The organism is Desulfocicer vacuolatum DSM 3385, assembly GCF_900176365.1.
Classification (GTDB): Bacteria; Desulfobacterota; Desulfobacteria; order Desulfobacterales; family Desulfobacteraceae; genus Desulfocicer; species Desulfocicer vacuolatum.
Genome location: NZ_FWXY01000023.1, coordinates 1 through 57,671 on the forward strand (window position 1 = coordinate 1; position 57,671 = coordinate 57,671).

Consider the following 57,671-nt stretch of genomic DNA (forward strand, 5'->3'; position numbering starts at 1 on the left):
CAAAGTTCCTCAAAGACATATTGAAGTTGTTCGAGTCCTCGATCATTAATGGCTTCACAAAAACTGCTGAGACTGATACCACCATCAGGCGCTATGTTATTTTTGGCAAAATCATCTTCTTTCATGCACTGGACAAGATCTCTTGCAGACTCATGCTCTTGAAGGTGATAGAATAATAAAGCATTGAGTTGGTCTTCAAACGTCATTTTCAATGGCCGATACCCCCTTGAATTAAGCGCAGGGGTAGTGAGCAGAATTTTTTGTAGAGGTAGCAGATATTGTATAAAGGATTCAGCATCAAATTTGATCTTTTGTTTTTTGCATTGGGTTATGGGCATTAACTTCTCCTTGTTATAGAATCAATTACAACAAGACAAAAGCAATGCTTAGGTAGCTCTTATTTTTTAATAAATCAAGTGTTTTATATTCTTTTTTAAGCATGCAAAAACCTAACCGGACATCACTGGCCATGGGCAGATCATATTGGGATTTTACCTGCCCACAACGAAATTTGAAACTCTAATCATTGCAAGGCTTTGGGTGGAATTTTATATAAAACGGTCATGTCCTGTCGGACACAACAAATGGGGTTGATCATAACGTGGCCCATCTTGTGATAAAGTTCTATCTGCAAAAGTTAACATCTATAATTACAGTGCTTTGCGGATAATAAAATTTTATTTCACCTATAGTGGCCCAGCTTATGACCAAGCCCAAACAAATATAGGGTCGTAGACGCGGAGCCAAATGGTATTATGCCGCCGCCCCCCGACGGGCAATGGGCCCGGACCGGAACTGTAGACAGCTCAATTGTCCGGTTCCTATTGCCCGTCGGGGGGCGGCTCTGCTGAGGTTGCCCGGAAGTTTATTTTCTAATAAAAAAAACACCGCCATGCATCAAGCTGCATGGCGGTGTTTTATTTTTTAATGGTGATCCCCGCCCTTTCCGGACACGGTGTCCATAATGGTTTTAAAAATGCACCAGGTCATTCCAAGACTCAAAATAATAATGGTGTACCACATTCCTCCGAAAAAGAGGAAGTGCCCGGCATCCCAGGCCCATTCAAAGCAATTTGGCAACATATCAATATTTCCTTATTTTTCAGTGGACAGTTCTTTCTCCTGGGGAAACATGGGCAGATAACGATAGGCCAGGGCCAGAAGAATAATACCATAGGCAACAGGCAGAATGGTGGTGGCCACTTCCTGCCAGCTGGGAATATAAAGGGCCCAGGTATCAAAACTCATCACCGGAACCGCCATCACCTGGAGTACCATGACCCAACGATTCAGGCAAACACCCAGAACACCCAGAATAATTGCCAGAAGCAGCATTTTTGAATTTTCGCGGTATTTCTTAGTGATGAGAATCACCGCAGGTACAATGCCCCCCAGAACGATTTCCGCAAAAAGAATCCAGATGCCGTAAAAGGCGTTGTCGGTGTAAAAATCCATGACGGAAAAACCCAGTGAGGGGGCCGTCACCGCAATCCAGTAAATGGTATCAATGATCTTGGCCACAATATAAGTGGTGATCATCCATCCGGAAATTTTGGCCAGAAGATGAATCACATTGTCCTTGATCAGTTTTTTACGGGTGATGCCCTCCACCATTTTTGCAACAAGCAAGGTGAAACAGGGCCCATAGGCAGCCGCAGACCAGGTAAACAGAAAAAAAGTCCAGGGCCAGATGAGAAGGCCTTCCCGGAAAGCAAAGGGTCTTCCGTAAAGGACACCTGCAACCCCGCCAAGGGATCCTTGGTGGAAGCAGGAAAGAAAAGCACCGGTGGCGGCAAAAACAGCCATGGCAGTGTGCATGTTATGGCTCAGATTATGAAAAAAAGGAACCTTGTCCACCTGACGGTTTTCAAGAATCAGGGGGATAAATTCAATGGTCAGCACACTGAAATAAAGAGAAAGGCAAAAGGCCACCTCGGTGAGCATGGAATGGACATTGGCATGCCAAAAAATAAACCAGCCCCTCAGGGGTTGTCCAATGTCAATGGCCAGAATGAGAAGGGCGGAACTATAACAGATAAACCCTATCACCACAGCCAGGTTAATAATATTTTTTAATTCATCTATGCCAAGGACATATTTCAAAAGGCCGGTGAAAAAGGCACCGCCACCAATGGCAATGACTGCAAGATCCGCCCAGATCCACAGGGCAAACCCATAATAATCATTCATATTTGTCTGGTTCAAGCCTTTAATCCAGCACAGCCCCATGGCATAAACGCCCCACAGCAGCACCACACCAACCACCGCGATCCCGGTGGCAAACACAGGGAACGGACAGCGGTTTGCGCCCTTAGGTATTAATGCAGAATCCATATCTATTTACTCCTAAGCTAATGGTTGGTTATTCATGACCTTTGGTTTTTTTCATTTTTGCCTTTTCCCATTCACCGTCCAGATAATTATCTCCGGCTTTGCGTACCCACTCCCGCTCGGAAATATAATATACCTTGGGATTGGTCTCAAGCCGTTCCAGAAGACGGAACGCCTTGGGGTTTCTGGGACGTCCGCAATGGTGGGGATCAGGGTTTACCAGCTGATGAACCGCATGATCCGGATTGTTCAAATCCCCAAAGGTAATGGCACCGGAGGGACAGGCCTGGGTGCACGCTGTCTGATACTCTTCTTCGGCAACGGTGTCACGTTCTTCCAGATAAGCCTTGTCTTTGGCGGCCTGGTAACGATGGAAACAAAAGCTGCACTTTTCAACCACCCCCCTCATCCGGGGAGAAACATCGGGGCTGAGATACTCTTCCATACCTTCCGGCCATTTGGGATCCCACCAGTTAAAAAAACGGGCATGGTAGGGACAGGCTCCCATGCAGTATCGACATCCAAAGCAACGGGTGTAAATCTGGCTGACAATACCTGTGCCGTAATCATAATCAGTGGCCGTGGCAGGACACACAGACACACAGGGAGAATGACCGTGGTCTCCTTTTCCGCCGCAATGCATGCAGGGTCTTGGCAGATAACAGACATCTGTGTCGGGAAAGGATTTCCCATTGGTCAGCTTATAGACCCGCATCCAGGTGATGCTGTCTTTTTTATTGGATTCATCTTCTTTAAATGGAACGTTATTTTCAGACATGCACGCAACCATGCAGGACCCGCAACCGGTGCACTTGTCCAGGTCAATCACCATTCCAAATTTATGCGCATTTCCGTGATTTTGTTGTGTCATCAGAACCTCTCTAACAATTTATCCACATCTTTCCCCGGCCTTAATTCAAGGCAAAGGGTTTCATGGCTTTACTCCAGGAAAATCTCCCGGAAAACGTCTGCTTCAGAACCGCCATCAGACCCTGGAGATTTTCGCCCGGATTCCCCAGGCGGCATCCAGTCCGGAAATGGCATCCATGACAGGCCCCACAAGTGCATTCACATTAACGCCCTTGCCGCCCACATAGGGGTTCTCAGCCATGGTATGTCCCAGTCCGTGGGCCATGGCCAGCACACCGGGCATGATACCGTCAAAAAGGTTCACCTTAACAATGGCACTGCCCACGGGTGTGGTGAGGGTCACTTCATCCCCCTGGGACAAACGAAGTTGATCTGCAGTCTCAGGATTAATTTCAATAAAACTGTCAGTTCCCTTGAGCACCTTGTCAGAAACGGTCTTTACGGCAAAAGGAGAAGCAGCGATTTCGCCTGTCAAGCGAATGTTGTCCACAGGCATCAACACCAGAGGATAGGTGGCTTCATCACCTTCAGCGGCAACCACGGCGGTATCATTGAGCAGTAAGGAAAAGTCCATGCGCTCTATTTTTTTAACCAGGCTCACCGGCTCTTTCACCACAGATCCCTTTTCAGAAAGGGCCTTCCATACCGGGGCTTTAACAGCTTCAAGGCAGGCATCGTAGCTTTCCCATGGAAAACTTGCAGCCACAGAGCCTTCCATGGCAGCTGCCAGGGAGAGCACACTGTCCCCTGGATGTCGGGTATCAAAAAGAGGTGAAACCATGGGTCGGGTCAGGGCAGTGATATCCAACGGCACAGGACCCGTAAGAGACACATCCTCACGTCGCTCAAGAAACATGTGGCTTGGCAGAACAACATCGGCCAACTGAGTGGTTTCATCCATGTAAGAAGAAAAACTGATGACAAAGGGGATTTTCTTAACAGCTTCGGTGACTGCCTTGGCATTTTTAAGGGAGTAGCAGGGATTGGCATTATAAACCAGCAGTGCCTCCACCGGGCTTTTTGCAGATGCTGTCACCTTGGCCATCAAGCTGTCCACGGTGTCTGTTTCCACAAATTTTGCCCGGGCAAATCCCTGTGTTGCCATGGCATCCATCTCTATGGAAGGCCACACTTCAGCAGGATCTTTATCCATGAGCCAGAAACCGCCCGGGGCATTGATATTACCCGCAAGGCAATTCAGTGCATATACAGCTGCAAATTCCCTGGTACTTCCGGCACTGTCACCTTTTCCTCTGCCGGCAATGGCAACGGGTTTTTCAGCATCGGCAAAGGCCATGGCCAGATTCTGGATGGATGCCACATCTATACCGGTGGTGCGTGCTGTTCTGGCCGGGGAATACTTTTCCTGGGCCATTTTTGCAAATGCCTTGAAAGAGGGGTCATCCGCCTGGATTGCTTTTTTATTGTACAGTCCTTTGGTGATCAATACACCGCAGATGGCAAGGGCAAGATCTGCTTCCGTACCCGGTTTTGCAGGCACCCATTTATCGGCTGCGGCAGCTGTATTGGAAAGCCTTGGCTCAACCTGGATCAATTTTATGCCGTGGGTTTTTCTCCGGGCATTTACCTGGAAATTGTATACAGGAGCCCCCCAACCTTCAATGAAACCGCTGCCAAAGCTTAAAATCAGATCACTGTTTTTAAGGTCAAATCCCACATGGGCTTTGACACCGTTAACAGCATCAATGGTGGTGGCCCAGGCTTTTTCCATGGTATCCATGGTGTAATAATTATTGGACCCGAGAACCGTTGTCAGACGTTTAAAAAGACCGGAGACGGTACCCTTGTCATTGTCAGTGATGCAGGCGATGGCATTGGCATTGTCGGCCTTTCTGATATTTCCCAAAGCCTCTGCCGCATGGGCCAGGGCCTTTTCCCAGGAAACTTCTTTCCAGGTATCGTCGGTTTTAATCATGGGGGATTTCACCCGGGAAGGATCATAAAGATACTGTAATGCGGAAATCCCATGGAGGCATACCCCCCCGTCATTCACAGGATGTCCCGTTGTCCCTTCTATTTTTACCGGTCTTCCATTTATTTTTCTGACACTGATACCGCAATTACCCGAACACAGAGTGCAGACGGTGTCTTCAAAGGTTACTTCTCCATCGGGGGGAACAGGGGTCCACGGCCAGTTCTGGGTCCAGATGGATGAATCATCCATCAGTTTCCAGGTTGCCGGAGTCACGGCCACACCGGCAGCTGCGCCAAGTCCCAGTCCCAAGAAGCTTCTTCTATCTACTTTCATAGGTTATATACCTCAATAAAGTTTAAAGCGTTCCAAACGCAAAGGCAATGGTCTATTTATGGCACTGAAAACATGCACCCTTGCTTCCTGTTTCTTTTTCATGACATTCTGCACAGTCATCCATTTTCATGCGATCCCAAGAATTTTTCTTGAACCCCCAGATATTTTTACCCCAGATGTCCCGGCTGTAACCGGTTATTCTGTTTTCTTCATAGGGTTTCATGGTGGTGGATTCACCAATGTGTCCATGGCAGGAGACACAATCCATCTGGGCACCCACAACATGGGCAGAATGGGAGAAAAAGACACAGTCCGGCTGTTCAGAATAAATCAGCCAGGGAACTTCTTTTTCTTTTTCCACATACTCTGCAACAAAGACAGCTTCATCCTCTGTGTCACCCATGACTTCTGCATGGCAATCCACACACTGGGCAAGTTTGGGAACACCTGCAAAACTGCCGTCTTCCCGGAAGTAATGACAGGAATCACATCCCCCCATCTCCTCCACGTGCAGGGCATGGTTAAAATTAAAGGGTTGCTCTTTTTTTGAATAAAGCAGGTTGGGAAACAGCAACCACCCCGATAGAAAGCAGACAGCAAAGGCTGCAATAAAAAAGAGGACGCCCGCGCCAATGCCGGAATCCCCTTCTGCCTTCTGTTCTTCAGATACACCCATTTCCAGGGAATCTGTAGAACCATTTTCAGTTTTCTCTTCTAATTCGCTCATGAAAACCCCATCAATTAAATTGTTGATGAAACACAAACACCGACTGCACCGGAATTTATATTAATCCGGCACCATATTTACACTGTGAAAGGTATTTCATACCCGCGTCACAGCCACTTCCATAAAACCGCCGCAGGCAAACGTCCTTTTGACAGCGGTCCACCCACAACAAAGATAGAAATTCTCTCTGGATCTGAAAAAAATTTCACATTTAAACAGTTCCGAATCAGATGGTATCATGGGTCACCGAAATAAAGTCAAGTGTAAGCTGCTGCCGCATCTTAAAGGGGGTATACAATAAAAATCCTTTTAAAATCATGGCGCATCTCGTTATACAACACCTGAAAAACCAAACAACACCATCCACCCGATTCCCCGGTGAAAATTGTGAATCCGGGCGGCAGAGCTTGGAATGAAGCCCATGGATTTCCACCCGGTTAAACAACGTCAATCTATATTAAGAACTCTATTCCTTGTCAAGATAAAATACTAAGCATAACTGTGAAGACCGGGCAGCAGGTTAACTCCGAAATAGGTGAACAAAACCGCCATAAATCCCACAATGGAGACCCAGGCAATCTGTTTTCCGTCCCAACCCCGCATCATCCGAAGATGCAGCAGTGTGGCATAAATAAGCCACGTGATCAAAGACCATGTTTCCTTGGGGTCCCAGGACCAGTAGGTACCCCAGGCAGAATTGGCCCACACCGCCCCTGTGATAATACCGATGGAAAGAAACAAAAAGCCGAACATGACCATCTGATGGGTCAACTCATCAATCAAAGCAAGGGAGGGCAATCTGGCCGTTAAACCGCCATTTTTGTGATCTGTCGGTTTTATAAGATACATGATGCTGAAGCCAAAGGCCACTGCAAACCCTGCGTAACCCAGAAAGCAGGTAATAACATGGGCAATGAGCCAATTACTTTTCAGGGCCGGAATCAGAGGGGTTATGCGATCTCCAATGGAAGGGGACAAAGAAGCATAGGCAATGGCCAGAAAGATCAAGGGTGTGGCAAAAACACCGATGATGCGCTCACGGTACTTGAATTCCACAAATATATAAAGGGCCGCCACGGTCCAGGAAAAAAACACAAGGGATTCATACATATTGGAAAACGGCGCATGGCCATACCCCATCTGATAGGATTCAATCCACCGGAGGATAATGCCAAGTGTATTGCCCACAAAGCCTGCAATGAGGACATACAGGCCCACCTTGGCCATAATCTCTTTTTTAAAAGTCCACGATCCAATATAAAGCACCGAAACAAAAGCATATACGAAGGTAACAACAGACAAAAGCATGGAACTGTTCATTATTTAAATATCCTTAATTTTTTCTGCCAGTTTTTCTATTTTAAGTTTCATTCCCTGGGGGTTGCGGTGGGCAAAACCTGACACCATGATCCGGCTTTGCCTGCCGTCTCCCCCGGTAATGTAAATGCAGCTGCTCTGGTGGGACATGAAAAAGGTAATCCAGCACCCCGCAATCATGAGAATAAATCCAAAATAAACATACCACACCCCGGGATCTTTATTGACCTGGAGCCCAGTGTAATATTTTTTATCAAACCCATCCACTTCAAAGGCAAATTTTCCCTGGCGCATTTTATCAAATGTGGGAAATCTCACTGAAATAAAAATCTCAGTCTCACTGCCTTTTTCCGGCACAATACGCCCCACAAAGCCTTCTCCAAGATTGTGTCCCCGGAACTGATACCCATTGGCAAAACGATCCAGGATCAGCGTTCCCCCGGATTCGGGCAGGATAAGAGGTTCCTTAAATGAGAGGGTTTTCTCATACACCATACCGCTGTCTTTGCTGGTATATTTTAAACGGACATTCTTTGCTGACGCCGTGCCGTAACTGGACTGATAAAAGCTGATTCCCCGATACCGCAGGGGATCATTAACAACGATATCCCGAGTGAGAACCTCCTTGCCCCCTTCAATGACGGTGAGGCTGGATTTAAACTCTTCGGGTTGACCGGTATCATAAAAACTGACGGAAAAGTCATTGCATCGCACGGAAAACCCCAATGGAATATGCTTGTGCTCTCCCTTTCTGGCTTCAATGAAATCTGTAGTCTCACCTTCCGTGATATTGACAAACCCCTTAAAGCCCAGCATGGAACCGATCACGGCCCCTGCAAGCATGAAAAGAATGCTCAAATGCACCACATACACCCCCAGCCGGGTCCAGCGTCTCTGTTCTGCAAAAAGGGCTGTCCCCCCATCATTTTTTTTAACGGACACCGGCCCCACAGAGGTTTCCAGGAGTTTATGACAGGCTTTTTCCAGAACATCTGCCTCTTTTTCACAATCAAACCGCAGGGCTGCGGGCATGCGATTGAATCTTTCCAGGTTAAAAGACACCTTGTCAGGGAAAATAATTTTCCAGGTGGTCTGGAGCCTGTCAATGGAGCATACAATAATATTGACAGCCAAAAGCCCCAGGAGCGTGAGAAACCACCAGGAGTGGTACATGTCAATGATGTTAAGCCCCTTAAAAAGAGAAAAAAACACTTCACCGTATTTTTGAAGATAAAAACCTTGTGAAGCATTTTGCGGAATCAAGGTTCCAATGATGGAGGTTGCAGCAAGAATCAGCAACACAAACACGGTTAATTTCACCGATGTAAAAAACTTCCAGACTCCATTGTTGGAGCCAAATTTCTTTTTTCTACTGGTCATACCTGATTTTCCCTTAAATCCGACGAGGATTCTTAAATATCCATGTTTTTTTATATAAACCGCCACGGGCGGACCGTATTCTGATCCGGTTCTATCCACAACAAAGTCTGAAACACACCCCTGATTTGAGGAGTGCTTCATAATAAAAAAATACTCTGCAAATCAAAGGCGTATTTCTATCTTTCTTGTGGGCAGAACGAAATCAGAATAAGATTTGCCCGGAAGCAAATTTTTTTTATCACCAACGCATTAAAAAGCGCACTCAGCCATGGTAAGCGGTACTGCTTTCCCACTTTTTTTCTCCATATGATCTATTTTAAAATCAATCTATATAACAAATCCCCCCGGCAATCGCAAAACCTTTTCCAAATCCGCACAATCGTGCCTCTTTTCCGGCATGGGCCGGGGAAAAACACCCTGATCATCCAAAGCCGCTATTCCCGGTCCTGTTCAACGGCATGGAGACAAGAAAAATCCCTTTTGGTGGGGCATTGATTTATACCCGGCCCGCATTAAATTCTTGACACATCAGAACCAGAACGTTAAACATATACACATATTACAAGCCTCAATATTGCCCATCCAAATAATGGGCCTTACATGAGCGCTCCATCAAAGCAGTACGACTCTATTCAGAATCATAAAAACACTGAAAATTTTTAAAAGGAGGATTTTCATGGGAAAACGTATTCTAAAGGGACTTGTTGTTTTTGCATCAATGATGCTCATGGTTGCCTGCGCCGCCAAGGGACCCAACCAACCACTACCGGCATTTTCACCTGCCAAAATTGATGCCGCCGATTACACCTCAAAAATCGATAATTTTATTGTTGTACTGGATGCATCCAGCTCCATGAACGATGCGTGCAAGGGCACCCCCAAGTATACCTTGGCCACGGAACTTATTTCCAGAATGAACCAGACCGTCCCGGAACTTGGACAAAGCGCAGGCCTAAGATCTTTTGGACTTAATAAGTCCATGTCCACCCAGCTCCAGTATGGTATGACAACCTATTCCACCGCCGATTTCGGTGCAGCCCTGAAAAAAATAACAAACATCAATGGATTTACTCCCATGGCCAAAGCCCTTGATGCCGTTGCCATGGATCTGGACCAGGCAAAGGGGAAAAGTGCTCTGATCATTGTCAGTGACGGACTCCAAAATGCTGGGAATGCCATCGCATCAGCCCAGGCATTAAAAGACAAATTCGGCTCTTCCCTGTGCATCTACCCTGTCCTTGTGGGTAATGCTGATTCAGGAATGACCCTGATGAAAAAAATTGCTGACATCGGTGGATGCGGCAGCTTTTCCAAGGCTGAAGCCCTTGTATCCAGCGCAGGCATGGCAGCCTTTGTGAAAGATGTTTTTCTCACTCACAAAGCCGCACCCAAAGACAGTGATAATGACGGCGTTATTGATGACAACGATCTGTGCCCCGATACCCCCGCAGGTGTTGTGGTTGATCAGAACGGCTGCCCCCTGGACACAGATCAGGACGGCGTCTATGACTACATGGACAAATGTCCGGGAACCCCCATGGGTGCACAGGTCAATGCCCAGGGTTGCTGGATTCTCGGATCTTTGCTCTTTGATTTCAATAAAGCAGACATCAAACCTGAAGGCTTTGGAGAGCTCAACGGTGTTGCTGCAATTTTGCAAAAAAATCCCGGTATGACCATCGTCCTTCAGGGTCATACAGACAACATAGGAAGCGCAGCTTACAACCAGAAACTGTCCGTTAAAAGAGCCAATGCTGCCAAAGACTATCTTGTGAACAAGGGTATCAGTGCCGGACGCATCTCCTGTGAAGGATATGGTTTCAGCCAGCCTGTGGCCACCAACACAACGGAATTTGGCCGCTCCTTGAACAGGCGTGTGGCAATCAAACCGGAAATGTAATCCTACATATATGGCTGATGTGAAAAAATGAATCATTGATATTATCATCGACCATGTAATATAAAAAAGCCCTCTGGAATATCTGTTCCAGGGGGTTTTTATTTTAATTTTATCTAAAAATTTTAAGGATGCACATGTTTTCCATTGAGCAGTTCAAGCAACAATATGAAGTTGAGCAAACCACTTTTTCCGTTGGAAATCATCGATTAAAACTTTTTGTTCCCCGGAAAATTGATGCCTTTATCAACCCGGACGATCTTTTCAACAACTTCCCCCTGTGGTCAAAAATATGGGAGGCCACGGCAGTACTGGCCAGCCACATCTCCACCATAAAGGTTAATTCAGCCCATCGTTTTCTTGAAATCGGTGCCGGCATGGGGGTGGCCGGTCTTTCTTGTGCCGGAATGGGGCATGCCATCACCATCACAGAATACAATGAAGATGCCCTTAATTTTGCCCGGGCCAATGCGATACTGAACAACATGGAGCCTGATATAGTTGCAAAGCTGGATTGGAACCAACCCATGGTTCAGGGGCAGTTTGACTATATCATTGGATCTGAGGTGGTATTCAAGGAAACTGATTTCCCGGGACTTTACTTCTTATTTCAAAAATATTTAAAACCCGACGGAAAAATAATTCTTGCCGAAGGCATGCGAAAAACCTCATTGAAATTCATCCAGGAAATGGAAAAACATTATCAGATTCGCATGAAAAAACAAACCATCGGTCCTAAAGAAAAAGCAGTGTCAGTGGTGCTCATGGAAATGAAGGAAAAATAAAATTTGGTTCCATCCGTGGGGCCTATAATCTGTTTCAAAATTGCGTTCATGACCGGGAATCCGGCACATCAACTTTATTTAAAAGCCAGAGCCCTACCGTGAAAAGTAATAAAAGACTTAAAACCCCCCAGCGGGTATGACCGGAAATTTTTGCGATCCCTCCCATGAGAAGCGGTCCAGAAATGGCTGCAAATTTTCCAAAAACATTGAAAAAACCAAAGAATTCTCCGCTTTGTTCCATGGGGATCAAGCTGGCAAAAAAGCTGCGGCTCAGGGCCTGGATACCCCCCATGGACGAAGCAACCAGAAAGGCAATGCCCCAGAACATCCCCACTTTAAGTGCATGGCTGTGAATTTGGGGAAGCCAGAATGCCATGAACGTGATCACACAATATACGGCAATACCCCACATCAGCATGGTCTTAGGTGAAAACCGCCGGGCCAGTTTTCCATAGACCAGGGCAAAGGGAAATGCAATGATCTGGATGAACAAGATAACAACAATCAACATGGTGACGCTGAAGCCAAGATCCCGCCCATAGGCTGTGGACATACTAATAATGGTTCCCACTCCGTCAATGTAAAAGAAATAGGCCCCCAGAAACATAAACACAGATTGATGGGTACGGATACGTTGAAAAGTGTGCCATAATCTACGAAAACTCTCCCGCACCGGGCGACGGGATGGTGCAAAGGCATGTTTTTGTTGAACTGTTTTCATCAATGGCAGAGAAAACAAAAACCACCAGACAGCCACCACCATAAACCCCATGCGGGTAGGTGCCACGGGCAGGCCCCCATGGGCAATGTCTCCTGTAGCTGTAATACGCCATAAAATAAACAAAAACGGGACCACACTGCCGATATATCCCCATGCATATCCCCGGGATGAAACCAGATCCATGCGCTCCCGGGGGGTCACATCCACCAGAAAGGCATCGTAAAAAAGATTGGCCCCGGCCCATCCCACCCGGGCTAAAACAAAAAAGGCCAAACACAGTCCCCACATACCCTGCCCGATTCCCATGAGGGCCAGGGTGAAAAAAAGCCCCAGACCGAGAAAACAGAGGAATAATGTTTTTTTCTTATCCTGATAGTCGGCCATGGCTCCCAGAACCGGTGATAAAAATGCCAGAATAAAAGAAGCTCCGGCATTGGCAAACCCCCAATAGGCCGTGGAAACCGTATTGGGAAGCCCGGCAGCGGCCACGTCCTTGAAAAAAACAGGCATGACAGCCGTTATCATCACCAGCACAAAGGCGGAATTTCCAACATCGTACAAAATCCAGCCCGTCTCTTCCTTTGTATGGGCGCCATGGCCGGGCCCAAAGAGATCAGTCATCCTTACCTTCTTTGAGCAATCGAAGCACCATGGAATTTTTGTTTTTTAATATTTTGGAGCCCCGGGTGATTTTACACAGGCTTATACCGTATTTTTCAGCAATCTTACGCTGGGTGATACCCAGATTAAGATCTTTGAGCAATTTCCAGCGAAGGGAAAGATCAGCCAGTTCTCCGGGGGTAAAGAGATCCTGAAACAGGGCGTCAAGATCTTCCAGGTCATCAACGGATAGAACGGCGCTCAACAACTCTTTATCAACGGGCATTTTTTTCTCCTTGCTTGCATTCAATTATTTTTATTCACCGGAACCTTCAGATACAATGGGAATAAAATTACACCATTTTATTTTTTTTTAAAAGAAATATGAAAATTTTAAAAACATGGGTATTATATCTGTTTAACCTCCGGAACCTGACCACGTATCAGGAAGCAGGCCTGGATCTTTTTTATCAAAGCGCATTCTGATCCGGTTCTGCTCACAGCAAAGCTTGGAATATTCCCCTTGCGGCGTGTTTCATATAAAAACGGACATATCCTGTCAGATGCAACAAATATTAAAGATGGCATCAACCGCCCCGGAGGGCAATGGAGACCGGCCCGGGACTGTAGTAAAAAAATAAACATCATAACTAATACCAAGGACGTAATAGAATGAATGGTAAAATGCTCGAAACGATTTTAGATCAGGTGGCAAACGGCGGACTTTCCGTGGAAAATGCCCGGGAAAAATTGGAACATCTGTCCTTTGAAGACATTGAAATTGCACACATTGATCACCACAGATCCATACGCAAGGGATTTCCCGAAGTTATTTTCGGCCAGGGAAAAACAGCTGCCCAGATCACCCGGATACTCCAGGCCATGGCATCTTCTGAGGAAGTGATACTTGTCACCCGCATCAGTAAAGACAAGGCACAACAGGTGATGGAAAGCATCACAGCAGCCACCTATGACGAGGAGGCCCGGATTCTACAGCTGCAAAAGAATCCACCAGAAATAATAAACAAAGGCGAAATTCTTGTGATTTCTGCAGGGACATCTGACATCCCCGTTGCCCGGGAAGCTGCCATCACGGCCCGGGCCATGGGAAACCGGGTCACCACTGTGTTTGATGTGGGGGTGGCGGGCATTCATCGCCTGTTTGCCCATAAAAAAATCATTGAGCAGGCATCGGTGATTGTGGTGGTTGCAGGCATGGAAGGCGCCCTTCCCAGCGTGGTGGCAGGCATGGTAAAATCCCCTGTGATCGCTGTTCCCACCAGCATTGGATATGGCACCAGCTTTGGCGGCATGACAGCTCTTTTATCCATGCTCAATGCCTGCAGCTCAAACATTGCCGTGGTAAACATAGACAATGGATTTGGCGGAGGGCACATGGCTGCCACCATCAATCGCCTCACGGCCCTGATCCATGACACCCCCTGATGGAAAACATTTGTATGAATAAAACCATATGCATTGTAAATTGCCCGGAAAATTCCATTGAAATCAAAGGTTCCATTTTTTATGCAGACACGGAATTTGCAAACATGACCCGGGGAGAACTCCTGGAAGAGATGTCGCACATGCAAAGAGCGGCAATTGTCTTTATTTATTTCAACGACGATCTTTTAAATGACCGTCATGCCATAAAACAACTCATCCCCGGCATGGGCGCCACAGTTGTCATTGCCATGGTATCTTCCACGCACATTTCCATGGGAATCACAGCCCTTGGGATGGGGGCATCTGACTTCATGATTTTACCGGCGGACGGCACAACCTTTGACATCTATGTTAAACGTGCCATGGATAAAATATGCATCCAAAAAGAACTGCTGTTTAAAAATGAATATTATAAAAGTCGTTACAGCCAGTCTGAAAAAAAGTATAAACAGCTTTTTAATGAAGTTCCCTGTTTTATTTTCACCTTGAATAAGGATTATCTGATCACCGACTCCAACCGAAAGTTCAATGAATATTTTGGCAATCACATTGGAGAATATTGTTTTGGTATTTGTAAAAACAGAGATGATCCTTGTCGCATCTGCCCCGTGCAACTGACCTACGAAGATGGTGAGAACCATGCATTGGAATCGGAAATCATCTCATCGGACGGTGTTAAACACATTGTTCTTTCGTGGACAGCCCCCATTCGTGACAGCGCAGGCAATATAAATAAAGTACTTGTCATGCTGACAGACATCACAGAAGTCAGACGGCTGGAGGATCACCTCTCATCCCTTGGGGTAATGATCGGCTCCATATCCCACGGCATAAAAGGGCTTTTAACCAGCCTGGACAGCGGCATGTATCTGATAAACACAGGGTTCAAAAAAGGGGATATGACCCGCATCAGTGAAGGGCTTGAGATATCCAACCAGATCACAGAAAGAATTAAAAAGCTGGTGCTGGATATTTTGTATTATACAAAGACAAGACGGCCTGTATGGCAGAAGGTTTCTGCCAGGGGTTTCATTGACGAGGTGATGATGCCCATCATCCCTGCTGCCGGACAAAGCGACATTAAACTCCAGCTCAATGTGCAATGCGAAACCCATGATGACTATTTTGAAATTGATGAAAAAAGCCTGCAATCAGCATTTATCAATATTCTTGAAAACAGTATTGATGCCTGTGTCGCTTCGGGCACGGCCAGGAACTGCACCATTCTTTTTCATTGTCGCATCAAGGCAGATAAGATAGTTTTTCTCATAAAAGATGATGGAAAAGGCATGGATGCCATGACCCTGAAAAATATATTCACCATCTTTTTTTCTTCCAAGGGTAAACAGGGCACGGGTCTTGGGCTTTACATCACCAACAAAGTCATTGAGCAGCACAGTGGAGAAATCAAGGTCCGCTCATCTCTGGACACCGGTACTAAATTTCTCATCAAAATGCCGCGAATTATTCCCCGCACCGCCAAAAAGAAACATTGAGTTTCCGGCATTTCCCGTGGCGGTTTATATGAAATACTCCGCAAAGCAGGGGTGTATTTCAAGCTTTGTTGTGGGCGAAGCAAGGACAGAATTACGGTCTGCCCGTGGCAGTTATATAAAAAAGTTTACCTCAGCAATGGGGCATAAGAATGTCAAACAATTGTTTTTCTGTCAATGGCACAGGGTTACCTTTCATGCTGCTGGATTTCAGGGCCTGGCAGCTCAATTGCTGACACTTCACCTTGTTGAGCCCATACCGGGAAAGGGGCGGCAGGGGGAGATACCGAACCATATTATCAATCCATTGAACAGCATCCCAGGGAGCAGCCCCTGGATTTCCAGTTAAAATGGAAGCAATCTCCCCAAGCTTTTTAACCACATGGCCATGGGCTTCATCCCTGCTGCTTTCTGTGAGATTCACGGCCATACAAGGCCCCAGCAACCGTGCACAAATGACCCCGTGGGGGGCCGGAATCATCCCCCCCATGGGACCGGCAATGCCATGCACGACACCCAGTTTTGCATTGGCAAGAGCAACACCGCTGAAAAGGGCGGCAAGGCTCATATCTTCCCTGGCTGCCAGATCATCTCCCCTGTCATGGGCTGCTTTAAGGGAGGCAGCCACCCTTTTGATTCCCTCCCGACACAGGGCATCTGTCAAAGGATTTGAAAATCGTGAAATAAAAGCTTCCATGAGCTGGGTCAAGGCATCCATGCCCGAAGATGCCGTAACAACGGGGGATACACCCATTGACAGTTCAGGGTCCACAATGGCCACATCCGGTGCCATAAAAGGACTTCTAAGACTGACTTTAACCCCGTGTTCCGGGGCCGCAAGCACACTGTTAAATGTAACTTCAGCACCAGTCCCGGCAGTGGTGGGCAATGCCACAAATGGAAGAGGATGGGCAGCAAGGGGCTTTCCTTTGCCAATCACCTCAAGATAATCCATGGCAGGCAAAGGATTGGTGGCAAGGGCTGCAATGGCCTTGCCAACATCCACAACACTGCCCCCGCCCACGGCAATGACAAGATCCACGCCCCGGCTTTGGGCTATTTTTGCCCCCTGCTCCGCCTGATCAACGGTGGGTTCCCCTTTCTGGGAAAAACAGGTGCAACAGATATTGTTTTGTCCAAGCGCGACTTGAATATCATTGAAACGGGATGTGTCAGATCCTGACACCAACAAGGCATTACACCCCATGCCTGAGGCAACCTCTCCAAGCCTTCCAGCTTCTTTTCTGCCAAAATAAATTGTTGTCGGGGTGCTGAAAGAAAATTTCATATGTCAACTCAAAAGCCTTCCTGATTTTTTTCGACTTCCGGTCATGCTTTTACCCATGAGCCACCCTGCCAGCAACACCCCGGCCCCGGAAACAAACCATTTAATCATCCCTGTTTTAAGGGGCTCATCCCCGGATGCCGTCAGGGAGTTCACCTTTTGGGTTAACTCTTTCACTTCTTTTTTCAAGGTCTCATTTTCAGTGATAAGGCCTCCGGATTCAATGCTTGATTTAAGGGTGTCCATGGCGGTTTTTAATTTATTGACAGCCGATTCCAGGTTGATATTTTTTTCCTGCAATACTTTTTTCCCCGTCTGGCTTGCCTTGAGCGACGCTGCAAGCTCAGCGATTTGTTTCTGATATTTTTGGGCAACAGTGTCAGCGCTGGAGGAAAATGATGCATTGGATGCCTCACTTGCCTTTAAGGCTTTTTCAAGTTCCATGATTTTTAAATTTAATTTATCAATGAGAATGGTCTTGGGGGTTTCCCTGGTGATATATTGTTTTTCAACCCAGCCCTCATCTCCCTCCATGGTTCTGACTTTAAGATGGGTGGCACCTTTTTCCAATATTTCCAACACTGTATTGCTTCTCAGGGTGCGGACCACATTAAAGTTACTCCCGGGACCCTTCCGCATGGTCAAAATCAGCATATCAGATACATAACCGGTTTCAGCATGGGAAACACCACAAAATATCAATGGCACCAATATCAAAAAAATTAAACTTGAAATTTTGCCGGGCACCGTTATTTTCATTTATTTCTCTCCTTTCCAAGGGGGTTTCACTTCCAATACCAACACTTGCACAATTTTACAATACCATTCCCAAAAATCCTTGCAATGCTTTAAAATGCGGTGTATCAGTCATAACCATGAGACTTTTAAAAGAACGGCAACAAATCATCGCCTTTGGGAACAAAATGCTCAAAGCTGGCCTGACCACCGGTTCCGGGGGAAATATCAGCTGTTTTAACCGTGAAAAACAATACATTGCCATCACCCCCAGCGGCATTGAATATCCCCGGCTTGAACCCCGGGATATTGTCATACTGCATCCCGACGGCACCCTGTTTGAGGGAGAAAACAGGCCGTCCAGTGAAGTGGGCTTTCATCTGTCTTTATACAACCGGCGCCGGGATATTAACGCTGTGGTACATACCCACTCCACCTATGCCACCACCTTTGCCTGTTTGAACAGAGAAATTCCCGCCGTCCATTACCTGGTGGGTTTTGCCGGAAAAAAGGTCCCCCTGGCACCCTATGCCACCTATGGCACCCCGGAACTGGCGTTAAACATTGCAAAAACCATTGAAAACTACAATGCAGTGCTTCTGGCCAACCACGGTGTGGTGGCTGTGGGAAAAGACCTCACCTCAGCCTTTAATACGGCAGAAGAAATTGAACTTGTGGCAAGAATCTGTTACCAGGCGGAATGCATTGGAAAACCCGTGATCCTTTCCGATGAGGAGATGGAACGGGTGATTGAAAAATTTGCAGATTACGGCCCCCGGGGACACAATGATTCAAAATGATATGTACCAAAATCTTTGTATTTTCAATATCTTTAATGGATTAGTCGAAGGACTTTCCCACTTTTCCCAGACAAGCCGTGCAGCCATCATCTACGCAAGGGACCCGGCATCCCCATTACAGGTTTATGACCCCCAGCATCTTCTAAGGGGACATGAGGTCAAGCTAAAGGAACTATATATGGATGCCGGAGGCTGGCGGGAAAATCTAATACAAAAAATATCCCGGCAACCCCGTGGCCACTTTATACCTGCTAACAATCTCCATCTTGCCGGTTTAATCTCCTTTGGCGGCAGTTCCCACAATTTTTTCTATCAAATGTGGTTCACTGACCACCACCCGGACATGTGCTCCATCTTCCCCACCGAGCGATGGCTGGAACATGCGGGATGGCTCATGGCCCAGGATTTTTCATCGGAGAGCATTTCCATGGGCACTTCGGGCCATGTGCTTCAAAATCACGCCATCCACGCCATCACCGATCACATTGTGGACGTACGAAATAAACTCCTGGGCCTGGACACCCGCATGCTGGTGCACCCCATTCTGGACACCATCCTTCAGCTGTCCAAAACCCGGGAAGAAGGATCATGGCCCCGGGGAAAACTGATATTTGTGGACCCTGAAATGCTGGACAACCTTAATTTTATTGCAAAAATACAGCGTCATGAACGACCGGTCATGGCCAATGTAAAGCATATCCGAAAATTGCTACTTGCCGTTGAGTTTTCCAATAGAAAACTGGTTTCAGACGGCCACACCATCATCGGCATCTCTGATTCCGACACTCCTCCTTCGGCCATTGCAGTGAGATTTTCCGGGGAGCACGGATTTCTGGAGCTTGAAGGAAAACAGATCTGTAGTTTTTACGACGGATCGTTTCATTCATCCACCCGCAAGGCCAAACTGGTGGAACTTGAAGAACTGCTGCTTGATTCCAATCTGGACACAGAGGTGAGCACTGCTCTTTTCAAGGTGATCAATAGACTGGTACACAGTGCAGAGAACAATCGTCACGGCTGCACCCTGGTGCTGGATTTGAATAAAGTACCGGTCAAGGTTTCAGGGCATATCCTTGAACCCTGCCTGGATCTTCTGGAGCTGAAGAATCTGGATCTTGCCACATCTCTGCTGAAAATTGACGGTGCTCTCCACATCATGTCTTCCATCGCCCTCAGGGGATTTGGTTGCCTTTTGGATGGAAAAGCCATTGAAGGAGAAAACATGGCCCGGGGAGCACGCTATAACTCAGCCTTAAGATTCACCGCAGAACATGACAACGTCATTGTGGTGGTGGTTTCCTCCGACCGTCCGGTTTCCATTATCCACCATGGCATAGAGCTCAATGCATTTTGCGAATGGAATCCCCTTCCCGGGTTTCCCTCTGAACCCCAATCATTAACGTCTTATATTAATGGAGTACTACCATGAGCGAGCACACCCACGACCATGCGCACAGCCATGACCACGGTCACACCCATGACCATGGCCACACCCATCACCACGAACATACCCATTCCCATGATGGGCACCATCATAGCCATGAAATGAGTATGGAAGAAAAAATAACGACCCTGTTAAAGCACTGGATTGATCATAATAACAGCCACATGGAAACATACCAAAGCTGGGCACAAAAGGCAGAAGACGCCTCCCTTGCACAGGTGGCAGGACTGTTAAAAGAGACCGCAGAAGCGTCAGGTGAGATCACCGAAAAACTCAATGCAGCATTAAAAGCCATCGCCGGGTAAAAAAATCGGAGGTCGGGCTGTTAGCTGTTACACCTTGGCCTCTTTTTTATTGCTGGAACCACGTTTTCCCACAAGATAGGGATAAAGCTGGGAAAGAAGCATACCTGCCATCATCAGCACACATCCAAAAAATGCCCGCCCGGAAAGCATCTCATTTAATACAAGCCAGCCCCCCAGGGCCGCAATGACAGACTCAAGACTCAACAATATGGCAGCAGATGCAGGGTGACTGCCCTTTTGCCCATAAATCTGAAGGGAATAAGCCACCCCCACGGAAAACACCCCGCCATAAACAATGGGAAGGGCGGCAGCGCTTATGCCCTGCCATGTGATCTCTTCAAAGACAACAGCCACACAAAGACTCAATACAGAGCACACCCCGCATTGAACCATGGACAGCTGCACCGTATCTATGCGATTGGCCAATCTGCCGATGATCACCACATGACAGGCAAAACAGAATGCCCCCAGAAATTCAAGAAAATCACCATATTCAATGCTCATATCCCGGGTGATACTCAAAAAATAGAGCCCCACAGCAGCAAGCAAAGCCCCGCCCCAGATGCCCGGGCTGGATTTTTGTTTCCACAACAATCCGATGAAAGGAACGATCACCACATAAAGCCCTGTGATAAACCCTGCCTTGCCCGCCGTTGTATACACCAGTCCCACCTGCTGGAGGGATGCGCCGGAAAAAAGGAAAATACCGGCAAACACACCGCTTTTCAGGACAAAGGAAAGGGATGGAGCCGTTGTAACCGTCACTATTTTATCCTGCTGTCTTTTTAAGCCCACCAGTAAAAAAGGAAGAAGGGAAGCGCCGCCCAGGGCAAATCGAATGCCGTTATAGGTAAATGGTCCCACATGGTCCATCCCCATTCTCTGGGCAACAAAGGCAAACCCCCAGATGGTGGCGGCCAGAAGCAATATCAATTCTGATTTAAATGTTTTAAATTCCATGGTATGAAGGCCTTATGATCGGTTTACTTAACTTTCTTTCGATGTGAATATGGAACAATTTTGGTTCACAGACAGTCAAATTTATTTTTCTATCAGCGTTTCCATGGCCACGGCCGAAATGGAAATTTAAGTCAGTTTAGTACGCACGATGGGGTTTTTAAATATCAGAAGAAAAAAACAAGTCAAGGTAATTTTCCCCAACCCCCACGGGGTGGGACAAAGGAGATCATGGCAACAAACAATCTGGATATAGACACACTGGCAGGACAGCGGCTCATGGCCGGATTTAACGGAACAAGATTAAATGATGAAATAAAATATTTAATCCGCGATCTCAGGGTTGGCGGCATGATATTGTTTGCCGGAAATGTGGAAAACCCTGAACAGGTGGCGCTGTTGTGCCGGGAAAGCCAGGCCTTTGCCCGGCAATGTAACTGCCCGCCTCTGTTCCTTGCCATTGATCAGGAAGGGGGACAGGTGGCAAGACTCAAGGCGCCCCTGTTTAAGGAATTCCAGGGGGCTCCAAAGATAGACACACTGGAAAAAGCAGAAACAATGGGCCGACAAATGGCACAGCTTTTGAGTAAACTCAATCTTAATATGAACCTTGCACCGGTGATGGACACGGTTCCCAGTGGCTTCCGGGGCATCATGAATCAACGGGTTTTTAAAGGAGATCCACAAACTGTTGCAAAACTGGGCATGGGGGTTATCCGGGGACTTCAAAATAATGGCGTCATGGCTGTGGCCAAACATTTCCCCGGCATCGGCAGAACCACCCTGGACTCCCACCTCCATCTCCCGATTCTTGACACCACAGAACAAGTACTGATGCAAAGCGACCTTGTACCCTTTAAGGTGGCCATTGAAAATAAAGTGTCAGGGGTCATGCTTTCCCATATTCTCTACTCCTGCCTGGACCCAGGGTGGCCGGCAAGCCTGTCCCCCGGCATTGCCAAGGCTTTTTTAAGGGATCGCATGGGGTACCGTGGCCTTGTGGTGACCGATGATCTTGACATGCAGGCCATTAAGCATGACATAAAAATTTGTGTACATCAGATATTAAAGGCCCACATAGATATGTTTCTCATCTGTCACAGCGGTCCAGACATTGACACAGCCGTCAAAGAGACCCGCAGACTTCTTTCCCAAAACCCGTCAATGCATGACAGCGGCACGGCATCGGTAAAAAGAATACTGAATGCAAAAAAACAATACCTGGTCGGGGGATAAGAAGTCTGAGATTCTTTTCAACTTTTTTGCTGGCCTTCAAAAAGATGTTACGCCGTAAATTCTCAATAACCCTGGGTGATAAATCTGATTCAGCCCATTAAGCGCCGGGTTGAACTTGAAATAAATTTCTGAATACCCGGGCTTATTGAGAACTTAGGTTACGCCTTTGTAAATATTCGGTTTGATTACACCCTGGTGCGGGAAAAGACATCATGATCAAGCTGGCACAGGGTGCCGTCCTGAATAAGGCGGTGCCCCCTGGCAGCAATCATGGCAGCATTATCACCGCAAAGGGATAACGGTGGCAACGCCAGGGTCATCTTCCGGGCTGCGGCATCCTTTGCCACCCGTCGGCCAAGGGCCGTGTTGGCAGACACCCCCCCGGCCAGGGCCACCGTGCGGCATCCCTTAACCCTGGCAGCATTGATCAGCTTAAAGGAGAGTACATCCAGCACCGCCTCCTGAAAAGAAGCTGCAATGTCAGCCACATCTTCCGGGGTCAACGGTTCTTTTCGCTGCTGTAAATGCCGGGCAACCGCAGATTTTAAACCGCTGAAGCTGAAATCAAACCCTTCCTTATCCAGATAGCTCCTGGGAAAACGAATTTTACCGGGATCTCCTTTTGCCGCCAACTTCTCAATGACGGCCCCGCCGGGATAGCCCAGGCCCAACATTTTTGCCACCTTATCAAATGCTTCGCCGGCAGCATCATCCCGGGTCTGGCCCATGAGTTCAAAATCATTGGGGGAAGTGACATGGTAAAGATTGGTGTGTCCCCCCGACGCCAGGAGTATGACAAAGGGAAGAGATGGCGGTGTTTTTCCCAGAAAAACGGAATATATATGTCCTTCCAGATGATTTACTCCGGTCCAGGGAAGCCCCCGGGCCCAGGCAAAGGCCTTGGCAAAGGAAAACCCCACCAGAAGAGCCCCCACCAGCCCCGGCCCCCGGGTGGCCGCCACCCCGTCAATGTCATCCATGGTGATACCGGCAGTTTCAAGTGCCTGGGTGACAACGGGCAAAATGGCTTCCATGTGCATACGCGATGCCAGCTCCGGCACCACACCGCCATATTTATGGTGCACTTCCACCTGGGTTGATACAATGGAAGAGAGAATCTTGCACCCATCTTCCACCACGGCCGCTGCGGTTTCGTCACAGGAGGACTCAATACCAAGAATAATCATCCGGAATCAGACCCATTCCACCTGGGGCTCTGAAGCCTCCCGGGCGGTTATCTCTCCAATGAGAAAGGCTTTCTCTTCCATGGCGCTGAGACGATCCATCACCTCCTGGGCATTTTCTTCAGGTACCACAACAATCATGCCCAGCCCATTATTAAATGTACGGTGCATTTCCCGCTCATCCACATTCCCGGCCTTTTGAAGAAAAGAAAACACAGGGGGAATGTCCCAGCTTCCGCTCTCCACCTTCACCTTACAGGCATTGGGAATCACCCGGATGATATTCTCATCAATCCCCCCACCGGTGATATGGGCAATGCCATGGATGGGAAGATCCCGGGCAAGGCCCAGAAGGGTACTGCAATAAATGCGCGTGGGTGTTATCAGCTCTTCACCAAGGGTTTTTCCAAGATCCGGGATATGGGTATCCACCTTGTATTGACAGGCATCAAAACAAATTTTACGCACCAGGGAGAACCCGTTACTGTGAACACCGCTGGAGGCAATACCGATTAATTTATGACCATTACGAATTTCTGATCCGTCAATGATCTTGGCGTTGTCCACAATACCCACGGAAAACCCTGACAGATCATATTCTCCGTCGTGGTACATTCCCGGCATCTCTGCGGTTTCACCGCCGATAAGAGAGCATTGGGCTTCACAACATCCCTTGGCTATGCCCTCGATGATACTGGCAGCCTTGGTATTATCCAGATTACTCATGGCAAGGTAATCAAGGAAAAAAAGCGGTTTTGCCCCCTGGACCACAATATCATTCACACACATGGCCACAAGGTCAATGCCGATGGTATCATGACGATCCATCATAAAGGCAATTTTAAGTTTTGTGCCCACCCCGTCTGTGGAACTGACCAGAACAGGATTTGAACAGTTGGATAGATTCAGGGAATAGAGGCCGCCAAAGCCACCGATTTCTCCCATGACACCGGATCTGGGTGTGGATTTTGCAAGCGTTTTAATGACGCCGACAAGGTCATTTGCTTTATCAATATCAACGCCTGCATCGGCATAGGTTATGGACTCTCCCATGTGATTGCTCCTAAAATTTTTTATGTGAAAATGCTGGCAGACCAGAATTCATTTTCCATCTTTGTTGCGGATAAACCCAAATAAAAAGTTAAATTTATCCATGGTGATTATTAGATATAAAGGCTTAAAATTAAGTCAAAAATTCTAAACTTATTCTGTTCAATTGTCAAAACTTTTTTGACATCAAGCCCATGATCATGTATTTCACATTTATATTTAATGCAACTTTATCAACAGACTTCGGGAGATTTTGTAATGAAGGATATAAATATCGGCATACTGGGGTGTGGCATAGTGGGCACCGGCGTGGCAAAGCTTCTCATGGAAAACCATGAATTGCTTAAATCACGCATCGGCACGGGACTAAACCTTAAATACGTTGCAGACCTGGACACCCACACCCCCCGGGGCATCACCTTTAAAGAGGGTGTTTTTATTTCCGATGCAGAGCAAGTCCTCAATGATCCAGACATTGACATTGTGGTTGAACTCATCGGCGGCAAAACCATTGCCCAGACATTTACCCTTAAAGCTCTGGAAAACAAAAAACATGTGGTAACGGCCAACAAGGCACTCATTGCCTCCCATGGCAACGAACTTGTGAAAACCGCCACGGCCAATGGAGTGGAATATGCCTTTGAAGCCAGTTGCGGGGGATGCATGCCCGTGGTTAAAAGCATTCGGGAATCCCTGGTGGGCAATCGCATTGAATCTTTCACAGGGATTTTAAACGGTACTTGCAACTACATTCTCACCAAAATATCCAAAGAGGGATGTCCCTTTGGGGATGCCCTGAAAGAGGCCCAGGCAAAGGGGTATGCCGAAGCGGACCCCTTTCTGGATGTGGAAGGCCACGATTCCGCCCACAAACTTGCCATCCTTGCAGCCCTGGCCTACGGCATGGAGATCAATCTTGGGGATATCCATGTGGAGGGCATCAGCAACATCACTCCCATGGACATTGAATTTGCCAGGGAGTTTGGTTATTGCATTAAACTTCTGGCCATCAGCAAAAATGAGGATGACACAGTGGAGGCAAGGGTTCATCCGGCCATGATCCCCCTGGATAACCCCCTTGCCCATGTGGACAAAGCCATGAACGCCATCACCATTGACGGTGACGCTTCGGGACAGACCATGCTCTATGGTGCCGGGGCCGGCATGATGCCCACGGCAAGTGCCGTGCTCAGCGACATTGCGGACATTGCAAGAAATATCATTTCAGGGTGCGGCCAGCGGGTGCCCATTTTGTCATATCCCGGGGACAATATCAAAAAGATTGCCGTTAAACCGGTGTCTGACATTAACACCGGATACTATATTCGCCTGGCAGCCCTGGATCAACCCGGTGTTCTTTCCCGGGTGTCAGGCATTCTGGCAGAATACGGCATCAGCATTAAATCTGTCCACCAGAAAGGTCGCCGGGCCAATGGTACAGTCCCCATTGTCATGACCACACACATTGCCAGGGAAAAAGATGTGCAGGATGCCCTTGCTAAAATCTCCAACCTGGATTCCATACCGGAAAAATCCATTATCATTAGAATTGAAGACAAACTCAACGATCAATAGGACAACAAAAATGAATATCATCTGTTCGGATCTGGAAGGGGTTTTTATCCCTGAAATCTGGATCAATGTTGCAAAAAAAACCGGCATTGAAGACCTGAAGCTCACCACAAGGGACATTTCAGACTATGATGTGCTCATGCAAAAAAGGCTTTCTGTCATGGCGGCCCATGGGTTAAAATTAAAGGACATCACCGATGTCATTGCCACCATGGACCCCATTGAAGGGGCCTTTGAGACCCTGAACTGGATTCGTGAAAAATATCAGATCATCATCTTGTCTGACACCTTTGAGGAGTTTGCAAGGCCGTTGATGAAAAAACTCAACTATCCGGCCCTGCTGTGCCACAGCCTCACCATTGCCCCGGACGGAAGTATCAGCGATTATAACCTGCGCCAGGCCAGCCAGAAGAAAAAAGCCATCCAGGCATTTAAATCCTTGAATTACAGAACCATTGCATTTGGGGATTCCTATAATGATACCGCCATGCTCAAGGCGGCGGATCATGGCTTTTTATTCTGCCCCCCGGACAATGTGATTAAAGAATTCCCGGAACTGGCTGTCACCCGTAATTATGATGAGTTAAAGGCAAAATTGACAGAGCTTTTAGAATAATAACTCAACTTTCGGGCTTCATTTCAAAGCCGGCATTTTTAAATGCACCGATGAGCTCAGTGTGCCGACGGGGTCAGGCTTTTGTTATTGATGTTATCGACCAAGACCTTTGCCAACGAAAAAAGCCTCGATAATGTCAATAACGAAAGCCTGACCCACCACGAAGTGCGAACACCGAAAGTTGAGATAACAAAAAAGGCACTTGATAATTCAAGGACCAGCGCCCCCGGTGGGCCGTTGTCAGATCTGTAAAATAAAGGATCAAAGGTCCATCCAGAATAAAAAAAGCCCTTGGCAGAAAAAGGGCTTGACTTGCCCATCCACTTACCCTATATTACCCGGGTTGTTGCGGGGTGGAGCAGTCTGGTAGCTCGTCGGGCTCATAACCCGAAGGTCAGAGGTTCGAATCCTCTCCCCGCTACCACATAACGATATTAAATTTTCTACCACGTTGTTTTTTGTGTTGCGGGGTGGAGCAGTCTGGTAGCTCGTCGGGCTCATAACCCGAAGGTCAGGGGTTCGAATCCTCTCCCCGCTACCACACAATGGTATTAAATTTTTTATCATGACATATTTTAGTTTTTTGTGTTGCGGGGTGGAGCAGTCTGGTAGCTCGTCGGGCTCATAACCCGAAGGTCAGAGGTTCGAATCCTCTCCCCGCTACCATATATATAAAATTCCAAATAGGGAAGATCATAATCGGTCTTCCCTTTTTTGTTTTTTTACAACTGCCACGGGCAGATCATATTGGCGATCGGATCTGCCCACAACAAACATTGAACCCAGCTCAGCAACAAGACCTTACACCCACCACCAGGGCACGCCGATCTCCATTGGGAAGGCAGTAGCGCTTTATATCCACATCAAAACAACTGCCGTCAACCTCTTCCACCTCCTCTGTGGACAAATCTCCCTTCATGGCAACAATCTTCCCCTGACTTGACAAAAAAGGCAGGGCCAGATCCACAAAACGACCCAACCCAGTAAACGCCCGGGACACAGCCATATCAAATTTTCCGGCATACTTGTCATCCCCTGCCAGAATCTCCACCCGGGAGTGAAGAGCTGTGGCATGGGATAAATTTTCCATGCGCACCACATGATTTAAAAAACTGACTTTTTTTCTGGAGGCATCCACCATTACCACACGAATATCCGGGCGGCATATTGCAAGCGGAATTCCCGGAAATCCTCCACCGGACCCCAAATCCACCACCGCTGCACCCTGGGGCACCCAGGGGATCAGAGCCACGGAATCCACAAAATGCTTCACTGCCATTCCAACAGGATCAGTGATGGCGGTAATATTGAATTTTTTATTCCACTTGATTAATTCAGCCGCGTGAAAGGCCATGGCATCCAGCTGGTCTTTTTCAATGCGCACCCCCATCTGCCCTGCCCCCCGGGCAATCATCTCCATCCACTGATCATCAAAACATTTCATTGTCATTTTTAATAAAGCCCCATCCCCAAATACACTCGAAAAACAAATTTAAATACTTGTCCAATATTTCACTTTCATCCAAACCGGAAGTACATCCATTTCCATTGACATACCATACAGCCTCCAACGGCAGATACGGAACACCGACCAAGCAACCATACCGCCGGACCAAATACCCAAAAACAAATTTTACGGAGAATACCTGTTTTTATATTGACTTTCACTCTTGATACAATTATAATAACAAAATTTTTTATTATGTGCTTTAAACACCCGCAAAGCTGATAATAGCAAAGCAATTTTCATTTATCAAATATTAAAACGATTTAGAAGACACAGACAATTTTCACCGAATATCCCTGATATGGACAATGGTGACAGCTGAATTGTGTATTAATTTCAGTTAAAGGATTTTTTGATCATGCTTAAGGACTTAAAAAGAGTAAGGAATATCGGAATCAGTGCCCACATTGATTCAGGTAAAACAACGCTTACAGAAAGAATTTTATTCTATACAGATAGAATACATCAGATCCACGAGGTAAGAGGCAAAGACGGTGCCGGCGCGGTCATGGACTCCATGGAACTTGAAAAAGAACGAGGTATCACCATTGCCTCTGCTGCCACCCACTGTGAATGGAAGGGAAATGATGTTAACATCATTGACACCCCCGGCCATGTGGATTTCACCGTGGAGGTGGAGCGGTCTCTCAGGGTTCTTGACGGTGTGGTGCTCATCCTCTGCTCGGTTTCCGGCGTTCAATCCCAGTCCATCACCGTTGATCAACAAATGAAGCGCTATGAAGTTCCCTGTATTGCATTTGTAAACAAATGTGATCGAAGCGGTGCCAACCCCTACCGGGTGGCCAACCAGCTTCGGGAAAAACTGGGGCACAACTCCGTTTTAATGCAGATCCCCATTGGCCTTGAAGATCGCCTGGAAGGTGTTGTGGATCTCATCACCATGCAGGCCTACTATTTTGAAGGTGATAACGGTGAAACCGTTGTGGTCAAGGAGATTCCCGCCGAATTGATGGAAGAGGCAGAAGAAAAACGGGAAATCATGATTGATGCCGCATCCATGTATTCCGATGATCTCACCGATGCCATCCTGGAAGAAAAGGAAATCACGGAAGAACTTATTGTGGATGCCGTGCGAACCGGTACCATCTCCCGTCAGATGACACCTGTTTTCATGGGATCCGCCTATAAAAATACAGCGGTTCAACCCCTTCTGGATGCTGTGCTCAAGTTCCTGCCCGCCCCCATTGACATTGAAAACGAAGCCATTGATCTGGACAACAACGAAGAAACCGTTACCCTGACCAGTGATTTTGAAGCCCCCACCGTGGCCCTTGGATTTAAGCTTGAAGACGGCCAATACGGCCAGCTCACCTATATCCGTGTATACCAGGGAACCCTGAAAAAAGGCGACACCATCATCAACTCCCGGGACGGCAGAAAAGTAAAAGTGGGCCGACTCATCCGCATGCATTCCTCGGAAATGGAGGACATTGATGAAATCCCCGCAGGCCACATCGGCGCCATGTTCGGCGTTGACTGTGCTTCCGGGGACACCTTTGTCAGTCCCAGTGTTAACTACTCCATGATCTCCATGCACATCATGGAACCGGTTATTTCCCTGTCTCTTGCCCCTGTGGACAACAAATCCCAGATCAACATGTCCAAGGCCCTGAACCGATTCACCAAAGAAGATCCAACCTTTAGAACCTATGTGGACAAGGAAACCGGGGAAACCATCATTCAAGGCATGGGAGAGCTTCACCTTGAAGTGTATGTTGAACGAATGAAACGGGAATACAAGGCCGATGTGAACACCGGTCAACCCCGGGTTGCCTATCGGGAAACCATCACCAAAAAGGCTGAGTTCAATTACACCCATAAAAAACAGACCGGTGGTTCAGGTCAGTTTGGCCGGGTTTCCGGATTCATGGAGCCGTGTGAAGAAGAATTTGAATTTACCAACAAAGTTACCGGTGGACGAATTCCCACCCAGTTTATTTCCTCCTGTGAAAAGGGCTTCCTTTCCTGCATGGACAAAGGGCCCAAAATGGAATTCCCTGTCACCGGTGTGAAAGTCACCCTGATGGATGGTGCCTTCCATGCGGTGGATTCCTCTGAAATGGCCTTCCAGGCAGCTGCCCGGGGGGGATTTCTTGAAGCTTATCTCAAGGCAAAACCGGTTATCCACGAACCCATCATGAAGGTGGTCATTGAAACCCCCAACGAATTCCAGGGCTCTTGCATGGGCTTGATCAACCAGCGTCGGGGAATCATCCAGGGCTCCCAGGAAGAGGGAGTCATGTCTGTGATTGAGTCCCAGGTACCTCTTTCTGAAATGTTCGGTTTTTCCACAATTCTTCGTTCTGCCACCCAGGGCAAGGCCCAGTTTACCATGGAATTTGCCGCTTATAAGCAGGTTCCCCAGTCCGTGGCTGAAGATATCGTAAAAGCCAAAGAAGAAGAAAAGAAGAAAAACTAAAAACAGACTTCACCCGGTTTTTAATAATAAAAGTCCGGGGTTTCAAATTTTGCTATGGGTAAACCAATGCACAATATGGGTTCTGCCCGGGGCAATGATAAACAATGAAAACCGGGCCTGCTTTGACAGGCCGGGTTTTCTAAGAATAGATAAAGTGAGGTAAAAATGCTGAGAAAAGATCTTATCCCCAAGAGCCCGGTGATTCAAATACTGGGCAAAGAAAATCTTGAACAGGGCCGTTTCGGCGTCGTGGTTTCAAGGGCCGGTGTCGGAAAAACACAATTTCTTGTTCAGGTGGCCATGTGCTGGCTGCTGGATGGTAAAAAAACTATTCACATCAGCCTGGATGACCCCATTGATAAAATCAATGTTCGCTATAAAGAGGGATATACCAATCTCATTGACAGTGTGGGGTACATTGATCCCGTAAAAGCCAATCGGCTCTGGGAAGACATTGATACCTGCAAACTGGGTATCAGCTACAATGAGAGCAACTTTTCCTGCGACAACATTCGGGAATACCTGACCACTCTAAAAAAGGAAAATCTGGAACTGCCAGCCATGATGGTCATTGACGGCATTGACTTTGACCAGGACAATACCGTTATCCTGGAAGAAGCAGCAAAGCTGGCCGATGATTTTGCCATTTCCACCTGGTTTTCCATGAAAAGTCACCGGGAAGAGGCCCTCACCCCGGAAGGATTCCCCCCCCAGCTGGATAAAACCAAGGATCATTTTGACAAGGCTCTTTTTCTCAGTCCCCAGGAAGACAAAATCGAAGTGGTTGTCCTGAAAGACGGTGACAGTGAAAATAAAATTTTTCTCCTTGATCCGGCAACAATGATGCAATCTTAACCGTTTGGGGCACCTTGAGATTCACACCCCCCTTTTATGATGGGTGAACATCTGGAATAGGCGCGCTTATTACCATGACATATCCGGGAATATTGCAGTTTAATATTCCCGGCCGTCATGGTTTTTTTTATGTGAAAGGGAGAGAACTCCCATCAGAAATTGACAAATGGCCCCGAACATCCTGGCGCTGCCCTGGCTGCCCAGAGGGGGAAGCCCGTGCTGTTTTATATCAAAAAGATAAAATTCTTTTATGTCTGATCCCAGGCGCTTAAATATTTTTTCACTGCCCTGGACATCCACCACAGGATTGTTCCGGCACTGTATAATTAAACCCGGAGCCTTGATTTTCTTTACAAAGGGTTCTGTCTGATCCAGAAATTTTTCCACCTGTTTCATGCCTGCAACAGGATTTTTATCATACCCCCCCGGTGAATTCACAGAACCGTTTCCATCCTCTACCTTTTTTTCCGACGGTGTTCCGGCTTTCTTCATCATCTGTTGCCACCAAACCCCTGAAGATGCCGTAAACGAGGTAGAAAAGTCCTTTATGGAAAAAGGTGGGGACACGGCAAAAAAAGCAAACGGATCCAAACTCCGGGCCTGAAGGTATATGGCCATGCTCCCTCCCATCCCCACGCCTCCCACGGCAAAACGAGAACGAAGATGACGCACCACCACCAGGGCCTCCTCAGCGGACTCCAGCCATTGTTCAAAACTGACCCCGGCAAGGTCCTCCACAGAGGTACCATGCCCCTTAAGCCGTGGTACATACACGGTAAAGCCTTTGTCATTAAGATGGGTTGCCAGGGGTTTCATTTCTCCGGGGGATGACAGATAATCGTGGAGAAGCAGTACTGCCGGGGTATCTTTATTTCCCCTTAGGAGCAAAGGGGCGCCACACCGTTTATCCCGGATTATTTCATCAGATTCAGATTTCATGAAATCAGCCTCAAACTCACTTTGATGTTTGGCCAAAAGCTGTTCTCTGATCAGCTCAAGAATTTCATGTCCCGATTTCACTGCAAGCTCCTTGAAATACGCCTGGAGTGAAACAAGGGGTTCCACCTCATTGGCAATGACAGACACCGGGTTTTCCACCCTGGCCGTGTGAAATTCAGAATGAGTGGTAAATTTTGCCTGATTTTTATTAAATTGATCACCTTGAATAGAAACAACCCCTGTTTCATAAGCCACCCGCATGAAATCCTCATACCGGCTAAAACGGTCGTCAATGAGGATATGCACTTGATTATCATAAAGGCTTTTGTGGAAATGGCAATGCAGCGACATGTTACAGGCCTGGGTGGCCAGAAATGCCCGGCACCGGAATTCATAACCGTCAATGATTTTTCCGTCATCGGGCAGATATTTCAGAATGGATGCAAAAATATGATCATAATTCAAGGTGGTCATGCCATACACCTGGGACATGTATTGATTCATGAGGTCAAGGGCCCCTGATCGCATCACATGGTTGGAACTTAAACGGGGAGAAAATTCCACCCGCCGCCGGGAGGTGACATCACTTTCCACAAATCCGTTGGAAAAAATATCCCGCACAGAGATGGCCCGGCCAAAGCGGATATCCACATCCACACCGGAAAACACCATGGTGCCCTCGGTCATCAGCTCATCCATCATGCGTCGGGAAGGGTTGTCTATCATGTTCTGTGCAATGCGGCTGAGCATATTTTCCTTGGCCCGCACCGGATAATAGGTGATATTCACCGGCATGATAAAGGTTTCATTATCCAGCACTGTATCCGGTGAATCTATTTCATAAATTTCCACCAGACGATTAAATTCATCAAGATTTTTTTCCCTGGCTCGACGGAGTCGTTCCCGGTAAAATTCTGTGCGAAGGGCAATGGTGGCAGCCCCGGTGTGGGGGCGCTGGAACTCGCCGTCCTGATAGATTCGAAACCCCTCATCCACCAGAATTTTTTTATTTTTAACCATGAGTCCTTCGGGGAAAATAATGCACTCGGCCCTGCCGGATAACAACCCTTTAACAATGAGAAAATCTCTCCGTGGATCTTTGGTGGACACGGCCCCCATGGCTTCCAGGGTTCCCTTTAAAGCGCCCTGGAACAACTCCGCCGCCGCCAGGGACCACACCGGTTTTTTGGTGATCCCATGGATGTGGTAAGGAAGAAACACCGTTTCAATGCGGGTGAAATGGTTGGCCGTATAAATAATGGACCCCCGGGGAATATTTTCTTCACCATGGAGGGTCACCCGGGTTTTTGAAAACCCGGAGAATGCTTTAAAGGCATACCCGGACATGTAATAGGCAAATCGATTCATTGGTTGTCCCTGTAAAATGCTTTCAGGCAATTGCCTGACTTTCAAACATAACCCTTGACCGCAACCATAATATTTCTTAAATTATGATTTTGTCAAAAAATTATTATCAAAAAGCCTAAGGAGCTGCTTTGTATTCTAAAATATTAATTCTTCATTTTCCACCGGCTGTGGCCCAAAAAGCGGTGGTGTGCTACCTGACCAAAAAATATGACCTGCTTTTCAACATTCTTGGGGCCAAGGTGTCCAACAGCAAGGACGGCTATATGGTTCTTGAAATCTGCGGTACCCGGGACAATTATAAAAAAGGGGTCAGATACCTGAAAAATCAGGGCGTCCGGGTCAGTTCCGCAGAACAGGAAATCTGGCGGGACACCTCAAAGTGCACCCATTGCGGTGCCTGCACGGCAGTGTGCCCCACCCAGGCCCTTTATGTAAAACGACCGGAGATGGAAGTTATCTATGACAAGGACAAATGCACTGTGTGTGAGCTGTGCATTGTCACCTGCCCCACCCGGGCCATGGGGCTTTATTCCTCCAAAAACACCGAAGACATGCTTCAGTGAAAAAGAAAATTGCCATTGCCGTAAGCGGAGGGGTGGACTCTCTTGTGTCTGCCTTTCTGCTGAAACAACAGCCACACACAGAATTGTTCGGTATTCATTTTACCACAGGATACGAATCCCACCCCGTTGACATCCCGTCCCTTTCCCGGCAACTGGGGCTGAAGATACTCACCGTGGATCTGTCCCGTCAGTTCACCCGACATGTGGTGGATTATTTTACCACCACCTATCTTTCCGGCAAAACCCCCAACCCATGCATCATCTGCAACCAGACCATCAAGTTCGGCTCATTGGTGTCGGCAGCCGTTCAGCACGGGGCCACCCACCTTGCCACGGGTCATTATGCCAGAATGAAAATCAATGACCAGGGTATCCCTGCCCTTTACAGGGGAATGGACAGCATCAAGGAGCAGTCCTATTTTCTGGCCATGCTAACCGCAAATCAGCTGCAGAAAGCCATTTTCCCATTGGGAAACATGACCAAACAGGAGGTGGTGGCCCTGGCCCGGTCCCATAATCTTTCTCCACCGGAACAAAAGGAGAGCCAGGATATCTGCTTCATTAAAGAGTCCTCATTTAGCGATTTCATTGTTACCCATACCCGGAAAGAAACATTCAGGCCCGGCCCCATTGTCACCCCTGCCGGGGATACATTGGGGCAGCACAAGGGCTTGCATTGTTACACTGTGGGCCAGCGCCGGGGCTTGAATTGCCCGGGGCCTGCCCCTTACTATGTTAAAAAAATTGACATGGAAAACAACCGGCTGGTGGTGGGATTCAAGGAAGATCTTCTGGAAACTCATTTTAAAGTGAAACAGGTGAACTGGCTTCTGCCCACCCCCCTTAAAAGTCCCATCACCGTTGAAGCCAAAATCCGATACAGCCACAAAGGAGAAACTGCACAGATAAGGCCCTGTGGCAGTGACGGCATTGCAGTGGAATTCAACCGACCGCAAAACGCTGTAACCCCCGGTCAAGGTGCTGTTTTTTATATGGATGACAGGGTGATCGGCGCAGGAATCATTCAATAACTGCCATGGCAGACCTTATTCTGATCCGGCTCTGCCCACAACGAAGATTCAAATACTCCCCTGATTCACGGAGTATTTCATATAAAAAAAAATGGAGGAGGTAACTCCTCTCCCGGACCCAAGGCCCAGGGGGGGTACCGATTTTTTATGAAATTATTTTACATCACCACGCTGGGATGCAAGGTCAATCAATATGAATCCGACGGCATTGCATCAGAACTCATGGCCCATGGCTGGAAAGCCACCTCACAATGTGAAAAAGCAGACATCTGCATTATCAACACCTGTGCAGTGACGGCCCGGGCCACCCGGCAATCCCGCCAGGAGACCCGCAGTATCATCCGAAGCAACCCCCGGGCCATGATCATTGTCACCGGATGCCATGCCCAGACCGCAGCCCAAGAGATCAGAAAGATAAAAGAAGTGGATTATGTCATCGGGCATCATGATAAATTCAACATTGCCAAAACGATTATTGCAGCATTTCCCCCGGACCATGCAACAAAAAAAGATCTCCCCGGCAATCAAAACTCTGAAAATAAAGCAAAATCACCGAACCCGACCTCGGCAGAAACGCCCCTGGAAAACGTTAAAGACCCCTTATCCAATGCCTGCCATGACACCGATTTTCAATCTTTTCCTGCGGCAGTCACCGGCGATAACACCCGGGCCTATCTGAAAATCCAGGATGGATGCAACTCTTTTTGCACCTATTGCATTGTTCCCCATGCCCGGGGAAGAAGCCGGAGCATGCCCCGGGAGGAAGTGATGTCCCATCTCCGGGCACTGGATGAAAAAGGGTATGCCGAAGCCATTTTAACGGGAATTCACACCGGGGCCTATGGACTTGATTTTAAAGAAAAAAGCTCCCTGGAGGCCCTGTTAAGGGACATTGCCCGGGAAAAACCCATCCACCGCATCAGATTAAGCTCTGTGGAACCCAGGGAGCTCACCGATAACATCATTAACTTCATGGTCAACAACCCCATGTTCTGTGAACACTTTCACATTCCGCTTCAAAGCGGGGATGATGAAATTTTATCCAGAATGAAACGGCCCTATGATGCGGCCCTGTTCAAATCCCTGGTCATGAAAATTCGCAGGAAAAAACCCTTTGCCGCCATTGGTGTGGACATTCTCCAGGGTTTTCCAGGAGAAAATGAAGAGGCTTTTAAAAGCACCTTTAATCTTATCCGATCCCTTCCCATCACCCATCTTCATGTTTTTCCCTTTTCCCCCAGGGAAGGAACCCCGGCCTTTAATTATCCGGACAAGGTGCCCCGGGATATTATCCGGGAGAGGTGCACCATCATGCGAAGCCTGGGTGAACGAAAGACCCGGGAATTTGAAACCAGAAACCTGGGCCGATCCCTGGAAGCGGTTATTCAGGATAAAAGAGATGGGGTAACAGGCAAATTAAAGGCCATGACATCCAATTACCTCACCATCCAGGTGGAGGGAGCGGACGAGCTTAAAAAAAAGGTGGTTTCCGTTGAATTGAATCACATTGATGGAAATACGCCCCCGATTCTTTCGGGGCAGGTGCTGTCCAGCCAATGAAACGTTATTTTTCCTCTGCCATGCATCCAAGGATCAGATACCCCGCTCGGCTTTAATGCTCTCCCAGGCTTCCTGAATCTCCCGGAACTTGTCACCGGCAAGGGCCGTGAACTCCTCGGGCAAGCCCTTGGATGCAATTTTGTCTGGATGATACTCAGCCACCAGTTTGCGATAACTTTTTTTAAGCTCCTCATTGGTGGCAGTTTCATCACATTTTAGAACGGCATAGGCTTTATTCACGGTTTTAACATACCGGGCCTTTATTTTTTCATACTCAGCGGCATGGATTTGAAATATTCTTCCCGCCGATTGAAGAAGTACCTCTTCCTGGGCAGAGATGGCACCGTCTGCCGCAGACACCCGGAACAATACATCCATCATGAACTCAATGATTCTGGGCTGGACCCTGAATACCCGGTAAAACTGCAGGGCAAAGGCATCAAAACTCTCCGGGGAGTTCAGAGCTTGACGAAAAATATTCACAGCGCTGTTTCTGCCGTCTACATCCAGATTGAGATCCCTTGTCATAAAGGTCTCAATGGAGGCAATTTCAGAATCGGTCACCCTGCCGTCGGCCTTGGCCAGCTTGGCCAGCATGGAAAACGCTGCCACAAAAAAGGTCATCTGGGCCTGTTCATCCGAGGAAAGACCGGAAGAAAGCACACCCCCCCGGGAAAGATACCGCTCCTCTTTTTTATCAAAGCCATGCCCGAATGCAGCCCCTGCCACGGCACCAATGGGGCCTCCCAAAGCAAAACCGATTGTACCGCCCACCACTTTTCCAAGCCATCCCATATTGTCTACCTTTCCATAGTTTCAATATTCATCATCCGGCACAGACATGATACACGCATCTGTTTGGATTTTGTTTTGCAAGGGAATAATCCAGGCAGATTTTCAAAGGAGCTGCCTGATGATTCCTTATCCACCGCTGTTTTAATTTGCACCATTACCATTTCTGGGATACCATTTTTTCTTCCTGGTCCGGTTCTTCACCGGCGCACACCGGGATTCAATGGCATCGTTTCCCAAAAGGTCTGTCACATCCTTGAAAAGCCCCGGGGCCGGTTCCAGACGATCTGTTTCTGAAAGCTGAATCACCACAGACGAGCCCCCCTGGATGTGCACAGTGAGATACACCGGACACTCCCCCGGGTATCTGTCCACGATATCTTTTAATTTTTCCAGCACATTTTCCCCGGCTTTATCGGTGTGAAGATTGATCAGAATGCTGGATGTCCACTCTTTTTCCGCCATCTCCATGGGCACAATGCGATCGGCCAGGAGTTTAACCGTGTTTTCTTTTTTCTGAACCTGACCCTGGACAATCACCGGGGCCTCATCGGAAATCAATTGGTGAAACTCTGCATAGGCCTCGGGAAACACCACCACCTCCACACTGCCCTGGATGTCATCCAGGGCCACAAAGGCCATGAGATCCCCTTTTTTGGTTTTTAATATTTTCAAGGGGCGGATGGTGCCCCCCACACGCACCCCCATTTTGTCCGGGGCCCCATGAAGGGTGGTGGAGGAGTAATTGGCATAGGTGGCAAGAATTTTCCGGTATTTTTCCAGGGGATGCCCGGTGATATAAAATCCAAGGGTCTCTTTTTCCAAAGCCAGAAGATCGTTGGTGTCCCACTCTTCAATGTCCGGCATTTTGGGAAGAGTTACCGGGGCCGCAACACCCCCTTCCATGTCGGCAAAAAGATCCATCTGGGAGTCAGCCTTTTCCCGCTGGATACGATTTCCATGATCCAGGGCATCTTCCAGGGTGGCCATGAGCTGACTGCGTTTTGCGCCTGTGGAATCAAAGGCACCGCATTTAATCAATGCTTCCAGCACCCGCTTGTTCACCTTGCCAAGGGCCACCCGCTCGCAGAAATCATAGATGGTTTTAAAGGGTCCCTCACTGTCCCTTGCCTCCACAATGGATTCAATGGCGGCAGTGCCCACATTTTTCACGGCAGCCATGCCAAACCGAATGGCTGAACTGGTAACTGTGAATACGGCATCGGATTCGTTGATATCCGGGGGCAATACATCAATGGACTGGTTCCGGCACTCCTCCATGTATTTGACCACACTGTCGGAGTTGCTCATTTCACTGGTCATCAGAGCAGCCATGTATTCCCGGGGGTAATGGGCTTTTAAAAAAGCTGTCTGAAAACAGATAAGAGCATAGGCCGCACTGTGGGATTTGTTAAACCCGTATCCGCCAAATTTTTCCATGAGATCAAAGAGCTCTGCCGCTTTTTTTTCACATAGATTGTTCTCTTTGGCACCCTTTAGAAAAAGGGCACGGTGCTCCTCCATCATGGCGGCAATTTTTTTACCCATGGCTTTACGAAGCCCGTCAGCATCGGCCATGGAATAGTTGGCCAGGACCCCGGCAATTTTCATCACCTGCTCCTGGTAGAGGATCACTCCATAGGTTTCTTTTAGGATGGGCTCAAGTTCCGGGAACAGGTACACCACCTCTTCCCGGCCATGTTTTCTCTCCACATAGGAGTCTGCCATGCCGCTGTCCAGGGGACCGGGCCGATACAGGGCCACCAGGGCCACAATATCGCTGAAACAGGCGGGCTGCAGCCGGGTGATGAGCTCTTTCATGCCCGAGCTTTCCAGCTGAAAAACCCCTGTGGTATCAGCTCGGCCCAAAAGTTCGTAAGTCTCCTTATCATCAAAATCCAACTCCAGAAGATCGGGAATGGGCTTATTCTGTTTTTTAAGAAGCGCCAGGGTATTTTTAATGACTGTGAGGTTACGAAGTCCCAGAAAATCAAACTTCACAAGACCCAGATTTTCCACATAGTTCATGTCAAACTGGGTGACAACTTCCCCCTCTTTTCCCTTATATAAAGGAAGATACTCCACCAGGGGTTTGTCGGAAATCACCACTCCGGCGGCATGGGTGGAGGCGTGGCGGGGCAAGCCCTCAAGCAGCAGGGAAATATCCAAAAGTTCCTGGATCTCGGGATGACCATCGGCCTTGTCCGGAATGGCAGGCACCTCTTCCATGGCAAGGGTGAGATTTTTGGCACCGTCGGGAACCATTTTTGCGATCACATCCACCTCGGGCAGGGGAACGCCTAAAGCCCTTCCCACGTCCCTAAGCACAGCCTTGGCCTTAAGCTTTCCAAAGGTGATGATCTGGGAGACATACTCCCCGCCGCCATATCGGTCAATGACGTACTTATAAACCTGTTCCCGCCCTTCAATGCAAAAGTCCACATCAATATCCGGCATACTGATACGGGCCGGATTTAAGAATCGCTCAAAAATCAATCCATGCTCTATGGGGTCAAGGGCCGTTATCTCCATGGAGTAAGCAACCATGCTGCCGGCAGCCGATCCACGGCCAGGCCCCACGGGAATATCGTTTTCGTTGGAATAGCGTATAAAATCCGCCACAATGAGAAAATAACCGGGAAAACCCATGTCCAGAATTATGCCAATCTCGTAATCCAGACGTTCCCTGTAAAGTTTTTCATCAATATCCGGGTTTTTTCGTTTCAGTACAGCCAGTCGTTTTTCAAACCCTTCACGCACCTGACGGTCAAAAATCTGATCCACGGTTTCGTCGGTGTCTGTTTCATATCGGGGGAAATGATAGGTTTTATCATCAAATTCCACATGACACCGGGCTGCAATTTTACAGGTATTTTCAATGGCACCGGGGTACTGCCCCAGGGAATCCATCATCTCCTGGGGGGATTTAAAGTAGAGCTGATCCGAATCAAATTTAAAGCGATTTTCGTTATTCAGGGTGTCACCGGTCTGGATGCACAAGAGAGCCTCGTGGGCCCTGACATCGTTCTTTGACAGATAGTGACAGTCGTTGGTGGCCACCATGGGAATGGAAAGGCGCTGACTTACATCCAGTAACCCCTGGTTAACCGTCTCCTGGATGGCCATTCCGTTGTATTGAACCTCCAGGAAAAAATTGTCTTCCCCAAAGGTTTTCATGAAAAAACGGGCAGCCTCATCTGCCTCATCCATCTTTTTTTCAAGAATACGCTGGGCAAGTTCTCCCTTAAGGCAGGCAGACATGGCAATGAGCCCCTTGCTGTACTGAACCAGCATCTCTTTATCCACCCGGGGTTTATAATAGAATCCTTCCAGCTGGGCCCTGGAGGCCAGTTTACAAAGATTTGTATAGCCTTCCCTGTCCTTGGCAAGCAGCACCAGGTGGTTTAACTTTTTATTATCCTGGGCTGTTTTGTGTTCAATGGTTCTGGGGGCAACATACACCTCACATCCAATGATGGGCCGAATACCGGCCTTAAGGGCTTTAGCGTTAAAGGGGGCAGCACCAAACATGGTGCCATGGTCGGTCATGGCAACGGCATCCATACCAAATTCCCGGCATTTATTCAGCAGGGCATCCAGGCGGATGGCACCATCCAGCAGAGAATACTCAGTATGAACATGGAGATGATAAAAATTTGATGCTGATGCAAAATCTGTCATTGAAATATTGGCCTTATATTACTGAAAAACTTCTTATAACTGCCACGGGCAGGCCATATTCTGGCCTCGGCCTGCCCGCAACAAAGCTTGAAATACCCCCCCCGATTTGAGGCGTATTTCATATAAATCGCCACGGGCGGACCGCATTCTGATATCGATCAGCCCATGGCAAAGCATACAACACAATGAATGGTTACTTCATGCTGTCAATACTGTAGTTGGGAGCCTCTTTGGTGATAATAACATCATGGACATGGCTTTCCCTGAGACCGGCGGCACTGATTCGAACAAAATGAGCCTGCTGCCGCAGCTCCTCAACGGTCAATGTCCCAAGGTATCCCATACCTGCCTTTAGACCACCTAACATCTGCACAATGTTTTCCTTTACGGTGCCTCTGTAAGGAATCCGGCCCACAATGCCTTCGGGAACCAATGTCTCATCTTCCGAGCTATCCCGCTGGTAATAGCGATCACTGCTGCCTTTGCGCATGGCTTCCACAGATCCCATGCCCCGGTACGCCTTGTACTTTCTTCCCTGGAAGATAACAATTTCCCCCGGGCTTTCCAAGGTACCGGCAAGCAGGCTTCCCAGCATCACGCACTGGGCTCCGGCTCCGATGGCCTTGGCAATATCACCGGAAAACTTAATACCCCCGTCGGCAATGATGGGAACCCCTGTTTCATCGGAAACAGCTTTACAGTTCATGATGGCCGATAACTGGGGCACCCCCACACCGGCCACAATACGGGTGGTGCAGATGGAGCCCGGACCAATGCCGATTTTAACACCGTCAGCCCCGGCATCAATAAGGGCTTTGGCGCCTTTGGCAGTGGCCACATTACCGGCAATTACCTGGGCATCGGGGAAATCGTGCTTAATTTTTTCCACGGCACTCATGACGTTCTGTGAATGGCCATGGGATGTGTCAATGACCAGGGCATCCACCCCCCCTCTTATAAGGGCCTGGGTGCGTTCCATCATGTCAGAGCCCACCCCAATGGCGGCTCCAGCCCGGAGTCTGCCCATGGAATCCTTGCAGGCATGGGGATATTTTTTAATCTTTTCAATATCCTTAATGGTGATCAACCCTTTAAGACGCCCTGCTTTATCCACCACCAGCAATTTTTCAATGCGATGTTTATGGAGCATTTTTTTTGACTCTTCCAGGGAACATCCCTCAGGAACTGTCACCAGATTTTCTTTGGTCATGACATCCTTGGCCGGTTTTTCATGCTGGGTTTCAAACCGCAGATCCCGATTGGTGACAATGCCCACAAGCTTATCGCCTTCGGTGACAGGGATACCTGAAATCCTGTACTGGGCCATGATGGATAAAACTTTCGCAATGGAGGTCTCAGGAGAAATGGTGATGGGATCCACAATCATACCGCTTTCGGATTTTTTCACCCGGTCCACCTCAATGACCTGTTCTTCAATGGAAAGATTTCTATGGATAAATCCCAGTCCCCCGGCCCGGGCCATGCTGATGGCTGTCCGGGCTTCGGTGACGGTATCCATGGCCGCACTGACAATGGGAATATTTAAATTAAGTTTCCGGGTCAGCCGGGTTCCTGTCTGGACATCATCGGGCAGTATTGAAGAGTAGTCCGGTACCAGCAGCACATCATCAAAGGACAATCCGTCCTCTGCTATCACATTAACCATTTTTATCCTCCAGTGGAAATCTTGTAATCAACTTTATTATAAGCTGTTTTTAAATTTATCTTAAACCTTAGGCACCCTTCATTTTTACTTTACACTTTCATGGGGTGATTGCCTATTTTTAGGTGCTCGTCCTTAAAAAATGTAAAGTACTTTTGAAGACATCTGAAGGATGCCAAACTTTATTATTTCAAATATAACCGCCACGGGCGGACCTTATTCTGACCTCGGTCTGCCCACAACAAAGATAGAATTTTTCTACAGGTTTGCGGAGTATTTCATATAACCGCCACGGGCGGACCGTATTCTAATCCGGCTCTACCCACAACAAAGCTTGAAATACACCCTCGATTTGAGGCGTATTTCATATAAAACTACCACGGCAGGTGTGGAATCCCCCCCACCGCAGCACTGCATTTCACACCCTATTTTTGTAAACCTGATTCAATATCAGAAAAATGGGAATAAATCAAACTGACAAAATTCATGCCAAATCAAGAGCAAAGTTAATATTCTTTTAAATATCAACCATTACAATAAAAACAACACTCAGCCCCCCCCCATGATCGTTGAATCTAAAAATTTTCTTGATGCTTTTATACATAAACGATATAGTTATCAGTGGTTTGAATATTGGATTGTTCTAACTTTGGCACTCGAACAGAGTTTTTTGACAAACACAACACCCTCTGCCCTGACCACCCTTAAACTAAAAATGGAATAAACCATGCTGCTAAAAGTAAATCCCGATAATCCCCAACCCAGAATGATTGAAAAGATTGTGGACATCCTGAAGCAAGGTGGCATTATTGCTTATCCCACTGACACATTTTATGGCATTGGGTGTGATATCCTCAATAAAAAAGCCATTGAAAAGGTGTATCGACTAAAACAGAGAAGCAAGTCCCAGCCCTTCAGCTTTATCTGCGCCAACCTCACCCATATCAGCGAATATGCAAAGGTTTCCAATTTTGCCTACCGCAACATGAAACGCCTGTTGCCGGGACCATTTACCTTTATTTTACCAGGCTCAAAAATGGTTCCCAAAATCATGCTGACCAAACGCAAGACCGCCGGTATCCGTGTACCGGACAACACCATTTCCCTGGCCATCGCCCAAACCCTGGGGCACCCGGTATTGAGCACCAGCGCCACAGACCCCGACGGCAATGTGTTTGAAGACCCCTCCTTACTTCACGATTTTTTCAGCAAACGCCTTGATGCCGTCATTGACGGCGGCCCTGTTTCAGGAACCGCCTCCAGCGTTGTCTCTTTAATTGACGACGAACCCGAAATTATCCGTTATGGCGCCGGTGATGTCAGCATTTTTGAATAAGGACTGAATTACTTTTTTGATCACGGTCATATTGTCTTCCCGGGGATAAACCGGCACCACATCACCGCTGATATCGGCCAGCACACCGGCCCATTCAATGGCGTCCCCAAGATTACCCAGTCGATCCACCAACTGGAGATCCAGGGCCCTGGCACCGGTGAAAATTCGTCCATCGGCAAGGGTGGCCATTTTCTCTTCGTCCATGTTTCTACCCATGGCAACATCTTTGACAAACTGGGAATGGATCTCATCCACAACCCCCTGGAGCAAACGCTTCTCCTTATCCCCCAGGTCCCGCAGTGGGGAACCCATATCTTTGTACTCACCACTTTTAATCACCACCGGGGTCAAACCGATTTTTTTAATAATATTTTTAAAATTGGCATATTCCATGATTACACCGATGCTTCCGGTGATGGTGCCGGGATTGGCCATGATACCGTCACAGGCCGCAGCAGAGTAATATCCCCCTGAAGCTGCCACAGACCCCAGGGAAGCCACCACTTTTTTTATCAAACGGGTTTTCATGACCTCCCGATATATCTCCTGGGAGGGCCCCACCCCGCCGCCGGGGGAATTAATGCGCAACACAATGGCCTTAATATCTGCATCCTTGCGAAAGGCCTTAATATCCTCTATCACCTCTTTTGAAGAAGAGATCAATCCGGAAATCTCCACAACTCCCACATTTCCTGAACGCCCGCCATACTCGGTGCCAAGGGAAGCCTTAAACATTGCCCCCCCTCCCACTATCAGGCCTGTGATAATAACAAAGGTTGCCGATACAACGGTGAGCGACACAAGGGAAAAAAATAAAAACGGATGTCGTCTGGAAAACATGCAATACCTCATTGGTTAGTTATTAAATTGGGCAACCTGTGCCGGGAATGAAATAAGGCTGTTGATATTTTTTCATATGAAATACGTCGCAGACCAAGGGCGTATTTCAAATTTCATTGTGGGCAGATCCCCATGAAAACACAGCCCACCCAGGGTGATGATATAAAAAAGGCCGGACACAGAGATGCCTCTGTGGTCCGGCCTGATTTTTTCAGCCTGATATCATTATCATGTCCGGCAGCAGAGCCCATTGAAAAAAATGGCTGCAACCAGGGATATTATTTTTCTTCAGACCTGGCAGCCTCCTCAAGGTTGTCACGAAGCAGCTCACCAAAAGAAGAGGTGGTGGGCTTCATGTTTTTGGCAAAATCCTGGATAATATCCTCTTCTGCCTCGTCCTCAAGTCGTTTAATGGAAAGACCGATGCGTCTCTCATCACTGTTAATGTTCATAACCCGTGCAGTGATGTTCTCTCCGACCTTAAATTGATCTGAAGGTGTTTTGATTTTTTCTTTGCTGATTTCAGACACATGAACAAGACCTTCAATACCTTCTTCCAGCTCCACAAAAACACCGAAATCAGTAATATTTGTGATTACGCCTGAAATCTCGGTTCCCACTTCATATCGCTGCTCCACAGTTTCCCAGGGATCGGGCTGGGTCTGTTTGATACCAAGGGAGAATCTTTCGCTTCCCTTGTCAATGTCAAGGACCACGGCCTGGATCACATCACCTTTTTTATAAACCTCGGAGGGATGTTTGATGCGTTTGGTCCAGGAGATGTCAGAGATATGCACCAGACCGTCAATGTCATCATCAATACCGATGAAAAGACCAAAGTCTGTGATGTTTTTAATTTTTCCTTCAATGACAGTGCCCACAGGATACTTGTCACTGATGACTTCCCAGGGATTCTCAACGGTTTGTTTGATACCAAGGGAAATTCTTCTGTTATCCGGTTTGAGATCAAGGACAACAGCCTCCACCTCTTCACCCACGGAAACCATTTTGGATGGGTGACGAATCTTGCGGGTCCAGGACATTTCAGACACATGAATCAAGCCTTCAACACCCTCTTCCAGCTCCACAAATGCACCGTAATCGGTGAGGCTTACAACCTTGCCAAGCACCTTGGAACCCACAGGATATTTTTCCTGGGCCATGGTCCATGGGTCAGGGGTCAGCTGTTTCATACCCAGAGATACCCGTTCTTTCTCCATGTCGTAGGAAAGAATCTTCACATTGATGTTGTCCCCCACGGAGAACAGCTCCGAAGGATGTTTCACACGGCCCCAGGAGATATCTGTGATGTGAAGGAGTCCGTCCACACCGCCGAGATCAACAAAGACACCATATTCTGTGATATTTTTAACAACACCTTCCATGACCTTTCCGCTCTCAATGGAGCTGAGGGTGTTGGCCCTGGCTTCTTCACGGATTTTCTCAAGAATAACCCGTCGAGACAGAACAATGTTGCTTCTCTTTCTGTTATATTTAAGGACTTTGAATGTATAGGTCTGCCCCACCATCTCATCCATGTTCCGGATGGGCCGAAGGTCTGCCTGGGAGCCGGGAAGAAACGCCGGCAGGCCGATGTCAACGGAGAAACCGCCCTTGACACGACTTGTGATGATTCCCTCAATGGTGCCGTCTTCTTCGTAAATATCCCGAATGGCATCCCAGACCTTAACCTTGGCAGCTTTTTCTTTGGACAGAATAACTGTTTCTTCTTCTTCGTCCCAGACTTCCACCATTACCTCAACCTGATCATTCAGGCTGACATCGACATTGCCTTCCTCGTCTCTGAACTCGTGAATTGAGATCTGCCCTTCAGACTTGTAACCCACATCCACCAAGACATGATCTCTGTCCACAGCAATAATGGTACCTGTTACAACCTGTCCTTCTTCGAAGCGCTTGAAGCTCTCTTCATAAATACCCATCAATTCTTCCATGGTCTCTTCCCCGGTCAGAACGGGTTCAGACGCCATGGACGCCTCTAATTCCTCAGCAGTTTCTAATTCTTCATTCATTTCGTTGTTCTCGTTTGTTTCAGCAATGTTATTCATTAATGTTAATCCCCCATAGACAAATTTTATACTTTTTCTATAAAAAAGTATAATCTATTATGAATATCAAAAAAAGAGAGGAAAAACAATATAAAAAATTATTTTTTTAATCCAATCGCCACTCAAACCCTTTTAATCCCTGTGAATCTCCAATAGAATCCGCTGCACAACTTCTTCCAGGGAGATGTGGGTAGAATCAATCAAGACGGCATCTTTTGCCGGTGTCAGCGGGGCAATTTCCCGACCGGCATCATTGGCATCTCGACTTTCCATCATCTCTTTTACCTGGACCAGATCCTGTTCCGGGGCCTGTTTCTCCTTAAAACGCCGCAGGGCCCGGGTATCAAGATCTGCAAAAAGAAAAAATTTATGCCGGGCATGGGGAAACACAACGGTTCCCATGTCCCTTCCTTCAAACACCGTGTCATTATTCTTTGCAATGGCATGCTGTAAACCCAGTAAAGCCTTTCTCACACACGGCCGGGCAGAAATGGCCGACGCCAGCATGGATATTTCCGGGGTGCGTATCAAAGAAGAAATATTTTTCCCGGAACTTGTCAACACCGGATCTTCACCTTCCATGGCAAAGGAAAGAGAGATCCGGTTTAAAAAAGGTTCAAGCACGGCATCCGCCTCCCAGTCAATACCGGCCTGTTTAACCTCCAGGGCCACACCGCGATACAGTGCCCCGGTATCCACATAGATGCAGTTAAGGCGCTTTGCAAGTTCCCTGCTCACACTGGTTTTACCGGCACCTGCAGGGCCATCTATGGTGATAAGCATATTTGTCATGTCATCCCCCCTGCCTGGGACAGCAGCTGCTCCAACACAAAAAGGAATCGACGGTTTTCTTCTTCAAGTCCTGCGCTTATTCTCAGATAGGTTTCAAATCCATAGGATTTCATGGAGCGGACAATAACCCCTTGTTCCAGCATTTTTTGAAATACGACCCCGGCATCCATTCTGACATCCAACAAAAAGAAATTTCCCTGGGTGGGAAAGGATTGTATGCCCATTGCTGACAGCTGTTCCTGGAGGAAATCAATGCCCTGGTGCATGGTCTGAACACTTTGATTGAGAAACTCATGGTCTTCCAGGGCTGCGGCAGCTGCCACCTGGGCCAGGGAATTGACATTAAACGGCTGACGAACCCGGTGGAGAATTCCTGCAACGCCGGCATCCATGATGCCATATCCCACCCGGAATCCGGCAAGGCCATAGGCTTTGGAAAACGTTCTCAAAGAGACAATCCGGGGATCTTGCAGGGGCGATGCCAGGGAATCATAAATCGCCTTGTCCCGTGCAAACTCAATGTATGCTTCATCCATAATCACCAGTACATTTTCCGGAACCTCTTTCATGAACGCCGTTAACACATCCTTTGTGATGTGACTTCCCGTGGGATTATTGGGATTGGTGAGAAAAATCATGGTAGTACGGGGAGTTACAGCTTTTAAAATAGCATCAAGATCAATGTCAAGCCCTTTTAAGGGCACCATCACCGGTACACCGCCTGACACCTTCACTGATATTTCATACATTAAAAAGGAAGGCAAAGGCATCAGCGCCTCATCCCCCAGCCCCAGAAAACCCTGGGCCAGCAGGGCAATGATATCATCGGACCCGTTGCCAATGACCACATTGTCCGGATTTACGCCATATTTCCGGGCAAGCATGCCGGTCAATACATGGCCGCTGCCGTCGGGATACCGATTCATGCCGGCAAGATGCGATTTAACAGCAGCCACAGCTTTGGGAGAAGGCCCCAATGGATTTTCATTGGATGCCAGTTTAACGGAATTTTTAATCCCGTATTCCCGCTCTATTGCCTCAATGGGCCTGCCCGGTTCATAGGGCTTTATGGAACTGATATATTCCGGGGTATTTAATTTCATGGAACCTGATGCACTCCTTTTTTCATCATAACGGTCATGTCCTGACAGACACAACAAATATTAAAAATGGCATTATGCCGCCGGGGACTGTGTTGATGGCATTTCAATACTGAGTTTTTTGATAAACCGCCACGGGCGGACCGATATTTCAAAAAAATGAACCCCGGTCAGCGCTTACCCTCTGATTAGTTTGGATTTGATATTTTGTCAATATCTATGCTAAGGGGGGGATGGGGAGAAAAGGAAAAATATTCAAAGGCAACCGGATAAAGTCCATCCGTGGCAATTTTATATACAATGCAGCCTCCAAGGCAACCTCAAGCAGAGCCGGATCAAAATACGGTCCGCCCATTTAAGCCTAACAATGCAGACACATTGCAATTGCATTTTTAAAAGGAGATCCACATGATCAAGGCACCCGTCAAAACAGGCCTTGAAACGCTTAAGACAACACCGTCCACAGCGTTTAAAGGAAAAAAACTCGGCCTTCTGGCCAACCCGGCATCGGTGGACAACACCTTTATTCATGCCTCCCGAATTATTCACGCTCTGTTTCCCGGACAATTAAAGGCTCTTTTTTCTCCCCAGCACGGTTTTCATGCTGAAAAACAGGACAACATGATAGAATCGGACCATGGCATGGACCCGGAACTGAATATCCCCGTTTTCAGTCTTTACAGTGACACCCGCATTCCCACCGAAAAAATGATGGATCACATTGACATATTGATCATTGATCTTCAGGATGTGGGCACCCGGGTCTACACATTTATGTACACCATGTCCCATTGCCTGGAAGCGGCAAAACAATATGGTAAAAAAATAGTAATTCTGGATCGACCCAATCCCCTGGGTGGAATTGCGGTGGAAGGCAATGTTCTTGCTGACAGCTGCCGTTCTTTTGTGGGCCGATTTCCCCTGCCCATGCGTCATGGGCTCACCATGGGGGAACTTGCTCTTTTTTTCAACCGGGAGCATGGCATCCATGCAGATGTAACAGTGATTCCCATGCAGGGATGGAAAAGAAAGATGTCTTTCCGGGACACAGGCCTTTCCTGGGTGGCCCCCTCCCCCAACCTGCCCACGCCGGAATCTGCCATGGTTTATCCGGGGCAGGTTATATTTGAAGGCACCAACGTATCAGAGGGAAGGGGAACCACCCAACCCTTTGAGTTTCTGGGAGCTCCCTACATTGATCCATCCCCCATTCTCAAAGAAATCGTCAAAGATATTGCCGGTGCCACCCTGCGACCCATCTGTTTTGAACCCACCTCAGGAAAATGGGCAGGACAAGCCTGCCGGGGATTCCAGATTCATGTCACCGATCCCCTGGCCTTTAAACCCTACCGCACCTCACTGCTTCTTTTACAACAGATAATCAAACATCACCAAAATGCGTTTCAATGGAAAGAACCTCCCTATGAGTATGAATATCATAAATCGCCCATGGATCTTATCTTGGGCAGCGAAACACTAAAGGAACGCATTGCGCAACAAGAAGAGATGAATGCCCTGGAAGCATCCTGGCACATGGATCTGGTTGGATTTGAAAAGACAAAACAGAAATTTCATCTTTATGAACATTGCTGACACAGAACATAAACTGTAGACAAAAGGATATTCTTTTACAACTACTTCACACTTGTAGAGGCCAATGGCCGTTTTTCAAGGAATTCTGCCCAAAAGAGTAAACTGCTTTTGTGACGATATGAAACATACAAGAAAAGAAGGGGGAGGGGGAAAGCAAAAAAGAGAAAGAAAAAAAGGAACAACAGACAAAGCAGCTGTTGTTCCCGTAATGGAGCAAAAACTTATTTTTTAAGGTCTGCCAGCTCTTTTTCCAGCTCGGCAATCCTTTCTTTATCATCAGCTACGGGTGCATCTTCACCATCATTTTTTTTCCAGCTGTCTTTGAGCTCATCAAAACCGAGGTAGAGGGCAAGACCGCCACCCAGCAAAAGAACTGGAGGAATGGCACCGGCAAGAATCTGTAGAAATGCGCCAAACCAAACAGCAATACCAATAATACCCAACAGAACGGCAACTGCACCACCAATCAAAGTCTTCATCAAATAATCCTCCTTACCATGTTAATGATTGCAAAATTCAAAATAACTATATAAAATCACAACTAAATATCGTTCATGTCCTTTACACATCAATTAAGATCAATCAATTAGCATATGGAAACAAGTAAATCAAGGCAATTTTTAGATGCTAATTATTTTGTTGCCATGGCATCAAGGCTTATGATAAAAATTTTTTTCTGTATCAAGCGTCAGGCCGACACACTCTGGACTAAACCCCGGAGAGCCTTTTGCCTCTTTTTCTTATAACCGCCACGGGCGGACCGTATTCTGACCTCGTTGCGCCCACAACAAAGGTAGAAATATTCCCCGGGTTTGCGGAGTATTTCATGTAAACCGCCACGGGCGGAGCTTATTCGACCCACAACAAAGATAAAATTTCCCCCGGATTTAAAGGGAATTTTTCATAGAAGAGCAGAAAAAAACCATGGCATTCCATGGTATTCAAGGAAATATAAATGAAACCATTTTCAATATTCAGTGGCATGGCCCATTCCCTCAAACAGTTTTATCGCAATAAAATTACCACAATCCTTAATAACAGTAGTGGCTACTTTGCATGCTTTTACCCAGGTAATAAAGGCATAATATCTCCTTTTCTTTTTAATCGACTTTTTTCCAGAATCGGCCTGGATAAAAAAAAGGTTGCCAATCTAAGTGATCTTAATAAAACCGGTACAGTCATTTATGTGAGCAAATATAAAAGTATCATTGATTTTTTATTTTACAGAACCATTTTTGAAAAAAATGCACTGCCCTATCCTGAGATCATTTTTGACGGTTCTTTTTTCTTTCTCATGCCTGTCAAGCGCCTGTTTAAAATTTTACTCACCCAGCTGGACTCTGTTTTTCGTACCTTTTCTTTTAAAGATCCTTACGTGTCCGGGTATTTTTTTGATGAATTCGCAAAAGGGCGATCCGGCTTTATTCATTTGGTGGAGAGCAAAAGCTTTTACAAACGATTTATCCGCTCCAAACCAAGCCCATTACTCCATCTTATCCATTTTCAAAAAAATAACGACAGACCTTTACTGCTGGTGCCCCAGACCATTGTTTACAGTTTAAAACCCATTCGAAGCACCTCATCTTTATTTGATATTTTATTAGGGAGCAATGAAAAACCGGGAAGACTCAAACGTCTGGCAGCCATGTTCCAGAAACCGGAAAAAATATGCGTTGAGATTTCCGAGCCGATTAATTTAAAAGAATTTCTTGAACGTCCCGATATCAGGGACATTGATGAGGATTTCCAGGCCTATAGCCTGAGAATTCATCTCATGGATCTTTTGAACCGCCAGAAACGAAGCTTCACCGGCCCGGTGCTTAAAACCAGGGCAGAGATCACCGAAGATATCCTGACCCAGAAATCCCTTCAGGAATTCATGAAGGTGCATTCAGAGCAGAATAACAAAGCGTTGATGACAACCCATAAAAAAGCAGCAAGCTATATAAAGGAAATTGCAGCAAGCTACAACCTTCCGGTGATTTACATCTTTGAAAAGGTATTGACCTGGGCATTTAACAATATTTTTGAAGGCGTGGTGGTGGATCAGGACGGCCTTGACCGTATTCGGGAAGAATCAAAAAAGGCTCCGGTGATCCTTGCCCCCTGTCACAAAAGCCATCTGGACTATCTTTTGCTTTCCTACCTCATGTTTAAAAATAACATGCCCTGTCCCCACATTGCCGCCGGAAAAAATCTATCCTTCTGGCCCCTGGGGCCCATTTTTCGAAGTGGTGGCGCTTTTTTTCTGAGACGAACATTCAAGGGAGCCCCCTTGTACTCCCGCATCTTTGCGGCATATGTTGAGAAACTTCTGTCTGAAGGCTTTAATATGGAATTTTTCATTGAAGGGGGAAGAAGTCGCACCGGCAAGCTGTTATCTCCAAAGCTTGGATTTTTAAGCATGCTCATCAAGGCCCACCGCAACCAATCCTGTGAAGATCTCATCTTCATCCCTGCCTATGTGGGCTATGACAGGGTATTGGAAGAAGATGCTTACCTCCATGAAATTGAGGGAGGTAAAAAAGAGTCAGAGAACATCTCCCAATTGATCAAGGCCAGAAAATTTTTAAAAAAGAAATACGGTAAGGTTTATATAAAATTCCATGAACCCATCTCCCTGAACAGTTATCTGCGGGAAAAGGACGAATTTCAAAGGTTCATGGGGGAAGACCAGCACAAAAAATTATGCCGGAGCATGGGATATAAACTGATCAATGCCATAAACAACACCACCATCATTACCCCCCATGGCATCATTGCAAGCGGAATACTCAACGCCCCTGCGGGTCGATTTTCCAAAAAAGAGCTGATGATCCGGGTAAGTGCCTACATGAACATGCTCACCTTTTGCAAGGCAGAACTTGCCGACACCTTGACCATGGACCCTGATCGGGCACTGGACCGGGTATTGCAAAACTTTGTTTCCAGAAAATTCATTGAACTGGCCGATGACGAAGAAGATGAAATTACAGAAAACACCCGTTTTTTTGTAAAAGACAACAAGCGCCCCATTCTGGATTATTATAAGAACAATGCCATTGCTTTTTTTATCCCTGCTGCCTATACGGCCCTGGCAATTCTCAAGACAGATAGATTTCAGTTTTCCTCCACAGATCTGCTAAAGACCTATGCATTTCTCCAGGACTTCTTTATTGATGAGTTCTCCTTTGATGATGAAAAAAGCTGTAGTGAACACATTGCCCACAGCATTAAAGCCTTTATGGAAAAAGGTGTGGTGGTTCCCCACCCCGATTTCCCAGACACCTTTAACCTCACCTCAGAAGGCTTCAGACAACTTCGCTCCTTTTCTGTGTTCCTGAAACCGTTCATGGAATCTTACAAGGTGGCTCTTCTCTATTTTGAGAAATATCCTGCAGGCAAACATGATGCAAAAGAGCGCATCAAAAAAATCCAGGCCAAGGGCCTTAAAATGTACAAACGCCAGGATATTCTCCTTAAGGAATCATTGTCCAAAATCAATTACATCAATGCCAGTTCATTTTTTATGAACAATGGCATAAACGGCAGTGAAGACACTGACGCCATTGAAAAGCACAAAAAAATCATTGAAGATTTCCTGGCCATACTGTCGGTATAACCGCCACGTATGGACCTAATGCTTGTTCAAGGCTAAAATTTGGGATGATAAAGTTCAAAGAGTATTACACCACGAGATCTTTGAGAATTGACAATCCTAAAATTAAGATTTGACGTTGCACTGCTTTGATCGGGCGCAAAAAATATAGGGTCGTAGACGCGGAGCCAAATGGTATTATACCGCCGCCCCCCGACGGGCAATGGGTCCGGACCGGAACTGTAGACAGCTCAATTGTCCGGTTCCTATTGCCCGTCGGGGGGCGGCTCTGCCTTAGCTTGCCTTGGAGGCTGCCTTGTATATAAAACTGCCATGGGCAAAACAAGGAAAGAAGAAACTTGAATAATCAAAGGGAAAAGAATACCCCATGAAGGCATTAATTCTGGCCGCAGGGCTGGGCACCCGCCTGCTGCCCCACACCGTTCAACGGCCAAAACCCCTTTTTACCCTGGCAGGTTTGCCTCTTTTGGAAATCACCATTGAAAAGCTCATCCATGCGGGGTGCAAAGAAATTGTCATCAACAGCCATCATCTCCATGGGCAGATTGAAGCTTTTATCCAGGCAAAGAAATATCCCGTGCCCGTAATAACCAGCCATGAACCCACTCTTCTGGACACCGGAGGGGCCATTAAAAATGTGCGGGATGTCATGGGAGACTCACATTTCTGGGTCATTAATTCAGATGTTGTAACGGATCTTGATCTTACAAAGGTATGGAATTTTCATAAAAAAGGAGACTGGCCGGCCACCCTGGTGCTACACCATGAACCAAGATTTAACGGTGTTAAAGTCAACAGTGATAACTTTATCACAGGTTTTCCAGGGACTGATGCCGCCTCTCCAAACCCCATGGGCCTTTTGGCGTTCACCGGTATCCAGATCCTGTCCCCGGAAATATTTGATCACATGCCAGAGGAAAAAATCTTCAGCAGCATTGATCTTTATAAGTCGCTGTACTCTGGGGGCAACCGGGTAAAAGCATGTGTCATGGATCATTTCTACTGGCAGGATGTGGGCACCCCGGAAGCCTATCTGGATGCCGGCCTTCGGCAGCTTTTCATGGCAGCCGGAGACACCGCTTCTGGTGGGCACGGTTCTGACAATATAGAAGCAATCCGGCACCACAACCCACCCCAAGATATAGCCGTCACCCCACTGGCCGGGGACGGGTCAGACCGAAAATGGTTCCGCCTTGCCCATGGTGACACCACCCATGTGGTGGCTGACCATGGCATTGATGCCCTGGGATTGTACCGGAAACCGCCGGCTCCCAGGGAAGTTGATGCCTTTGTTGACATCGGTAATCACCTTTATAAACGACAGATTCCAGTGCCGAAAATACTGGGCTACGACCTTTTTTCCGGCCTGGTCATACTGGAAGACCTGGGAGATGTTCACCTCCAAAATGTCATCCTTGGTGCCGACAATCCAAAAACAGTCCTTAAATACTATAAAAACGCCTGCAATCTTATCATGGACTTTTCCATAAAAGGAAAGCAGGGATTTAACCCCCATTGGACCCACCAGACCCCAACCTACTCCCGGGAGCTGATCCTGGAAAATGAGTGTCGATATTTTGTGGATGCCTGTTTAAGGGGATATTTAAATCTTAACATTGAATTTGAAACTCTTTTTCCCCAGTTTGATTTCATTGCCGGACAATGCCTTGAAAATGCGATCACAGGGCTTATGCACCGGGACATGCAGTCCAGGAACATCATGGTCAGTCAGGATCAACTCAGGATCATTGATTTTCAATCTGCCAGAACAGGTCCCATGCAGTACGATGTGGCCTCCCTGCTCATTGATCCCTATGTTCACCTGGACAGATCCATTCAAGAGACAATTCTGGATTACTGCGCAAAAGCTGTGGAAAAACGCACAGGATTTGCTGAAAAAAAATTTAAAAAAGGATATTATTATTGTGCCCTTACCCGAAATTTTCAAATTCTGGGTGCCTTCAGCAATTTGAGTAAAAACCGGGGAAAAACCTGGTTTGAACCCTTTATACGTCCGGCATTGAAAAGCCTTGCCACGGCGATTCACACAGTTAACATTCCAGATGTCAACCTGCTGGCAAAAACCATTGACCAGGCCCTTAAATCCATTGGCGAGTAAAAGCAACGGCATCGGGAAAAGCCGGAACCGGCCGGTACCAAATTTTTCCGGGACACATTTGCGTTACCCCGGTTCAATGCTTGATCAGCTTTCTAACGCTCTTACCAAAGGAGCACGAAAATCAGAGATGATAAGCGGGGTTGCTAACAAGCTGAGCCACCATACGGGAATAAAATTTTATAATAAAATGACCGACTTTATGAGCAAGCCCTAACAATATAGACTCACAGATACAAGGAAAAAATACCATGGAAAAAATACATGTAATGATGAATGGCATCCCCGGCAATGTGGTCACCACCATTGCCGGTCATATACAAAATGATCCCCGGTTTGAACTATTGCCCTTTGCCATGACCGGCCCGGAAATAACCGCCGCCACCCATACCCTGGGGGACATGACCATTAAACTTATTACTCCGGATAACAGAGACACAGCCATCAAAGAGATCAAGGAACAATTTACTAATTTTATCTGCATTGATTTTACCCACCCAACGGCTGTGAATGACAATGCCAAATTTTATGTTGACAATGAAATACCCTTTGTCATGGGCACCACAGGGGGAGACAGAACGCTTCTGGAGGAAACCATATTATCCGGTAATATTCCGGCTGTTATTGCCCCGAACATGGCCAAACAAATCGTGGGCTTCCAGGCCATGATGGAATATGCCGCCACCACCTTTCCAGATCTTTTCAAAGGTTACAGCCTGAGCATCAAAGAAAGTCATCAACAGACCAAGGCCGATACCAGCGGAACAGCCAAGGCCATGGTGGGATACTTTAACCGGCTGGGAACCCC

Annotated in this window: 44 protein-coding genes, 3 tRNA genes and 1 pseudogene (1 of these 48 running past the window's edge); 23 read left to right on the plus strand and 25 right to left on the minus strand. The window is 47.3% G+C overall.

Going from position 1 to position 57,671, the window contains the following annotated elements; genetic code table 11:
- The 8 genes and pseudogenes from B9A32_RS21170 to resB all read right to left on the minus strand — a co-directional run.
- Positions 1-338, minus strand: a pseudogene (locus tag B9A32_RS21170) (IS4 family transposase); the annotation flags it as partial.
- A gap of 586 nt (positions 339-924) precedes the next feature.
- The gene (locus B9A32_RS21415) at positions 925-1,083 is read right to left on the minus strand and encodes a hypothetical protein (RefSeq protein ID WP_170923884.1); all 159 of its coding nucleotides are present in this window, start codon (positions 1,081-1,083) and stop codon (positions 925-927) included.
- 12 nt (positions 1,084-1,095) lie between these two features.
- Entirely contained in the window at positions 1,096-2,334 is a 1,239-nt protein-coding gene (gene qrcD / locus B9A32_RS17050) for a menaquinone reductase integral membrane subunit QrcD (RefSeq protein WP_084071173.1), read from the minus strand.
- Between the two features lie 28 nt (positions 2,335-2,362).
- On the minus strand, positions 2,363-3,202 hold the full coding sequence (qrcC, locus tag B9A32_RS17055; protein WP_084071174.1) for a menaquinone reductase iron-sulfur cluster-binding subunit QrcC: 840 nt from the start codon (positions 3,200-3,202) through the stop codon (positions 2,363-2,365).
- 114 nt (positions 3,203-3,316) lie between these two features.
- Complete coding sequence (gene qrcB, locus B9A32_RS17060; RefSeq protein WP_084071175.1) at positions 3,317-5,470, minus strand: menaquinone reductase molybdopterin-binding-like subunit QrcB; 2,154 nt, start codon at positions 5,468-5,470, stop codon at positions 3,317-3,319.
- Between the two features lie 52 nt (positions 5,471-5,522).
- Positions 5,523-6,197, minus strand: a complete 675-nt coding sequence (gene qrcA, locus B9A32_RS17065; protein WP_084071176.1) for a menaquinone reductase multiheme cytochrome c subunit QrcA — start codon at positions 6,195-6,197, stop codon at positions 5,523-5,525.
- Between the two features lie 489 nt (positions 6,198-6,686).
- Positions 6,687-7,517, minus strand: coding sequence for a c-type cytochrome biogenesis protein CcsB (ccsB, locus tag B9A32_RS17075; RefSeq protein ID WP_084071178.1), 831 nt, complete (start codon positions 7,515-7,517; stop codon positions 6,687-6,689).
- A gap of 3 nt (positions 7,518-7,520) precedes the next feature.
- The gene (gene resB / locus B9A32_RS17080) at positions 7,521-9,035 is read right to left on the minus strand and encodes a cytochrome c biogenesis protein ResB (RefSeq protein WP_232367213.1); all 1,515 of its coding nucleotides are present in this window, start codon (positions 9,033-9,035) and stop codon (positions 7,521-7,523) included.
- 535 nt (positions 9,036-9,570) lie between these two features.
- On the opposite strand from resB, the gene B9A32_RS17090 reads away from it, so the two are divergent.
- Entirely contained in the window at positions 9,571-10,794 is a 1,224-nt protein-coding gene (locus B9A32_RS17090) for an OmpA family protein (protein ID WP_084071180.1), read from the plus strand.
- A 134-nt stretch (positions 10,795-10,928) separates the two neighbouring features.
- Positions 10,929-11,576: a class I SAM-dependent methyltransferase gene (locus B9A32_RS17095; RefSeq protein ID WP_232367214.1), complete on the plus strand. Its 648-nt coding sequence runs from the start codon at positions 10,929-10,931 to the stop codon at positions 11,574-11,576.
- Between the two features lie 46 nt (positions 11,577-11,622).
- Here B9A32_RS17095 and B9A32_RS17100 read toward each other — a convergent pair whose 3' ends face one another.
- Together B9A32_RS17100 and B9A32_RS17105 are read right to left on the minus strand one after the other, a co-directional pair.
- Positions 11,623-12,918 carry an MFS transporter gene (locus B9A32_RS17100; protein ID WP_084071182.1) on the minus strand — a complete coding sequence of 432 codons (1,296 nt, stop codon included), beginning with the start codon at positions 12,916-12,918 and terminating at the stop codon, positions 11,623-11,625.
- A complete protein-coding gene (locus tag B9A32_RS17105) occupies positions 12,911-13,183 on the minus strand; it encodes a Trp family transcriptional regulator (protein ID WP_084071183.1) in 273 nt (90 codons plus the stop codon). Before B9A32_RS17105 ends, B9A32_RS17100 begins: the two co-directional genes overlap by 8 nt.
- A gap of 386 nt (positions 13,184-13,569) precedes the next feature.
- Here B9A32_RS17105 and larB point away from each other — a divergent pair, with 386 nt between their 5' ends.
- Together larB and B9A32_RS17115 are read left to right on the plus strand one after the other, a co-directional pair.
- Positions 13,570-14,343 carry a nickel pincer cofactor biosynthesis protein LarB gene (gene larB / locus B9A32_RS17110; RefSeq protein ID WP_084071184.1) on the plus strand — a complete coding sequence of 258 codons (774 nt, stop codon included), beginning with the start codon at positions 13,570-13,572 and terminating at the stop codon, positions 14,341-14,343.
- Between the two features lie 14 nt (positions 14,344-14,357).
- Entirely contained in the window at positions 14,358-15,839 is a 1,482-nt protein-coding gene (locus B9A32_RS17115; RefSeq protein ID WP_170923885.1) for an ATP-binding protein, read from the plus strand.
- Positions 15,840-15,969: 130 nt separating this feature from the next.
- On the opposite strand, the gene B9A32_RS17120 is transcribed toward B9A32_RS17115, so the two are convergent.
- Both B9A32_RS17120 and B9A32_RS17125 read right to left on the minus strand, forming a co-directional pair.
- Complete coding sequence (locus tag B9A32_RS17120; RefSeq protein ID WP_084071186.1) at positions 15,970-17,124, minus strand: iron-containing alcohol dehydrogenase; 1,155 nt, start codon at positions 17,122-17,124, stop codon at positions 15,970-15,972.
- Positions 17,125-17,127: 3 nt separating this feature from the next.
- A complete protein-coding gene (locus B9A32_RS17125; protein WP_084071187.1) occupies positions 17,128-17,880 on the minus strand; it encodes a TIGR04211 family SH3 domain-containing protein in 753 nt (250 codons plus the stop codon).
- 116 nt (positions 17,881-17,996) lie between these two features.
- Between B9A32_RS17125 and B9A32_RS17130 the strand changes: the two genes are divergently transcribed.
- The 3 genes from B9A32_RS17130 to B9A32_RS21905 are packed head-to-tail and all read left to right on the plus strand — an operon-like array spanning position 17,997 to position 20,405.
- Positions 17,997-18,656, plus strand: coding sequence for an L-fuculose-phosphate aldolase (locus B9A32_RS17130; RefSeq protein WP_084071231.1), 660 nt, complete (start codon positions 17,997-17,999; stop codon positions 18,654-18,656).
- Positions 18,643-20,085 (plus strand): DNA integrity scanning protein DisA nucleotide-binding domain protein, encoded by a 1,443-nt coding sequence (locus B9A32_RS17135; RefSeq protein WP_084071232.1) that lies wholly within the window; start codon positions 18,643-18,645, stop codon positions 20,083-20,085. Before B9A32_RS17130 ends, B9A32_RS17135 begins: the two co-directional genes overlap by 14 nt.
- On the plus strand, positions 20,082-20,405 hold the full coding sequence (locus B9A32_RS21905; protein ID WP_084071188.1) for a DUF8180 domain-containing protein: 324 nt from the start codon (positions 20,082-20,084) through the stop codon (positions 20,403-20,405). The genes B9A32_RS17135 and B9A32_RS21905 overlap by 4 nt, the downstream gene beginning before the upstream one ends.
- Positions 20,406-20,432: 27 nt before the next feature.
- Here the strand turns inward: B9A32_RS21905 and B9A32_RS17145 are convergent, their stop codons facing one another.
- Positions 20,433-21,365, minus strand: a complete 933-nt coding sequence (locus B9A32_RS17145; RefSeq protein WP_084071189.1) for a DMT family transporter — start codon at positions 21,363-21,365, stop codon at positions 20,433-20,435.
- 228 nt (positions 21,366-21,593) lie between these two features.
- On the opposite strand from B9A32_RS17145, the gene B9A32_RS17150 reads away from it, so the two are divergent.
- A complete protein-coding gene (locus B9A32_RS17150) occupies positions 21,594-22,598 on the plus strand; it encodes a glycoside hydrolase family 3 N-terminal domain-containing protein (protein ID WP_084071190.1) in 1,005 nt (334 codons plus the stop codon).
- Between the two features lie 185 nt (positions 22,599-22,783).
- Here B9A32_RS17150 and tsaD read toward each other — a convergent pair whose 3' ends face one another.
- On the minus strand, positions 22,784-23,785 hold the full coding sequence (tsaD, locus tag B9A32_RS17155; protein WP_084071191.1) for a tRNA (adenosine(37)-N6)-threonylcarbamoyltransferase complex transferase subunit TsaD: 1,002 nt from the start codon (positions 23,783-23,785) through the stop codon (positions 22,784-22,786).
- 6 nt (positions 23,786-23,791) lie between these two features.
- Positions 23,792-24,835 (minus strand): phosphoribosylformylglycinamidine cyclo-ligase, encoded by a 1,044-nt coding sequence (gene purM, locus B9A32_RS17160; RefSeq protein ID WP_084071192.1) that lies wholly within the window; start codon positions 24,833-24,835, stop codon positions 23,792-23,794.
- Between the two features lie 255 nt (positions 24,836-25,090).
- Between purM and B9A32_RS17165 the strand changes: the two genes are divergently transcribed.
- The 5 genes from B9A32_RS17165 to B9A32_RS17185 all read left to right on the plus strand — a co-directional run bounded on the left by B9A32_RS17165 (position 25,091) and on the right by B9A32_RS17185 (position 27,686).
- A complete protein-coding gene (locus B9A32_RS17165) occupies positions 25,091-26,407 on the plus strand; it encodes a homoserine dehydrogenase (RefSeq protein WP_084071193.1) in 1,317 nt (438 codons plus the stop codon).
- Positions 26,408-26,417: 10 nt separating this feature from the next.
- Positions 26,418-27,020, plus strand: a complete 603-nt coding sequence (gene thrH / locus B9A32_RS17170) for a bifunctional phosphoserine phosphatase/homoserine phosphotransferase ThrH (RefSeq protein WP_084071194.1) — start codon at positions 26,418-26,420, stop codon at positions 27,018-27,020.
- Between the two features lie 347 nt (positions 27,021-27,367).
- Positions 27,368-27,444 (plus strand) — tRNA-Met (locus B9A32_RS17175).
- A gap of 40 nt (positions 27,445-27,484) precedes the next feature.
- Positions 27,485-27,561: transfer RNA gene (locus B9A32_RS17180), tRNA-Met, on the plus strand.
- 48 nt (positions 27,562-27,609) lie between these two features.
- Positions 27,610-27,686 (plus strand) — tRNA-Met (locus B9A32_RS17185).
- Between the two features lie 121 nt (positions 27,687-27,807).
- Here the strand turns inward: B9A32_RS17185 and rsmG are convergent.
- Entirely contained in the window at positions 27,808-28,464 is a 657-nt protein-coding gene (gene rsmG, locus B9A32_RS17190; protein WP_212637987.1) for a 16S rRNA (guanine(527)-N(7))-methyltransferase RsmG, read from the minus strand.
- 421 nt (positions 28,465-28,885) lie between these two features.
- Here rsmG and fusA point away from each other — a divergent pair, with 421 nt between their 5' ends.
- Both fusA and B9A32_RS17200 read left to right on the plus strand, forming a co-directional pair.
- On the plus strand, positions 28,886-30,967 hold the full coding sequence (gene fusA / locus B9A32_RS17195; protein ID WP_084071196.1) for an elongation factor G: 2,082 nt from the start codon (positions 28,886-28,888) through the stop codon (positions 30,965-30,967).
- Between the two features lie 165 nt (positions 30,968-31,132).
- On the plus strand, positions 31,133-31,822 hold the full coding sequence (locus B9A32_RS17200; protein WP_084071197.1) for a hypothetical protein: 690 nt from the start codon (positions 31,133-31,135) through the stop codon (positions 31,820-31,822).
- Between the two features lie 99 nt (positions 31,823-31,921).
- On the opposite strand, the gene B9A32_RS17205 is transcribed toward B9A32_RS17200, so the two are convergent.
- Complete coding sequence (locus tag B9A32_RS17205) at positions 31,922-34,129, minus strand: serine aminopeptidase domain-containing protein (protein ID WP_084071198.1); 2,208 nt, start codon at positions 34,127-34,129, stop codon at positions 31,922-31,924.
- A gap of 128 nt (positions 34,130-34,257) precedes the next feature.
- On the opposite strand from B9A32_RS17205, the gene B9A32_RS17210 reads away from it, so the two are divergent.
- The 3 genes from B9A32_RS17210 to mtaB all read left to right on the plus strand — a co-directional run bounded on the left by B9A32_RS17210 (position 34,258) and on the right by mtaB (position 37,283).
- Complete coding sequence (locus B9A32_RS17210) at positions 34,258-34,692, plus strand: NIL domain-containing protein (protein WP_084071199.1); 435 nt, start codon at positions 34,258-34,260, stop codon at positions 34,690-34,692.
- The gene (gene mnmA, locus B9A32_RS17215) at positions 34,689-35,723 is read left to right on the plus strand and encodes a tRNA 2-thiouridine(34) synthase MnmA (RefSeq protein WP_084071200.1); all 1,035 of its coding nucleotides are present in this window, start codon (positions 34,689-34,691) and stop codon (positions 35,721-35,723) included. Before B9A32_RS17210 ends, mnmA begins: the two co-directional genes overlap by 4 nt.
- Positions 35,724-35,870: 147 nt before the next feature.
- Positions 35,871-37,283 carry a tRNA (N(6)-L-threonylcarbamoyladenosine(37)-C(2))-methylthiotransferase MtaB gene (gene mtaB, locus B9A32_RS17220; RefSeq protein ID WP_084071201.1) on the plus strand — a complete coding sequence of 471 codons (1,413 nt, stop codon included), beginning with the start codon at positions 35,871-35,873 and terminating at the stop codon, positions 37,281-37,283.
- 33 nt (positions 37,284-37,316) lie between these two features.
- On the opposite strand, the gene B9A32_RS17225 is transcribed toward mtaB, so the two are convergent.
- The 3 genes from B9A32_RS17225 to guaB all read right to left on the minus strand — a co-directional run bounded on the left by B9A32_RS17225 (position 37,317) and on the right by guaB (position 43,422).
- Positions 37,317-38,078 (minus strand): TerB family tellurite resistance protein, encoded by a 762-nt coding sequence (locus B9A32_RS17225; protein WP_084071202.1) that lies wholly within the window; start codon positions 38,076-38,078, stop codon positions 37,317-37,319.
- Positions 38,079-38,219: 141 nt separating this feature from the next.
- Positions 38,220-41,756: a DNA polymerase III subunit alpha gene (gene dnaE / locus B9A32_RS17230; protein ID WP_084071203.1), complete on the minus strand. Its 3,537-nt coding sequence runs from the start codon at positions 41,754-41,756 to the stop codon at positions 38,220-38,222.
- A 193-nt stretch (positions 41,757-41,949) separates the two neighbouring features.
- Positions 41,950-43,422, minus strand: a complete 1,473-nt coding sequence (guaB, locus tag B9A32_RS17235) for an IMP dehydrogenase (protein ID WP_084071204.1) — start codon at positions 43,420-43,422, stop codon at positions 41,950-41,952.
- A gap of 724 nt (positions 43,423-44,146) precedes the next feature.
- Here guaB and B9A32_RS17240 point away from each other — a divergent pair.
- On the plus strand, positions 44,147-44,755 hold the full coding sequence (locus B9A32_RS17240; RefSeq protein ID WP_084071205.1) for an L-threonylcarbamoyladenylate synthase: 609 nt from the start codon (positions 44,147-44,149) through the stop codon (positions 44,753-44,755).
- Here the strand turns inward: B9A32_RS17240 and sppA are convergent.
- The 4 genes from sppA to hisC all read right to left on the minus strand — a co-directional run bounded on the left by sppA (position 44,693) and on the right by hisC (position 49,559).
- Positions 44,693-45,595, minus strand: coding sequence for a signal peptide peptidase SppA (gene sppA, locus B9A32_RS17245; protein ID WP_084071206.1), 903 nt, complete (start codon positions 45,593-45,595; stop codon positions 44,693-44,695). The genes B9A32_RS17240 and sppA overlap by 63 nt on opposite strands.
- A gap of 278 nt (positions 45,596-45,873) precedes the next feature.
- Positions 45,874-47,664 (minus strand): 30S ribosomal protein S1, encoded by a 1,791-nt coding sequence (locus B9A32_RS17250; RefSeq protein WP_084071207.1) that lies wholly within the window; start codon positions 47,662-47,664, stop codon positions 45,874-45,876.
- Positions 47,665-47,796: 132 nt separating this feature from the next.
- On the minus strand, positions 47,797-48,456 hold the full coding sequence (gene cmk / locus B9A32_RS17255) for a (d)CMP kinase (RefSeq protein ID WP_084071208.1): 660 nt from the start codon (positions 48,454-48,456) through the stop codon (positions 47,797-47,799).
- Positions 48,453-49,559, minus strand: coding sequence for a histidinol-phosphate transaminase (gene hisC, locus B9A32_RS17260; RefSeq protein ID WP_084071209.1), 1,107 nt, complete (start codon positions 49,557-49,559; stop codon positions 48,453-48,455). Before hisC ends, cmk begins: the two co-directional genes overlap by 4 nt.
- Positions 49,560-49,964: 405 nt before the next feature.
- On the opposite strand from hisC, the gene B9A32_RS17265 reads away from it, so the two are divergent.
- A complete protein-coding gene (locus B9A32_RS17265) occupies positions 49,965-51,149 on the plus strand; it encodes an exo-beta-N-acetylmuramidase NamZ family protein (protein ID WP_084071210.1) in 1,185 nt (394 codons plus the stop codon).
- A gap of 221 nt (positions 51,150-51,370) precedes the next feature.
- On the opposite strand, the gene B9A32_RS17270 is transcribed toward B9A32_RS17265, so the two are convergent.
- Positions 51,371-51,628 carry a hypothetical protein gene (locus B9A32_RS17270; protein WP_084071211.1) on the minus strand — a complete coding sequence of 86 codons (258 nt, stop codon included), beginning with the start codon at positions 51,626-51,628 and terminating at the stop codon, positions 51,371-51,373.
- Positions 51,629-52,104: 476 nt separating this feature from the next.
- Between B9A32_RS17270 and B9A32_RS17275 the strand changes: the two genes are divergently transcribed.
- The 3 genes from B9A32_RS17275 to dapB form a co-directional block, all read left to right on the plus strand.
- The gene (locus B9A32_RS17275) at positions 52,105-54,750 is read left to right on the plus strand and encodes a 1-acyl-sn-glycerol-3-phosphate acyltransferase (RefSeq protein WP_084071212.1); all 2,646 of its coding nucleotides are present in this window, start codon (positions 52,105-52,107) and stop codon (positions 54,748-54,750) included.
- Positions 54,751-55,114: 364 nt separating this feature from the next.
- Positions 55,115-56,866, plus strand: coding sequence for a sugar phosphate nucleotidyltransferase (locus tag B9A32_RS17280; RefSeq protein WP_084071213.1), 1,752 nt, complete (start codon positions 55,115-55,117; stop codon positions 56,864-56,866).
- Between the two features lie 248 nt (positions 56,867-57,114).
- Positions 57,115-57,671 carry the 5' portion of a dihydrodipicolinate reductase gene (gene dapB, locus B9A32_RS17285; RefSeq protein WP_084071214.1) on the plus strand. 286 nt of this gene lie beyond the right edge of the window, so the window shows 557 of its 843 coding nt (coding positions 1-557); it begins with the start codon at positions 57,115-57,117; its stop codon lies beyond the right edge, outside the window.

Bases quoted from the DNA above. Each gene is read 5' to 3' on its own strand.
- B9A32_RS21415 (WP_170923884.1), bottom strand. From the start codon at position 1,083: ATGTTGCCAAATTGCTTTGAATGGGCCTGGGATGCCGGGCACTTCCTC.
- qrcD (WP_084071173.1), bottom strand. From the start codon at position 2,334: ATGGATTCTGCATTAATACCTAAGGGCGCAAACCGCTGTCCGTTCCCT.
- qrcC (WP_084071174.1), bottom strand. From the start codon at position 3,202: ATGACACAACAAAATCACGGAAATGCGCATAAATTTGGAATGGTGATT.
- qrcB (WP_084071175.1), bottom strand. From the start codon at position 5,470: ATGAAAGTAGATAGAAGAAGCTTCTTGGGACTGGGACTTGGCGCAGCT.
- qrcA (WP_084071176.1), bottom strand. From the start codon at position 6,197: ATGAGCGAATTAGAAGAGAAAACTGAAAATGGTTCTACAGATTCCCTG.
- ccsB (WP_084071178.1), bottom strand. From the start codon at position 7,517: ATGAACAGTTCCATGCTTTTGTCTGTTGTTACCTTCGTATATGCTTTT.
- resB (WP_232367213.1), bottom strand. From the start codon at position 9,035: ATGAAGCACTCCTCAAATCAGGGGTGTGTTTCAGACTTTGTTGTGGAT.
- B9A32_RS17090 (WP_084071180.1), top strand. From the start codon at position 9,571: ATGGGAAAACGTATTCTAAAGGGACTTGTTGTTTTTGCATCAATGATG.
- B9A32_RS17095 (WP_232367214.1), top strand. From the start codon at position 10,929: ATGTTTTCCATTGAGCAGTTCAAGCAACAATATGAAGTTGAGCAAACC.
- B9A32_RS17100 (WP_084071182.1), bottom strand. From the start codon at position 12,918: ATGACTGATCTCTTTGGGCCCGGCCATGGCGCCCATACAAAGGAAGAG.
- B9A32_RS17105 (WP_084071183.1), bottom strand. From the start codon at position 13,183: ATGCCCGTTGATAAAGAGTTGTTGAGCGCCGTTCTATCCGTTGATGAC.
- larB (WP_084071184.1), top strand. From the start codon at position 13,570: ATGAATGGTAAAATGCTCGAAACGATTTTAGATCAGGTGGCAAACGGC.
- B9A32_RS17115 (WP_170923885.1), top strand. From the start codon at position 14,358: ATGAATAAAACCATATGCATTGTAAATTGCCCGGAAAATTCCATTGAA.
- B9A32_RS17120 (WP_084071186.1), bottom strand. From the start codon at position 17,124: ATGAAATTTTCTTTCAGCACCCCGACAACAATTTATTTTGGCAGAAAA.
- B9A32_RS17125 (WP_084071187.1), bottom strand. From the start codon at position 17,880: ATGAAAATAACGGTGCCCGGCAAAATTTCAAGTTTAATTTTTTTGATA.
- B9A32_RS17130 (WP_084071231.1), top strand. From the start codon at position 17,997: ATGAGACTTTTAAAAGAACGGCAACAAATCATCGCCTTTGGGAACAAA.
- B9A32_RS17135 (WP_084071232.1), top strand. From the start codon at position 18,643: ATGATTCAAAATGATATGTACCAAAATCTTTGTATTTTCAATATCTTT.
- B9A32_RS21905 (WP_084071188.1), top strand. From the start codon at position 20,082: ATGAGCGAGCACACCCACGACCATGCGCACAGCCATGACCACGGTCAC.
- B9A32_RS17145 (WP_084071189.1), bottom strand. From the start codon at position 21,365: ATGGAATTTAAAACATTTAAATCAGAATTGATATTGCTTCTGGCCGCC.
- B9A32_RS17150 (WP_084071190.1), top strand. From the start codon at position 21,594: ATGGCAACAAACAATCTGGATATAGACACACTGGCAGGACAGCGGCTC.
- tsaD (WP_084071191.1), bottom strand. From the start codon at position 23,785: ATGATTATTCTTGGTATTGAGTCCTCCTGTGACGAAACCGCAGCGGCC.
- purM (WP_084071192.1), bottom strand. From the start codon at position 24,835: ATGGGAGAGTCCATAACCTATGCCGATGCAGGCGTTGATATTGATAAA.
- B9A32_RS17165 (WP_084071193.1), top strand. From the start codon at position 25,091: ATGAAGGATATAAATATCGGCATACTGGGGTGTGGCATAGTGGGCACC.
- thrH (WP_084071194.1), top strand. From the start codon at position 26,418: ATGAATATCATCTGTTCGGATCTGGAAGGGGTTTTTATCCCTGAAATC.
- rsmG (WP_212637987.1), bottom strand. From the start codon at position 28,464: ATGAAATGTTTTGATGATCAGTGGATGGAGATGATTGCCCGGGGGGCA.
- fusA (WP_084071196.1), top strand. From the start codon at position 28,886: ATGCTTAAGGACTTAAAAAGAGTAAGGAATATCGGAATCAGTGCCCAC.
- B9A32_RS17200 (WP_084071197.1), top strand. From the start codon at position 31,133: ATGCTGAGAAAAGATCTTATCCCCAAGAGCCCGGTGATTCAAATACTG.
- B9A32_RS17205 (WP_084071198.1), bottom strand. From the start codon at position 34,129: ATGAATCGATTTGCCTATTACATGTCCGGGTATGCCTTTAAAGCATTC.
- mtaB (WP_084071201.1), top strand. From the start codon at position 35,871: ATGAAATTATTTTACATCACCACGCTGGGATGCAAGGTCAATCAATAT.
- B9A32_RS17225 (WP_084071202.1), bottom strand. From the start codon at position 38,078: ATGGGATGGCTTGGAAAAGTGGTGGGCGGTACAATCGGTTTTGCTTTG.
- dnaE (WP_084071203.1), bottom strand. From the start codon at position 41,756: ATGACAGATTTTGCATCAGCATCAAATTTTTATCATCTCCATGTTCAT.
- guaB (WP_084071204.1), bottom strand. From the start codon at position 43,422: ATGGTTAATGTGATAGCAGAGGACGGATTGTCCTTTGATGATGTGCTG.
- B9A32_RS17240 (WP_084071205.1), top strand. From the start codon at position 44,147: ATGCTGCTAAAAGTAAATCCCGATAATCCCCAACCCAGAATGATTGAA.
- sppA (WP_084071206.1), bottom strand. From the start codon at position 45,595: ATGTTTTCCAGACGACATCCGTTTTTATTTTTTTCCCTTGTGTCGCTC.
- B9A32_RS17250 (WP_084071207.1), bottom strand. From the start codon at position 47,664: ATGAATAACATTGCTGAAACAAACGAGAACAACGAAATGAATGAAGAA.
- cmk (WP_084071208.1), bottom strand. From the start codon at position 48,456: ATGACAAATATGCTTATCACCATAGATGGCCCTGCAGGTGCCGGTAAA.
- hisC (WP_084071209.1), bottom strand. From the start codon at position 49,559: ATGAAATTAAATACCCCGGAATATATCAGTTCCATAAAGCCCTATGAA.
- B9A32_RS17265 (WP_084071210.1), top strand. From the start codon at position 49,965: ATGATCAAGGCACCCGTCAAAACAGGCCTTGAAACGCTTAAGACAACA.
- B9A32_RS17270 (WP_084071211.1), bottom strand. From the start codon at position 51,628: ATGAAGACTTTGATTGGTGGTGCAGTTGCCGTTCTGTTGGGTATTATT.
- B9A32_RS17275 (WP_084071212.1), top strand. From the start codon at position 52,105: ATGAAACCATTTTCAATATTCAGTGGCATGGCCCATTCCCTCAAACAG.
- B9A32_RS17280 (WP_084071213.1), top strand. From the start codon at position 55,115: ATGAAGGCATTAATTCTGGCCGCAGGGCTGGGCACCCGCCTGCTGCCC.